The 56,724-nt window shown below is 40.2% G+C and carries 68 protein-coding genes, 2 pseudogenes and 2 other annotated features; of the genes and pseudogenes, 2 read left to right on the top strand and 68 right to left on the bottom strand.

Annotated elements, in window-relative coordinates; translation table 11 throughout:
- Nucleotides 1–30: 30 nt before the first annotated feature.
- Nucleotides 31–168 (bottom strand): annotated as a pseudogene (locus V7122_RS08915) (BMP family ABC transporter substrate-binding protein); the annotation flags it as partial.
- A gap of 310 nt (nt 169–478) precedes the next feature.
- Between V7122_RS08915 and V7122_RS08910 the strand changes: the two are divergent.
- Both V7122_RS08910 and V7122_RS08905 read left to right on the top strand, forming a co-directional pair.
- Nucleotides 479–1,039 carry a manganese efflux pump MntP gene (locus V7122_RS08910; RefSeq protein WP_335343894.1) on the top strand — a complete coding sequence of 187 codons (561 nt, stop codon included), beginning with the start codon at nt 479–481 and terminating at the stop codon, nt 1,037–1,039.
- A 177-nt stretch (nt 1,040–1,216) separates the two neighbouring features.
- On the top strand, nt 1,217–1,804 hold the full coding sequence (locus V7122_RS08905; protein WP_335343893.1) for a cadmium resistance transporter: 588 nt from the start codon (nt 1,217–1,219) through the stop codon (nt 1,802–1,804).
- A gap of 587 nt (nt 1,805–2,391) precedes the next feature.
- Here the strand turns inward: V7122_RS08905 and rpsI are convergent.
- From rpsI to V7122_RS08570, 67 genes and pseudogenes are all read right to left on the bottom strand, one after another.
- Nucleotides 2,392–2,784: a 30S ribosomal protein S9 gene (gene rpsI / locus V7122_RS08900; protein ID WP_335343892.1), complete on the bottom strand. Its 393-nt coding sequence runs from the start codon at nt 2,782–2,784 to the stop codon at nt 2,392–2,394.
- A 21-nt stretch (nt 2,785–2,805) separates the two neighbouring features.
- Nucleotides 2,806–3,243: a 50S ribosomal protein L13 gene (gene rplM / locus V7122_RS08895; RefSeq protein ID WP_335343902.1), complete on the bottom strand. Its 438-nt coding sequence runs from the start codon at nt 3,241–3,243 to the stop codon at nt 2,806–2,808.
- A 239-nt stretch (nt 3,244–3,482) separates the two neighbouring features.
- Complete coding sequence (gene truA / locus V7122_RS08890; protein ID WP_335343891.1) at nt 3,483–4,220, bottom strand: tRNA pseudouridine(38-40) synthase TruA; 738 nt, start codon at nt 4,218–4,220, stop codon at nt 3,483–3,485.
- Nucleotides 4,221–4,232: 12 nt separating this feature from the next.
- On the bottom strand, nt 4,233–5,030 hold the full coding sequence (locus V7122_RS08885; RefSeq protein ID WP_335487599.1) for an energy-coupling factor transporter transmembrane component T family protein: 798 nt from the start codon (nt 5,028–5,030) through the stop codon (nt 4,233–4,235).
- Nucleotides 5,027–5,896: an energy-coupling factor ABC transporter ATP-binding protein gene (locus V7122_RS08880; protein ID WP_335343889.1), complete on the bottom strand. Its 870-nt coding sequence runs from the start codon at nt 5,894–5,896 to the stop codon at nt 5,027–5,029. Before V7122_RS08880 ends, V7122_RS08885 begins: the two co-directional genes overlap by 4 nt.
- Nucleotides 5,872–6,714 carry an energy-coupling factor ABC transporter ATP-binding protein gene (locus V7122_RS08875; protein ID WP_335343888.1) on the bottom strand — a complete coding sequence of 281 codons (843 nt, stop codon included), beginning with the start codon at nt 6,712–6,714 and terminating at the stop codon, nt 5,872–5,874. The genes V7122_RS08880 and V7122_RS08875 overlap by 25 nt, the downstream gene beginning before the upstream one ends.
- A 552-nt stretch (nt 6,715–7,266) precedes the next feature.
- Nucleotides 7,267–7,629: a 50S ribosomal protein L17 gene (rplQ, locus tag V7122_RS08870; protein ID WP_221845911.1), complete on the bottom strand. Its 363-nt coding sequence runs from the start codon at nt 7,627–7,629 to the stop codon at nt 7,267–7,269.
- A 77-nt stretch (nt 7,630–7,706) separates the two neighbouring features.
- A complete protein-coding gene (locus V7122_RS08865; RefSeq protein ID WP_066301462.1) occupies nt 7,707–8,651 on the bottom strand; it encodes a DNA-directed RNA polymerase subunit alpha in 945 nt (314 codons plus the stop codon).
- A 173-nt stretch (nt 8,652–8,824) separates the two neighbouring features.
- Entirely contained in the window at nt 8,825–9,214 is a 390-nt protein-coding gene (gene rpsK / locus V7122_RS08860) for a 30S ribosomal protein S11 (RefSeq protein WP_151537137.1), read from the bottom strand.
- A 21-nt stretch (nt 9,215–9,235) separates the two neighbouring features.
- Nucleotides 9,236–9,601 carry a 30S ribosomal protein S13 gene (rpsM, locus tag V7122_RS08855; protein ID WP_066301463.1) on the bottom strand — a complete coding sequence of 122 codons (366 nt, stop codon included), beginning with the start codon at nt 9,599–9,601 and terminating at the stop codon, nt 9,236–9,238.
- Nucleotides 9,602–9,622: 21 nt separating this feature from the next.
- The gene (gene rpmJ, locus V7122_RS08850) at nt 9,623–9,736 is read right to left on the bottom strand and encodes a 50S ribosomal protein L36 (protein ID WP_000868344.1); all 114 of its coding nucleotides are present in this window, start codon (nt 9,734–9,736) and stop codon (nt 9,623–9,625) included.
- 35 nt (nt 9,737–9,771) lie between these two features.
- A complete protein-coding gene (gene infA, locus V7122_RS08845; RefSeq protein ID WP_009336604.1) occupies nt 9,772–9,990 on the bottom strand; it encodes a translation initiation factor IF-1 in 219 nt (72 codons plus the stop codon).
- A 320-nt stretch (nt 9,991–10,310) separates the two neighbouring features.
- Nucleotides 10,311–11,057, bottom strand: a complete 747-nt coding sequence (gene map, locus V7122_RS08840; RefSeq protein ID WP_335343887.1) for a type I methionyl aminopeptidase — start codon at nt 11,055–11,057, stop codon at nt 10,311–10,313.
- Nucleotides 11,057–11,707 carry an adenylate kinase gene (locus V7122_RS08835; protein WP_335343886.1) on the bottom strand — a complete coding sequence of 217 codons (651 nt, stop codon included), beginning with the start codon at nt 11,705–11,707 and terminating at the stop codon, nt 11,057–11,059. The genes map and V7122_RS08835 overlap by 1 nt, the downstream gene beginning before the upstream one ends.
- Nucleotides 11,708–11,767: 60 nt before the next feature.
- Nucleotides 11,768–13,063: a preprotein translocase subunit SecY gene (gene secY, locus V7122_RS08830; protein ID WP_335343885.1), complete on the bottom strand. Its 1,296-nt coding sequence runs from the start codon at nt 13,061–13,063 to the stop codon at nt 11,768–11,770.
- Nucleotides 13,063–13,503, bottom strand: a complete 441-nt coding sequence (gene rplO, locus V7122_RS08825) for a 50S ribosomal protein L15 (protein ID WP_066301477.1) — start codon at nt 13,501–13,503, stop codon at nt 13,063–13,065. The genes secY and rplO overlap by 1 nt, the downstream gene beginning before the upstream one ends.
- A 34-nt stretch (nt 13,504–13,537) precedes the next feature.
- Nucleotides 13,538–13,720 carry a 50S ribosomal protein L30 gene (gene rpmD / locus V7122_RS08820; protein WP_066301482.1) on the bottom strand — a complete coding sequence of 61 codons (183 nt, stop codon included), beginning with the start codon at nt 13,718–13,720 and terminating at the stop codon, nt 13,538–13,540.
- Between the two features lie 13 nt (nt 13,721–13,733).
- The gene (gene rpsE / locus V7122_RS08815) at nt 13,734–14,234 is read right to left on the bottom strand and encodes a 30S ribosomal protein S5 (protein WP_057776552.1); all 501 of its coding nucleotides are present in this window, start codon (nt 14,232–14,234) and stop codon (nt 13,734–13,736) included.
- 24 nt (nt 14,235–14,258) lie between these two features.
- On the bottom strand, nt 14,259–14,621 hold the full coding sequence (gene rplR / locus V7122_RS08810; protein ID WP_335343884.1) for a 50S ribosomal protein L18: 363 nt from the start codon (nt 14,619–14,621) through the stop codon (nt 14,259–14,261).
- Between the two features lie 32 nt (nt 14,622–14,653).
- Nucleotides 14,654–15,193: a 50S ribosomal protein L6 gene (rplF, locus tag V7122_RS08805; RefSeq protein ID WP_335343883.1), complete on the bottom strand. Its 540-nt coding sequence runs from the start codon at nt 15,191–15,193 to the stop codon at nt 14,654–14,656.
- A 31-nt stretch (nt 15,194–15,224) separates the two neighbouring features.
- A complete protein-coding gene (gene rpsH / locus V7122_RS08800) occupies nt 15,225–15,623 on the bottom strand; it encodes a 30S ribosomal protein S8 (protein WP_066301490.1) in 399 nt (132 codons plus the stop codon).
- A 30-nt stretch (nt 15,624–15,653) separates the two neighbouring features.
- On the bottom strand, nt 15,654–15,839 hold the full coding sequence (gene rpsN, locus V7122_RS08795; RefSeq protein WP_009499044.1) for a 30S ribosomal protein S14: 186 nt from the start codon (nt 15,837–15,839) through the stop codon (nt 15,654–15,656).
- A gap of 25 nt (nt 15,840–15,864) precedes the next feature.
- Complete coding sequence (rplE, locus tag V7122_RS08790; RefSeq protein WP_335343882.1) at nt 15,865–16,404, bottom strand: 50S ribosomal protein L5; 540 nt, start codon at nt 16,402–16,404, stop codon at nt 15,865–15,867.
- A gap of 26 nt (nt 16,405–16,430) precedes the next feature.
- Nucleotides 16,431–16,742: a 50S ribosomal protein L24 gene (rplX, locus tag V7122_RS08785; RefSeq protein WP_335526375.1), complete on the bottom strand. Its 312-nt coding sequence runs from the start codon at nt 16,740–16,742 to the stop codon at nt 16,431–16,433.
- 35 nt (nt 16,743–16,777) lie between these two features.
- Nucleotides 16,778–17,146 carry a 50S ribosomal protein L14 gene (gene rplN / locus V7122_RS08780; protein ID WP_066301501.1) on the bottom strand — a complete coding sequence of 123 codons (369 nt, stop codon included), beginning with the start codon at nt 17,144–17,146 and terminating at the stop codon, nt 16,778–16,780.
- Between the two features lie 40 nt (nt 17,147–17,186).
- Complete coding sequence (gene rpsQ / locus V7122_RS08775; RefSeq protein WP_066301504.1) at nt 17,187–17,450, bottom strand: 30S ribosomal protein S17; 264 nt, start codon at nt 17,448–17,450, stop codon at nt 17,187–17,189.
- A gap of 21 nt (nt 17,451–17,471) precedes the next feature.
- The gene (gene rpmC / locus V7122_RS08770) at nt 17,472–17,672 is read right to left on the bottom strand and encodes a 50S ribosomal protein L29 (protein WP_057776544.1); all 201 of its coding nucleotides are present in this window, start codon (nt 17,670–17,672) and stop codon (nt 17,472–17,474) included.
- Nucleotides 17,662–18,096 (bottom strand): 50S ribosomal protein L16, encoded by a 435-nt coding sequence (gene rplP, locus V7122_RS08765; protein ID WP_335353382.1) that lies wholly within the window; start codon nt 18,094–18,096, stop codon nt 17,662–17,664. Before rplP ends, rpmC begins: the two co-directional genes overlap by 11 nt.
- Nucleotide 18,097: 1 nt before the next feature.
- Nucleotides 18,098–18,754, bottom strand: a complete 657-nt coding sequence (gene rpsC, locus V7122_RS08760) for a 30S ribosomal protein S3 (protein ID WP_335343879.1) — start codon at nt 18,752–18,754, stop codon at nt 18,098–18,100.
- Nucleotides 18,755–18,757: 3 nt separating this feature from the next.
- The gene (gene rplV / locus V7122_RS08755; RefSeq protein ID WP_009336582.1) at nt 18,758–19,099 is read right to left on the bottom strand and encodes a 50S ribosomal protein L22; all 342 of its coding nucleotides are present in this window, start codon (nt 19,097–19,099) and stop codon (nt 18,758–18,760) included.
- An 18-nt stretch (nt 19,100–19,117) separates the two neighbouring features.
- Nucleotides 19,118–19,396 carry a 30S ribosomal protein S19 gene (gene rpsS, locus V7122_RS08750; protein WP_066301517.1) on the bottom strand — a complete coding sequence of 93 codons (279 nt, stop codon included), beginning with the start codon at nt 19,394–19,396 and terminating at the stop codon, nt 19,118–19,120.
- A gap of 60 nt (nt 19,397–19,456) precedes the next feature.
- On the bottom strand, nt 19,457–20,287 hold the full coding sequence (rplB, locus tag V7122_RS08745) for a 50S ribosomal protein L2 (RefSeq protein WP_066301520.1): 831 nt from the start codon (nt 20,285–20,287) through the stop codon (nt 19,457–19,459).
- Nucleotides 20,288–20,312: 25 nt separating this feature from the next.
- The gene (gene rplW / locus V7122_RS08740; protein WP_315668898.1) at nt 20,313–20,600 is read right to left on the bottom strand and encodes a 50S ribosomal protein L23; all 288 of its coding nucleotides are present in this window, start codon (nt 20,598–20,600) and stop codon (nt 20,313–20,315) included.
- A complete protein-coding gene (gene rplD, locus V7122_RS08735) occupies nt 20,597–21,220 on the bottom strand; it encodes a 50S ribosomal protein L4 (RefSeq protein ID WP_335526373.1) in 624 nt (207 codons plus the stop codon). The genes rplW and rplD overlap by 4 nt, the downstream gene beginning before the upstream one ends.
- 27 nt (nt 21,221–21,247) lie before the next feature.
- Nucleotides 21,248–21,874, bottom strand: coding sequence for a 50S ribosomal protein L3 (rplC, locus tag V7122_RS08730; RefSeq protein ID WP_335343878.1), 627 nt, complete (start codon nt 21,872–21,874; stop codon nt 21,248–21,250).
- Nucleotides 21,875–21,915: 41 nt separating this feature from the next.
- Entirely contained in the window at nt 21,916–22,224 is a 309-nt protein-coding gene (gene rpsJ / locus V7122_RS08725; protein ID WP_009336571.1) for a 30S ribosomal protein S10, read from the bottom strand.
- Nucleotides 22,225–22,633: 409 nt separating this feature from the next.
- Nucleotides 22,634–23,821, bottom strand: a complete 1,188-nt coding sequence (gene tuf / locus V7122_RS08720) for an elongation factor Tu (RefSeq protein WP_335346161.1) — start codon at nt 23,819–23,821, stop codon at nt 22,634–22,636.
- Nucleotides 23,822–23,947: 126 nt separating this feature from the next.
- Nucleotides 23,948–26,026: an elongation factor G gene (gene fusA, locus V7122_RS08715; protein ID WP_335526370.1), complete on the bottom strand. Its 2,079-nt coding sequence runs from the start codon at nt 26,024–26,026 to the stop codon at nt 23,948–23,950.
- 51 nt (nt 26,027–26,077) lie between these two features.
- Nucleotides 26,078–26,548 (bottom strand): 30S ribosomal protein S7, encoded by a 471-nt coding sequence (gene rpsG / locus V7122_RS08710; RefSeq protein ID WP_315666869.1) that lies wholly within the window; start codon nt 26,546–26,548, stop codon nt 26,078–26,080.
- A 44-nt stretch (nt 26,549–26,592) separates the two neighbouring features.
- Complete coding sequence (rpsL, locus tag V7122_RS08705; protein ID WP_335346159.1) at nt 26,593–27,015, bottom strand: 30S ribosomal protein S12; 423 nt, start codon at nt 27,013–27,015, stop codon at nt 26,593–26,595.
- Between the two features lie 104 nt (nt 27,016–27,119).
- Entirely contained in the window at nt 27,120–27,368 is a 249-nt protein-coding gene (locus V7122_RS08700) for a 50S ribosomal protein L7ae-like protein (protein WP_335346158.1), read from the bottom strand.
- Nucleotides 27,369–27,535: 167 nt separating this feature from the next.
- On the bottom strand, nt 27,536–31,135 hold the full coding sequence (rpoC, locus tag V7122_RS08695) for a DNA-directed RNA polymerase subunit beta' (RefSeq protein ID WP_335346157.1): 3,600 nt from the start codon (nt 31,133–31,135) through the stop codon (nt 27,536–27,538).
- Between the two features lie 135 nt (nt 31,136–31,270).
- Nucleotides 31,271–34,831 carry a DNA-directed RNA polymerase subunit beta gene (gene rpoB / locus V7122_RS08690; protein WP_335353384.1) on the bottom strand — a complete coding sequence of 1,187 codons (3,561 nt, stop codon included), beginning with the start codon at nt 34,829–34,831 and terminating at the stop codon, nt 31,271–31,273.
- Between the two features lie 377 nt (nt 34,832–35,208).
- Nucleotides 35,209–35,811, bottom strand: a complete 603-nt coding sequence (locus tag V7122_RS08685; protein WP_335487576.1) for a class I SAM-dependent methyltransferase — start codon at nt 35,809–35,811, stop codon at nt 35,209–35,211.
- An 89-nt stretch (nt 35,812–35,900) separates the two neighbouring features.
- Nucleotides 35,901–36,263 (bottom strand): 50S ribosomal protein L7/L12, encoded by a 363-nt coding sequence (rplL, locus tag V7122_RS08680; RefSeq protein WP_335346155.1) that lies wholly within the window; start codon nt 36,261–36,263, stop codon nt 35,901–35,903.
- Nucleotides 36,264–36,323: 60 nt separating this feature from the next.
- Nucleotides 36,324–36,824, bottom strand: a complete 501-nt coding sequence (gene rplJ / locus V7122_RS08675; RefSeq protein ID WP_335346164.1) for a 50S ribosomal protein L10 — start codon at nt 36,822–36,824, stop codon at nt 36,324–36,326.
- Nucleotides 36,825–36,858: 34 nt separating this feature from the next.
- Nucleotides 36,859–36,994 (bottom strand) — a sequence feature (ribosomal protein L10 leader region).
- Between the two features lie 66 nt (nt 36,995–37,060).
- Nucleotides 37,061–37,759: a 50S ribosomal protein L1 gene (gene rplA, locus V7122_RS08670; RefSeq protein ID WP_335346154.1), complete on the bottom strand. Its 699-nt coding sequence runs from the start codon at nt 37,757–37,759 to the stop codon at nt 37,061–37,063.
- 184 nt (nt 37,760–37,943) lie between these two features.
- Complete coding sequence (gene rplK, locus V7122_RS08665) at nt 37,944–38,369, bottom strand: 50S ribosomal protein L11 (protein ID WP_066301589.1); 426 nt, start codon at nt 38,367–38,369, stop codon at nt 37,944–37,946.
- A gap of 189 nt (nt 38,370–38,558) precedes the next feature.
- Entirely contained in the window at nt 38,559–39,092 is a 534-nt protein-coding gene (nusG, locus tag V7122_RS08660; protein WP_315666859.1) for a transcription termination/antitermination protein NusG, read from the bottom strand.
- A gap of 166 nt (nt 39,093–39,258) precedes the next feature.
- A complete protein-coding gene (gene secE, locus V7122_RS08655; protein ID WP_066301592.1) occupies nt 39,259–39,441 on the bottom strand; it encodes a preprotein translocase subunit SecE in 183 nt (60 codons plus the stop codon).
- 142 nt (nt 39,442–39,583) lie between these two features.
- The gene (gene rpmG / locus V7122_RS08650; RefSeq protein WP_315668897.1) at nt 39,584–39,727 is read right to left on the bottom strand and encodes a 50S ribosomal protein L33; all 144 of its coding nucleotides are present in this window, start codon (nt 39,725–39,727) and stop codon (nt 39,584–39,586) included.
- A gap of 110 nt (nt 39,728–39,837) precedes the next feature.
- The gene (sigH, locus tag V7122_RS08645; protein WP_231735073.1) at nt 39,838–40,449 is read right to left on the bottom strand and encodes an RNA polymerase sporulation sigma factor SigH; all 612 of its coding nucleotides are present in this window, start codon (nt 40,447–40,449) and stop codon (nt 39,838–39,840) included.
- 116 nt (nt 40,450–40,565) lie between these two features.
- Nucleotides 40,566–41,075, bottom strand: a complete 510-nt coding sequence (locus V7122_RS08640) for an NYN domain-containing protein (protein WP_150929534.1) — start codon at nt 41,073–41,075, stop codon at nt 40,566–40,568.
- 2 nt (nt 41,076–41,077) lie between these two features.
- Complete coding sequence (rlmB, locus tag V7122_RS08635; RefSeq protein ID WP_335526368.1) at nt 41,078–41,821, bottom strand: 23S rRNA (guanosine(2251)-2'-O)-methyltransferase RlmB; 744 nt, start codon at nt 41,819–41,821, stop codon at nt 41,078–41,080.
- Nucleotides 41,818–42,243: a Mini-ribonuclease 3 gene (locus tag V7122_RS08630; RefSeq protein ID WP_335346152.1), complete on the bottom strand. Its 426-nt coding sequence runs from the start codon at nt 42,241–42,243 to the stop codon at nt 41,818–41,820. Before V7122_RS08630 ends, rlmB begins: the two co-directional genes overlap by 4 nt.
- Nucleotides 42,244–42,246: 3 nt before the next feature.
- Entirely contained in the window at nt 42,247–43,650 is a 1,404-nt protein-coding gene (gene cysS, locus V7122_RS08625) for a cysteine--tRNA ligase (RefSeq protein WP_335526365.1), read from the bottom strand.
- Complete coding sequence (cysE, locus tag V7122_RS08620) at nt 43,631–44,323, bottom strand: serine O-acetyltransferase (protein WP_335487566.1); 693 nt, start codon at nt 44,321–44,323, stop codon at nt 43,631–43,633. The genes cysS and cysE overlap by 20 nt, the downstream gene beginning before the upstream one ends.
- 204 nt (nt 44,324–44,527) lie before the next feature.
- Nucleotides 44,528–44,774, bottom strand: a binding site (T-box leader).
- A 43-nt stretch (nt 44,775–44,817) separates the two neighbouring features.
- Nucleotides 44,818–46,275 (bottom strand): glutamate--tRNA ligase, encoded by a 1,458-nt coding sequence (gene gltX / locus V7122_RS08615; RefSeq protein ID WP_335526363.1) that lies wholly within the window; start codon nt 46,273–46,275, stop codon nt 44,818–44,820.
- Nucleotides 46,276–46,324: 49 nt separating this feature from the next.
- Nucleotides 46,325–46,804, bottom strand: a complete 480-nt coding sequence (ispF, locus tag V7122_RS08610; protein WP_335346148.1) for a 2-C-methyl-D-erythritol 2,4-cyclodiphosphate synthase — start codon at nt 46,802–46,804, stop codon at nt 46,325–46,327.
- Between the two features lie 28 nt (nt 46,805–46,832).
- Entirely contained in the window at nt 46,833–47,525 is a 693-nt protein-coding gene (gene ispD, locus V7122_RS08605) for a 2-C-methyl-D-erythritol 4-phosphate cytidylyltransferase (protein WP_335526361.1), read from the bottom strand.
- A gap of 20 nt (nt 47,526–47,545) precedes the next feature.
- On the bottom strand, nt 47,546–48,628 hold the full coding sequence (locus V7122_RS08600; protein ID WP_335346146.1) for a PIN/TRAM domain-containing protein: 1,083 nt from the start codon (nt 48,626–48,628) through the stop codon (nt 47,546–47,548).
- 194 nt (nt 48,629–48,822) lie between these two features.
- Nucleotides 48,823–49,895 (bottom strand): annotated as a pseudogene (gene disA, locus V7122_RS08595) (DNA integrity scanning diadenylate cyclase DisA).
- Nucleotides 49,896–49,898: 3 nt separating this feature from the next.
- Complete coding sequence (radA, locus tag V7122_RS08590; protein WP_335487556.1) at nt 49,899–51,278, bottom strand: DNA repair protein RadA; 1,380 nt, start codon at nt 51,276–51,278, stop codon at nt 49,899–49,901.
- Nucleotides 51,279–51,403: 125 nt separating this feature from the next.
- Entirely contained in the window at nt 51,404–53,851 is a 2,448-nt protein-coding gene (clpC, locus tag V7122_RS08585; protein WP_335346143.1) for an ATP-dependent protease ATP-binding subunit ClpC, read from the bottom strand.
- 4 nt (nt 53,852–53,855) lie between these two features.
- Nucleotides 53,856–54,935, bottom strand: coding sequence for a protein arginine kinase (locus V7122_RS08580; RefSeq protein WP_335346142.1), 1,080 nt, complete (start codon nt 54,933–54,935; stop codon nt 53,856–53,858).
- A 2-nt stretch (nt 54,936–54,937) separates the two neighbouring features.
- Nucleotides 54,938–55,486, bottom strand: coding sequence for a UvrB/UvrC motif-containing protein (locus tag V7122_RS08575; protein WP_335346141.1), 549 nt, complete (start codon nt 55,484–55,486; stop codon nt 54,938–54,940).
- A 24-nt stretch (nt 55,487–55,510) separates the two neighbouring features.
- Nucleotides 55,511–55,921 carry a CtsR family transcriptional regulator gene (locus tag V7122_RS08570; RefSeq protein ID WP_438824015.1) on the bottom strand — a complete coding sequence of 137 codons (411 nt, stop codon included), beginning with the start codon at nt 55,919–55,921 and terminating at the stop codon, nt 55,511–55,513.
- Between the last annotated feature and the right edge of the window lie 803 nt (nt 55,922–56,724).

The following is a 56,724-nucleotide window of genomic DNA, read 5'->3' as shown; positions in this document are numbered from 1 at the left end:
TTTATTGGATGGTTTTGTATTAGATGAATGCTTCGTCCCAAATGTAAGCGCCGCTGCTGCAACCCCAAAAAGGAAAGCTGCTTCTTGCTCTTTAAAAAGAACACTAGCAACATTTGGCTCTTTTACTTCAGAATCAATGATTGCAAATTTAGTATCCTTTTGTTTTTGCTACCTCGTCATTTTTGTCAAATATCCCCCATAATAGAACCCGTTAACATTATGATATTCCTCATGCATTTTTTCTTCGTCGAGAAAATTAAAACCATTTACCGATTTTATAAAGATTCCAGAACACCAAAAGACTCGAACACAAATTTATGTTTTTGTGTAAGATTTCTTTTTTAGCATTCCAAATATACGGGGACACGTATTAAATCCCGCTTACATAGCATATGTATAAGGACATGCTATGTGCTTCTTTTAGAGGTTTAATTAATCCCCTTTTCCATTCAATTAGAAAGGAGGAAAATGAATAAGGGTGGAATGGTTCAGTTCTTTCTTAATTGTAAATTTGATTGGAATAAGTACAAATATAGATAATGCAGGTGTTGGAATTGCCTATGGGCTTAAAAATTTTAAAATACCTTATTGGTTCAACCTGATCATTAATGTTATTGGATTCTTTTTTACAATCATTGGGGTATTCTTAGGCTATGTTATTTCACAATTTATTTCACAAAAAGAAACTGGACTAGTATCTTTTTGTATATTGTTCAGCATCGGATTATTCACCATTTATAATGATTGGTTTGTTTATAGAAAAAAAAGTGAGATAAAGATACAAAAGCCTAATATTCGACAGGGTGTTTTCCTAGGTTTTACACTTTCAATCACAAACATTGCTAGCGGACTTGGGGCAACGGTTGCCTATAATTCCGTTATTTGGTCCGTGATATTTAGTATTACTGTTTGGGGTTATATTGCCATTTGGTTTGGAAATTCTGTTGGAAATAAAGTTTTCTCAAAAATCTTAGGTAATTACTCTCCACTTATTGCTGGGTTTATTTTCATGATTATCGGATTTAAGCAATTATTTTAAGCTTTAGTTGAAACTTCCCCTTTAGATCACTCTCAAGCTAATTTAGAACATAACACCTTATTTTTACTAACTTCTAGTTAGTGCCTTTTCTTTGATTAGAGGAAGTAAAGGCTTGCAGTTCATTTTTAAGCATTTAATAATTAAACGACAATTACTGAAAGGATAAAGTTGTAGAGTATGTTAACTCTTATTTTTTCAACTATCGTTTTTTTTGTAGCAACAAACATTGATGACATTTTCCTTTTGATGACTTGGTTCTCACAAGCAAAGACAACAGAACAGAAACGATTTATTGTGGCTGGACAATACTTGGGCTATATTCTGCTTCTTACCATAAGTTTAATTGGAGCATTTGGAGCTTTACTCATTCCTAAAGCATGGATAGGTATACTTGGATTAATTCCTATCTATATTGGAATACAATCACTGGTATCTTTGTACCAAATGAGGAAAGATAATTCTAGTCAATTTGTTTGGTTATTAAAGATTACCACAGTCACATTTGCTAATGGTGTTGATAATATAGGTCTTTATATTCCGTTCTTCTCAACCAATAGTTTATGGAATATTATTCTTATTATGGTTATCTTTTTAGCACTTGTAGCAGTTTTGTGTTATTTAGGTAATGTCCTCGTACACCAACCGTTAATAGCTCAGACTTTAGAACGTAATGGTCACATTATTGTTCCCTTCGTATTAATAGGATTAGGTACTTTTATTTTGATTAAACACGATACGTTCCATTACCTTTTTAGTAATTTCTAATTATCAATTAATTACCAGTCGAAAAAATGACTGGTTTTTTATTTCTAAAACATTGTAACAAGTAAACTCTTGTTCAGACACCAAAAACAAAGGATTCTAAGCGTTTAATTAGTTTGGATAATAAAACCCTAGCTTTGCTTAAAAAGTGGTGTATAAGTCAAATGGAAGAGGGTTTTGCTAATGGAATAATAAATGTGCCAATAATCTTGTTTTACAAGGGGCGATAGAACACCATTACGCTTAGCCTATCTTAATGAAGGCAAAATATTCTAATTACGAAACACAGTCTCCATCCCATAACTATACATCGTTTACGCCATACTCATGCTCCTTATTATTTGAAGCTGTGCGAGTATTAAAGAAGTACAAGAGCGGCTAGGACACGCCGATCTTCAATTGACAATGAATATATATAACCCATGTAACTAACACTCTTAAAAAGCAAACCGCATCAAAATTCCAGAAGGTTATTGAGCTATAATTGGTGATCAAATGCGGCCAAAAAGTATTTTCGTGGTCAAAAGCACTTTTCAGGCATAAAAAAGACCCCCAAGCAATAAGCTTGAGAGCCTTTGAAACGTTGATAATTAACGTTTTGAGAACTGAGGTGCACGACGAGCGCCTTTAAGACCGTATTTTTTACGTTCTTTCATACGAGCGTCACGAGTTAATAGTCCAGCAGCTTTTAGTGTTGGACGGTATTCTGGATCAGCTTGAAGTAACGCACGAGCGATACCGTGGCGGATTGCGCCAGCTTGACCAGTGTAACCTCCACCATTTACATTTACATGAACGTCATAGCTACCTTGAGTTTCAGTAGCTGCTAACGGTTGGTTTACAACTGCACGTAAAGCAGCAAATGGGATATAATCTTCAATTTCACGACCATTGATAATAATTTTACCGTCGCCTGGAACTAAACGAACTCGTGCAACGGAGCTCTTACGACGACCAGTGCCAATATATTGAACCTGTGCCAAGTTAATAACCTCCCCTATAAATTATCCACGAAGTTCGTAAACTTCAGGTTGTTGTGCTTGGTGCTTATGTTCAGCGCCAGCATATACGTGTAATTTCTTGAACATTTGACGGCCAAGAGTGTTCTTTGGAAGCATGCCTTTAATAGCAAGCTCTAACATTCTCTCAGGAAAGTTCGTACGCATTTCGTTAGCAGTTCTTTGTTTTAAACCACCTGGGTGATTTGTGTGACGGTAGTAAATTTTGTCATTTAATTTATTACCAGTTAATTCAATCTTAGCTGCATTTAGAATAATTACATGATCACCAGTATCAACATGTGGTGTAAAAGTTGGTTTATGTTTACCACGTAGGATTGACGCAACTTCACTAGCAAGACGACCTAGAGTTTTGCCTTCTGCATCAATCACGTACCATTTACGTTCGATATTGTTTGCATTCGCCATAAACGTTGTACGCATCATTTTCCCTCCTAAAAATTCCATCTTCATAATTTCATTGGTTTCATTTATCTTAGACACAATAAGTTCCGGGGCTTATCGTGGTTTTAATAACAATACCTTTGCTATGATACACTTTTATACAGCTATTGTCAATAAAATGTTACACCAGGTTTAGTTGTTTTGAAATATTTTTATCAAAAATCTGCTTCACAACGCGACCGAGTGGATCATACAGGTTTTCGGAAAAATATTTGTCTTTAATAAAATACCTTCCACAAATAAAGCCCTTGAGCAGGAGCTGTTCTTCCCGCGAAGGATCGATCCCTCTTTTCCAAAATGTCTGCCATGGAATTCGGGCTTCTTTCTCCAGCTCCGACCTCTAAAAGAGTGCCAACTAATATCCTGACCATATTATACAAAAAACCGTTGCCAACAAATCGAAACTCAAGAGAGCCTTGGCCCTTAATCAGAACAATTTCCTTTAATTCCCTGACTTTATCCTCTACCTCCGTCTTGGCAGAGCAGAAGCTCGTAAAATCATGAGTCCCCATTAAATAAGCTGCCGCTTCCTTCATTGCTGAAATATTCAATGGATAAGGATACTGAAAGGCATAATTTCGGCTAAAAGGATCTCTCTTTGTGGAAAGGCTCATAACATACCGATATTCCTTCCCCTTTGCATCAAATCGGGCATGGAATCCGCCTTCAGCTTCTTCCGTGCTCAAAACGACAACATCATCAGGCAAAAGAGAATTAAGCGCAATATCCCACTTTGGCAGCGGAATATTTAACTCAGAGTCAAAATGAATAACCTGTCCCTTTGCATGGACGCCTGCATCCGTTCTCCCAGAGGCACTAACCTTTATGTCTGCCCCTTTATGAAGTTTTTTCAAGGCATTTTCCAGTTCTCTTTGTACAGTCCGCTTATTCGGCTGGACCTGATAGCCAGAGAATAAAGTTCCATCATAGGTTACTAGACACTTAAACCTTTTCATCATCAAGCCCCATTATGTTCTTAATAAGAATAAAACAATGGTCAAAATTCCAAGCAGAATAATCATTGCTGAATCTGTCAAGCTCCAGCTGAGCTGCCTGTATTTTGTTCTTCCCTCACCGCCGCGGTATCCCCTTGCTTCCATGGCTGTGGCAAGCTCCTCAGCTCGTTTAAAGGAACTGACAAAAAGTGGGATGAGAAGAGGAATAATCGACTTTACCCTGTCTTTAATCGGTCCGCTTGTAAAATCTACCCCTCTTGCTGTCTGCGCCTTCATAATTTTATCTGTCTCCTGCATCAAGGTTGGAATAAATCTTAAAGAGATGGACATCATGAGAGCAAGCTCGTGAACTGGAAACTTAATTTTATTTAAAGGATGCAGCAGACTTTCAAGACCATCTGTAATCTCAATCGGTGTCGTTGTTAACGTCAGGATGGACGTCATTAAGATCAGCAGGAAGAAACGCATGGAAATAAAGAGCCCCATCCTTAATCCCTCTTCATAAATGGTAAACCAGCCTGCTTGAAATAGAATTTTCCCGTCCTTTGTCAAAAACAAATGCAAGAGCAATGTAAAAAGCACGAGCCAAAGAACAGGTTTCAGACCTGAAAGAATGAATCGCAAAGGAACTTTAGACATTGACACCATTAAAAAAGTATAAATTAATAATGCCCCATAAGTTAAACTGTTGTTTGCAATAAAAACGATACATACAAATAGAAAAATCACTATAAGCTTGGATCGTGGATCCATTCGATGAATAACAGACTGAGCTGGTACGTAGCGGCCAAAAATCATTTTCTCCATCATTTTTGGTCACCCCTCTTTATGACAGCAGCGATTTCTTCTGTTAGCTTTTCAACCGATAAGCAAGTTTTTGGAAATTTCATTTGGAATGCCTTTTCAATTTTTTGCTGGAAACGGACAACCTCTGGCACATCTAATCCAAGCTCAATTAAACCTTCAGGCATTGAAAAAATCTCTTCGGGTGTTCCTTTTTTGTACACTTCTCCCTTATGCATAATCACAATTTGATCTGCATATCTGGAAGCATCCTCCATACTATGAGTGACTAGAATGGTTGATAGGTTTCTTTCCTGATGAAGCGCGTGGAACATATCCATTATTTCCTTCCGCCCTCTTGGATCAAGGCCTGCAGTAGGCTCGTCCAGGACGATCACATCCGGCTCCATCGCAAGTACTCCAGCAATCGCAACCCTCCGCATTTGCCCGCCAGATAAGTCAAACGGGGACTTTTCGAGAATTTCGTCTGCAAGCCCTACTTGCTTGATGGCAATTCTAGCCCTTTTCTTCGCTTCCTCCTCGGAAACGCCGAAATTCATTGGCCCAAAGCAAATATCCTTCTCAACCGTTTCTTCAAACAATTGATGCTCCGGAAACTGAAAGACAATGCCAACCTTTTGCCGAACTTCTCTAAGATTTTTTTGCTTTTTTTCTGAAGTAATTTCTTTCTCGCCAATCAAGACTTTTCCCGCGGTTGGTCTTAGCAGTGCATTTAGGTGCTGAAGAACAGTAGATTTACCGGAGCCTGTATGCCCAATTATCGCCAGAAACGTTCCAGACGGAATATTAATGGAGACATCCTTTATGGCTAAATGTTCAAAAGGGGTATTTACCTGATAGCGATATTCTACTTTTTGCAGTGAGATGTCCATAGCTCAGTCACCAACTCTTCTTCAGATAAAAAATGCCTTGATAAGGAGATTCCTTGTTCCTTTAATAGCTTACTCATTTTGACTGGAAAAGGAATATCTAAACCGAGTTTCACCAGCTCTTCATCCATTTGGAAAATTTCCCCTGGCGCCCCCTCTTTGTACAGCTTACCTTTGTTCATCACAATAATTCGATCAGCTTTTGCAGCCTCTTCTAAGTCATGGGTAATGGAAATGACGGTCATATTATGGGTTTCTTTTAACTCCCTAACCGTTTCTAGAACCTCTTCCCTGCCCCTTGGATCCAGCATGGATGTTGCTTCATCTAAAATAATAATGGAAGGCCTAAGAGCAATGACACCTGCAATAGCCACCCTTTGTTTCTGACCACCTGATAGATGGTGCGGCTCTTGATCAAGAAATTGCGCCATTTTCACTTTTTCTAAGGAACTATGAACTCTTTCTATCATTTCATCTCTAGCAATTCCGTTATTTTCTAAACCAAAAGCCACATCATCCTGAACAGTCGTCCCAACAAACTGATTATCTGGGTTTTGAAAGACCATTCCTATAATTTTTCGAGTATCCCAGACCGTCTCTTCAGTTAATGGGATCCCATTCACAGTAATGGAACCTTCCTGTGAGTACTGCAATCCATTTAATAGCTTCGCTAGCGTAGATTTACCAGAACCATTATGACCTACAATCGCAAGCCATTCCCCTTCATAGATCTCAAAAGATACATCGTGAAGAGCATACGGAGCCTGAATATCATATTGAAATGAGACATTTTTAAGCTGGACTAACGGTTTCTTGCTCATAGTTGTTCCTCCCCTCATCTCACTCTTCTCTCTCTATTCTAAACTGTACTGCCAGACAATCAACACCGAAATAGACTTTTAACTATTAAAAAACCCGCCACAATTGGCGAGCCTCAATAGTATGACAGTGGATATATAATGCTGATAACAATATTTCAGAATTTACACTTCCCTCACAAAGGAAACAATAATTTCTAAACTTATATCTGTTATCTGAGCTGTATAAAATGCCAAAGCTGTCTCCCTATTAAAAGCCCATACAACATTTGTCATTTTACTTTATTTAAAAAGTCTGCACCTTTCCGAAAAAAACAGGCCCCACCTGTTATACGCAAACTAAAAAACTCGGAAAGGTGCAAGAGCTAGACGAGTCATACAAGTGATATATGAAAAATAGATCACTTAGCCAACGCCTATAAGTACGCTCATCGTAACACTCACTTTTTACTTAAATTCCTCGGATGCCACAATTAGGCAGAAGGTCATTTTACAAAAAAGGGGCAATGAACAAGTTTCTGAACAAACTGTCTCTCGCCCCTTTTTGTTAAAAAATTATACTAACTCGATGATGACCATTGGTGCTCCGTCTCCACGACGAGGTCCAAGCTTCATAATACGAGTATATCCACCTTGGCGCTCTTCAAAGCGAGAAGCGATATCGCTGAATAATTTTTGTACAGCATCTTGATTCGTTTCAGCGTTAGCTACCTCGTTGCGCACATATGCAGCTGCTTGACGACGAGCATGTAAATCGCCACGTTTTCCAAGAGTGATCAATTTCTCAACAACTGAACGAAGTTCTTTCGCACGAGCTTCAGTTGTTTCAATACGCTCGTTGATGATTAAGTCTGTTGCTAAGTCACGTAACATAGCTTTACGTTGAGAGCTAGTACGTCCTAACTTTCTGTATCCCATGAAAGTTTCCCTCCTTTGTTGAAGTGATTCTTTAAGCTATTGTAGCTACTTGAAAATGCTTCAAAGCGTCTAGCTTATCAATCATCTTTTCGTAGGCCTAATCCAAGCTCTTCTAGTTTGTGTTTAACTTCCTCAAGAGACTTTCTGCCTAAGTTACGAACCTTCATCATATCTTCTTCCGTTTTATTAGCTAACTCTTGAACGGTATTGATACCAGCACGTTTTAAACAGTTATATGAACGAACAGATAAATCTAGTTCTTCGATTGTCATCTCAAGTACTTTTTCTTTTTGATCTTCTTCTTTTTCAACCATAATTTCAGCATTTTGAGCTTCATCAGTTAAACCAACGAAGATATTTAAATGCTCGGTTAAAACCTTAGCACCAAGTGCAACCGCATCTTGAGGACCAGTACTTCCGTCAGTCCAAACGTCAAATGTTAACTTATCGTAGTTAGTCATTTGGCCTACGCGTGTATTTTCTACTTGGAAAGAAACACGCGAAACTGGTGTATAGATTGAATCAATTGGTATGACGCCAATCGGCTGATCTTCTCTTTTATTTTGGACAGCCGGCGTATATCCACGTCCGCGCTTAGCAGTTAAACGCATACGCAAATGACCATTTGTTCCTAAAGTCGCGATGTGAAGATCTGGATTTAGAATTTCAACATCACTGTCATGAGTAATATCAGCGGCCTTAACAGCACCTTCACCCTGTACATCAAGCTCAAGCGTCTTCTCTTCATCAGAGTAGATCTTAAGTGCAAGCTTTTTGATGTTCAAAATAATAGATGTTACATCTTCTACGACGCCTTCAATTGTTGAGAACTCATGAAGTACCCCATCAATTTGAATTGATGTAACTGCGGCACCAGGAAGTGAGGATAAAAGGATACGACGTAAGGAGTTACCCAAAGTTGTACCATATCCACGCTCAAGTGGCTCTACAACGAACTTCCCGTACTTGGCATCATCGCTGATCTCAACCGTTTCGATTTTTGGTTTTTCTATTTCGATCATGAAAATACACCCTCCTTCAAAACGTCGAAACCCCGGCTATATTCATAACCGAAATTCCCCATGTATACGTTCCCGTTTTGCGCACAACAACTTGAATAATAGTCTGTATAAAAGCAAGAAAATTTTCCATCATATCCCATTATAGACAAGGATACAAAATTTATACAGAAAAATTAAACGCGGCGACGTTTTGGTGGACGGCATCCATTATGAGGAACTGGAGTTACGTCTCTAATTGCAGTAACTTCTAAACCAGCAGCTTGAAGTGCACGAATTGCAGCTTCACGGCCTGCACCAGGTCCTTTAACAGTTACTTCTAGAGTTTTCATTCCATGCTCCATAGAAGACTTCGCTGCAGTTTCTGCTGCCATTTGAGCTGCGAAAGGAGTAGATTTACGAGAACCTTTAAACCCTAATGCGCCAGCGCTTGACCATGAAAGTGCATTCCCATGAGCGTCTGTAATAGTTACAATTGTGTTATTGAAAGTAGAACGAATGTGAGCAACACCTTGTTCAATATTCTTTTTCACACGGCGTTTGCGTGTATTAGTTTTACGTGCCATTTAAAGTACCTCCTTTACTGATTATTTCTTCTTGTTCGCTACAGTCTTACGAGGACCTTTGCGTGTACGAGCATTGTTCTTAGTATTTTGTCCACGAACAGGTAAACCACGACGGTGACGAAGACCGCGGTAGCAGCCGATTTCCATTAAACGCTTGATGTTAAGTGATACTTCACGACGAAGGTCACCTTCAACTTTTAATTTATCGATGACTTCACGGATTTTATTTAATTCGTCTTCTGTTAAATCACGAACACGAGTATCTTCAGAAACACCAGCCTCTGATAAAACTTTCTTAGCTGTTTCTTTACCAATCCCATAGATGTAAGTTAATGAGATTACTACACGTTTTTCACGTGGAATATCTACACCAGCAATACGTGCCATTCTTTGCGCACCTCCTTGTTTTTAGCCTTGTTTTTGTTTATGTTTAGGGTTTTCACAGATAACCATAACTTTGCCACGTCTGCGGATAACTTTACACTTTTCGCAGATTGGCTTAACTGATGGTCTTACTTTCATTATCCTAACCTCCTTAGTAGTACGGAGTGCAGTGGTTATTTAAAACGATAAGTGATTCTTCCGCGTGTTAAGTCATATGGAGAAAGCTCAACTGTTACCTTATCTCCTGGCAGAATTCGAATGAAGTGCATACGAATTTTTCCAGAAACATGAGCTAGTACAGTATGACCATTCTCTAATTCTACTTTAAACATGGCATTTGGCAAAGTGTCAACAACAGTACCTTCTATTTCAATTACATCGTCTTTCGCCATCGAACAAGTCCCCCTTTTTCAAATATATACGAATTCATTTCTTCACTTTAACATAATAGTCAAAGTGTATTGCATCCATTACACAACCGGATTCTTGTAATCTTCCTGAACTTCTGGAGATGCTTGATCAATGAAATTACAGATGCAGTCTGGTTTATTCTTAAGATGAAGATTAAAAAATCATCATCAGTCTTAAAAAATTATAGGCCATACAACAACCTTAATATTATATCACATCGATAGCATCAAGTCCGCAAAGAACCAATACGGTTTGACTAAAAGTAGAACAAATTGCATGGACTGCGAGATTACAACCTGGCTTAAACTTTGGTAAGAATCTCATAGCCTGTGTCGGTGATCGCAATTGTATGCTCAAAATGGGCACACATTTTTCCGTCAACCGTTACAACTGTCCAATTGTCTTCTAACGTTTTCACATATCGGCTTCCTGCATTCACCATGGGTTCAATACAAAGAACCATTCCTGGTTTTAAACGCGGGCCCTTATCTGGGGGACCATAATGAGGAATTTGCGGATCCTCATGTAAGTCTTGCCCGATTCCATGACCCACATACTCACGTACAATGGAAAAACCAAATGATTCCGCATACGTTTGAATCGCATGTGAGATGTTCGACAGACGTACACCTGGTTTTGCTTCCATAAGGCCCTTATATAAAGATTCCTCGGTCACATCAAGAAGTGTCTGAGTCTCCTTATCAATTGAACCTACCGGATACGTCCAAGCTGAATCACCATGATAACCGTTATATTTAGCACCGATATCAACGCTAATAATATCGCCATTCTTTAATACCCGATTACTAGGAATGCCATGGACAAGCTCATTGTTAACTGAAGCACAAACGCTGCCGCGAAAGCCATTATAACCTTTAAAGGATGGTATTGCATCATGTTTTCGAATAAACTTTTCTGCAATTGCATCTAGCTCTAAAGTTGTAATGCCGGGTGCAATATGTTTTTTCAGTTCTTCATGAGTAAGTGCTACAATTTTTCCAGCCTCGCGCATGATTTCAATTTCACGCGGTGTTTTGCAAATGATCATTATTGCAAGCCCTCGAGTAATTGATCTACATCAGAAAATACTTTATCTATTTCCTGCTGCCCATCAATATTGCGCAAATAGCCTTTTGTTTCATAAAAATCGAGCAGTGGTTTTGTTTGCTTAATATTAACATCTAAGCGATTCTTCACAGTATCCTCATTATCATCAGCACGCTGATACAGCTCTCCGTCGCAGCGATCGCATACTCCCTCTTTTGCAGGAGGATTGAAAACAAGATGATAAGTAGCACCGCAATCTTTACAGATGCGACGGCCAGTTAGGCGATCCATAAGAATACTATTATCAACATCAATATTAATCACGTAGTTAATCTGTTTATTTAATCCCACAAGGATGTTTTCTAATGCTTCTGCTTGAGCAACAGTTCTAGGAAAGCCATCGAGCAGGAAGCCATTCTGGCAGTCATCCTTGGATAATCTTTCGCGGACAATACCAATAGTAACCTCATCAGGAACAAGTTCGCCTTTGTCCATGAATGATTTCGCCTGAAGGCCAAGTTCCGTTTCATCCTTAATGGCTGCACGGAACATATCTCCAGTAGAGATATGAGGGATGCCGTATTTAGCGACAATCTTTTCTGCTTGTGTACCTTTTCCGGCACCAGGGAGCCCCATTAATACTAGGTTCATGTGAAATCCCCCTAAATCTGATTGGCTTTTAGGGACCTCCATGGTTCCCTAAAAACCAAATTATTTAATAAAGCCTTTATAGTGACGTTTAACAAGCTGAGCCTCTAGCTGCTTCATCGTTTCTAGTGCAACACCGACAACAATGAGTAAGCTAGTTCCACCGATTTGAGCTGATTCCGGCAATCCAGCAATATTAATGAATAGAACTGGTAAGATCGCAATAGCTGTTAGGAAGATGGCACCTACAAATGTTAAACGGTATAGAACGCGTGTTAAATACTCTTGCGTATTCTTTCCTGGACGAATACCAGGAATATATCCACCTTGCTTCTTCAAGTTATCAGAAACCTGTTCCGGATTCACTTGAATGAAAGCGTAGAAATAAGTAAAGGCAATGATAAGAGCACTGTACACTACCATACCAATTGGATGTGAGTAATCAAATACTCGTTGAATCCAGAGTGTTACATCATTTTGCTCGAAGAACGAGGCAATTGTTCTAGGAGTAACGATAAAAGAAACAGCGAAGATAACCGGAATAACACCAGCAGCGTTTACTTTTAAAGGTAAGTGTGAGGATTGACCTCCAACAGGGCTTTTGCCTGCTACCATTCTTTTTGCATACTGAATAGGAATTTTCCTTAAAGCCTGCTGAATAAAAATGGTACCTACAATGATAGCAACAACAGCAACAACAATTAATACGACTGTAACGATGCGAAGGAATAGCTGCTCTCCAGCATTTTCAAATTGCTGAGCGTAGATTTGGTTAATCGTTGATGGAATACCAGCTACGATCCCAGCAAAGATGATAATAGAGATTCCATTCCCTACACCTTTAGAAGTAATTTGTTCACCTAACCACATTAAGAATGCAGTTCCAGCCGTTAATACAGTTGTAATTAGAAGATAACTTCCAATACCTGGATTTTCAATTAACTGCCCACCTGCTAGGTTATTAAACCCATAGGACATACCAAAGCCTTGGATGAAACCAAGCACAATTGTAAAATAGCGGGTAAACTGAGCTAACTTTCGGCGTCCCACTTCTCCTTGCTTTGACCATTCAGTAAACTTAGGAACAACATCCATTTGTAATAACTGAATGATAATGGATGCCGTGATATACGGCATGATTCCCATTGCCAGTATGGAGAAATTCATTAGTGCTCCGCCGCCAAATGTATTTAGAAGTCCAAATACATTAAATTGGTCCTGTGACTTCAAAAACTCCGCATTCACGCCTGGTACCGGTATAAATGTACCGATGCGGAATACAACCAGCATTAAAAGGGTGAATATGATCTTTCTTCTTATATCACCCACGCGCATAAAATTGGAGATTGTCTGAAACATTAAATCACCTCAGTTTGACCGCCGGCAGCTTCAATCGCTTCCTTTGCAGCAGAGGAGAATTTATGAGCTTTAACAGTAAGCTTTTTCTCAACTTTGCCTTTTGCAAGAATCTTGATTCCTGCTTTTTCGTTGCTTACTACACCTGTTTCGATAAGAAGTTCAGGAGTTACTTCCGTTCCTTCTTCAAAACGATTTAGAGCATCAAGGTTCACTACCGCATATTCCTTACGGTTAATGTTTGTAAAACCACGTTTTGGTAAACGTTGGAATAAAGGTGTTTGACCACCCTCGAATCCAGGGCGTACACCGCCGCCAGAACGAGCATTTTGACCTTTATGACCTTTACCAGCAGTTTTACCATTACCAGAACCGATTCCACGGCCTTTGCGTTTACGCTCCCCGCGTGAACCTTCTGCAGGCTTTAATTCATGAAGTTTCATGTTGGCACCTCCTTATTTTGTAGAAGAGTGAATATTATATTTCTTTTACCGTAACAAGGTGAGCAACTTTATTGATCATTCCGCGAATAGCCGGATTGTCTTGATGCTCAACTGTTTGGTGCATTTTACGTAAGCCAAGAGCTTTAACTGTTTCGCGTTGGTCCCCTGGGCGGCCAATCACGCTGCGAGTGAGGGTAATTTCTAGTTTATTCGCCATTTGATTTCCCTCCTTATCCTAACAGTTCTTCTACTGATTTACCACGTAATTTAGCTACGTCCTCAGCACGTTTTAATTGTGTTAAACCGTTCAAAGTAGCTCGAACCATGTTGATTGGTGTGTTTGTTCCTAAAGATTTAGAAAGAATATCACCAACACCAGCTAATTCAAGTACCGCACGAACTGGTCCACCAGCGATAACTCCAGTACCTTCATATGCAGGCTTTAGAAGTACTTCCCCTGCACCGAAGTTACCAATAACTTGGTGAGGAATCGTTGTTCCAACCATTGGTACTTCGATTAAGTTTTTCTTAGCATCTTCAATCGCTTTACGGATTGCTTCTGGTACTTCTTGTGCTTTACCAGTACCAAAGCCGACATGACCGTTTTTGTCACCTACTACTACAAGAGCAGAGAAACGAAAACGACGTCCACCTTTAACAACCTTCGCTACACGATTAACCGTAACTACGCGTTCTTCAAGTTCAAGTTTGTTTGGATCAATACGACGCATCTTTTTGTGTCCCTCCTTTGTCTATTAAAATTCTAAACCGTTTTCGCGAGCAGCATCAGCTAATGCTTTTACGCGGCCATGATAGAGGTAACCTCCACGGTCAAATACGACAGCTTTGATTCCTTTTTCAACTGCACGCTTTGCAACTAATTCTCCGACCTTAACTGCTGCATCAACGTTGCCTGCAGATTCTAGACTTACTTCTTTATCTAAAGTAGAAGCACTTGCTAAAGTAACTCCCTTTACATCGTCAACTAATTGAGCATAAATATGCTTATTAGAGCGGAACACGTTTAAACGAGGACGAGCTTCAGTTCCAGAAAGTTTAGCGCGTACACGGCCATGTCTTTTCTTACGAACTGCATTTTTGTCAGCCTTCGTAATCATTTAAGTCACTCCTTTCGTTTACCTATGCGGCATTACTTACCAGTTTTACCTTCTTTACGACGCACATATTCGCCTTCATAGCGGATACCTTTTCCTTTGTAAGGCTCTGGAGGACGAACATCACGAATGTTAGCCGCTAAAGCACCAACACGTTCTTTGTTGATTCCTTTAACGATAACCTTTGTGTTAGATGGAACTTCTACTTCCACGCCAGCTTCAGGTTCAATTTCAACAGGATGAGAGTATCCTACGTTTAGTACAAGTTTAGTACCTTGCTTTTGAGCACGGTATCCGACCCCGATTAGCTCAAGACCTTTTTCAAAACCTTTGGATACACCTTCAACCATGTTAGAAAGTAATGCACGAGTTGTACCGTGTAAAGTACGGTGTTCTTTCGATTCAGATGGACGAGAAACAGTTAGTACATTCTCTTCCAGTTGGATCGTCATGTCCGGGCTGAATGAACGAGTAAGTTCACCTTTAGGACCCTTTACTGTAACTGTGTTTTTACTATCGATGTTAATTGTAACACCAGTTGGAACTTCAATTGGTTTTTTACCTATACGAGACATTTATTGCACCTCCATTCATTAAGAAAGTCTATTACCAAACGTATGCTAAAACTTCTCCGCCAACTTGTTTTGCACGAGCTTCTTTATCAGAAAGAACTCCTTGAGAAGTAGAAACTAGAGCAATTCCAAGGCCGTTAAGTACACGTGGAACTTCATCAGCTTTTGCATATACACGAAGTCCAGGTTTGCTAATACGCTTTAGACCAGTGATTACACGTTCGTTATTAGAACCGTATTTTAAGAAAATGCGGATGATCCCTTGTTTGTTGTCTTCAATAAACTCAACATCGCGTACGAAACCTTCACGCTTAAGGATATCAGCGATTTCTTTTTTGATATTAGAAGCAGGAACTTCTAATTTTTCGTGACGTACCATATTCGCATTACGGATGCGAGTTAGCAAATCTGCAATTGGATCTGTCATGACCATTGTTTTTACCTCCTTCCTAAACCTATAGGTTTACCAGCTAGCTTTTTTCACGCCAGGAATTTGACCTTTATATGCTAATTCACGGAAACAGATACGGCAAAGCTTAAATTTACGGTAAACAGAATGTGGACGTCCGCAACGTTCGCAGCGTGTGTATTCTTGTACCTTATATTTAGGCGTGCGTTTTTGTTTCGCAATCATTGACTTTTTAGCCACGTTTTCGCCTCCCTCTATTTAGCGATTACTTTTGGAACGGCATTCCAAATTGAGTTAAAAGTTCACGAGCTTCTTCATCAGTATTAGCTGTAGTTACGATAACAATATCCATACCACGAACTTTGTTTACTTTATCGTAATCAATCTCAGGGAAGATTAACTGCTCTTTTACACCTAAAGTATAGTTTCCACGTCCGTCAAAAGACTTCTTGGAAATACCGCGGAAGTCACGTACACGTGGAAGTGATACAGAGACTAACTTATCAAAGAACTCATACATACGCTTTCCACGAAGAGTAACTTTCGCACCGATCGGCATACCTTCACGAAGACGGAATCCAGCGATAGAGTTTTTTGCACGAGTAACAACTGGTTTTTGACCAGCAATTAGCGCTAATTCCTCAACCGCATTGTCTAGTGCTTTAGCGTTTTGAACAGCATCACCAACACCCATGTTGATAACGATTTTATCAATCGCAGGTACTTGCATAATTGATTTATAGTTGAACTTGCTCATAAGAGCAGGAGTAATTTCTTTTGTATACTTTTCTTTTAGGCGGCTCATTCATTGTACCTCCCTTCTTCTATAAACTATTTATCTAGAACTTCACCGGATTTTGTTGCTACACGTACTTTTTTGCCATCAACCGTTTTATAGCCTACCCGTGTTGGGTTGCCAGACTTAGGGTCGACAGGCATAACGTTTGATACATGAATCGGAGCCTCTTGGCTAATGATTCCGCCTTGCGGATTCACTTGGGATGGCTTGGAATGTTTTTTCACAATGTTTACTCCTTCAACAAGTACACGGTCTTGTTTAGGAAACGCTGCAAGAATGACACCCGTTTTGCCTTTATCCTTACCAGAGATGACCAAAACTTTGTCACCTTTTTTCACATGCATCAGTAAGCACCTCCTTAAAGGCAATTTAGTTTTAATTATAGAACTTCTGGAGCTAAAGAAATAATTTTCATGAAGTTGCTGTCGCGTAGTTCACGAGCAACAGGTCCGAAGATACGAGTACCACGAGGACCCTTATCGTCACGAATAATTACACATGCGTTTTCATCAAAACGAATGTAAGTACCGTCATTACGGCGTACACCGCTCTTTGTCCGAACAACTACTGCTTTGACAACATCACCTTTTTTAACAACGCCACCTGGTGTTGCTTGTTTCACTGTACAAACGATAATATCACCGATGTTAGCGTATTTGCGGCCAGTGCCACCAAGAACTTTAATTGTAAGTACTTCACGAGCACCAGAGTTGTCTGCAACTTTCAAACGTGATTCCTGTTGAATCATGTGTGTAACCTCCCTTCGGAATTAACTCTTTTCCGAACAATTAGATAATAACTGCTTTTTCTACTACTTCTACAAGACGGAAGCGTTTTGTAGCTGAAAGCGGACGAGTTTCCATAATACGGACAATATCGCCAGTTTTCGCTGTATTTTGCTCATCATGAGCTTTGAATTTTTTAGAGTACTTAACGCGTTTACCGTATAAAGGGTGCTTTTTGTAAGTTTCAACAAGGACAGTAACGGTCTTATCCATTTTGTCTGAAACAACACGCCCAGTGTAAACTTTGCGTTGGTTGCGTTCACTCATTGTGCGAACCTCCTCTCAATTTCACTTTGAAAAACCAATTTCTCTTTCACGAATCACTGTTTTCATACGAGCGATTGATTTGCGCACTTCACGAATACGAGCTGTATTCTCAAGCTGGCCAGTCGCTAACTGAAAGCGAAGATTGAATAATTCTTCTTTTAATGATTTGACTTTTTGTTCAATTTCGGCAGTGGTAAGGTCACGAATATCATTAGCTTTCATTTGATTCACCACCAATTTCTTCTCGTTTTACAAACTTACACTTAAGCGGAAGCTTGTGTGCAGCAAGTCGAAGAGCTTCACGAGCGATTTCTTCAGAAACACCTGCAATTTCGAACATTACTTTCCCAGGCTTAACAACTGCTACCCATCCTTCAGGAGCACCCTTACCGGAACCCATTCGGACTTCTAGAGGCTTGGCAGTGTATGGCTTATGAGGGAATATTTGAATCCAAACTTTACCGCCACGTTTCATGTAACGAGTCATAGCGATACGAGCTGATTCAATTTGACGGTTCGTGATCCATGAAGCTTCAGTAGCCTGTAGACCGAATTCACCGAAATTCACTTCTGTGCCGCCTTTTGATTGACCGCGCATATTTCCACGGTGCACACGACGATATTTTACGCGTTTAGGCAGTAACATATTATTTGCCTCCTTCCTCAGATTTCTTCTTCGTAGGAAGGACCTCTCCACGATAAATCCATACTTTCACACCAAGCTTACCGTAAGTTGTATCAGCTTCAGCTGTCGCATAATCGATATCAGCACGAAGAGTATGAAGTGGAACTGTTCCTTCGCTGTAAGATTCAGAACGAGCGATATCAGCACCGCCTAAGCGTCCAGATACCATTGTTTTGATACCTTTCGCACCAGCGCGCATTGCACGTTGAATAGTTTGTTTTTGAGCACGACGGAAAGATACGCGGTTTTCTAATTGACGAGCAATGTTTTCCGCAACTAATTTCGCATCGATATCAGCTTTTTTGATTTCAAGAATATTGATGTGTACACGTTTGCCAGTAAGTGAGTTAAGAGCTTTACGAAGTGCTTCAACTTCAGTACCACCTTTACCAATAACCATTCCTGGCTTGGCAGTGTGAATAGTGATGTTTAGACGATTAGCTGCACGTTCGATTTCTACTTTTGATACAGAAGCATCCTTCAGACGCTTTGTGATGTACTCACGAACTTTAAGGTCTTCGTGTAAAAGATCAGCATAGTCTTTGCCTGCGTACCATTTTGATTCCCAATCACGGATAACACCGATACGCAAACCGACTGGATTTACTTTTTGACCCACTGATTATCCCTCCTTCTTTTCTGATAAAACGATAGTAATATGGCTAGTACGTTTGTTAATTTGGCTTGCACGGCCCATTGCACGAGGACGGAAACGTTTAAGTGTTGGTCCTTCGTCAACGAAAGCTTGAGCAACCACTAAATTGTTAACGTCCATTTCGTAGTTGTGCTCTGCGTTTGCTAATGCAGATTTCAAAACCTTCTCTACGATTGGAGAAGCAGCTTTTGGAGTTAAGTTCAAAATTGCTACTGCTTCACCTACTTGCTTTCCTCGAATTAAATCTACGACTAAACGAGCTTTACGAGGAGCAATACGAACTGTTCTTGCAACAGCTTTAGCTTGCATAAGAATGCCCTCCTCTCATTAACGTCTTGTTTTCTTATCATCATTGCCATGCCCTTTGTAAGCGCGTGTTGGAGCAAATTCTCCAAGCTTGTGACCTACCATGTCTTCAGTGACATATACAGGAACGTGTTTACGACCATCGTAAACTGCAATTGTGTGTCCGATGAATTGCGGGAAGATCGTAGAACGGCGAGACCAAGTTTTGATAACTTGTTTGCCATCAGTTTCATTTAGCTTTTCGATCTTTGTCATTAAATGATCATCAACAAAAGGTCCTTTTTTTAAGCTGCGACCCATGAGTGAACCTCCCTTCGCGATTGATCTACGGTTCCATACGTGAACCGTAGGACAATCCCGTTATTTTTTACGGCGACGAACAATAAACTTATCCGACTTGTTTGATTTTTTGCGTGTTTTGAAACCAAGTGTTGGTTTGCCCCAAGGAGTCATTGGAGACTTACGTCCGATTGGTGAACGTCCTTCACCACCACCGTGTGGGTGATCGTTAGGGTTCATTACGGATCCACGAACTGCTGGGCGCTTACCTAACCAGCGGGAACGTCCTGCTTTACCGATGTTAATAAGCTCGTGTTGCTCGTTACCTACTTGACCGATAGTTGCACGGCAAGTAGCGAGGATCATACGTACTTCGCCAGAGTTTAGGCGTACAAGAACATATTTACCTTCTTTACCCAGAACTTGAGCAGAAGTACCTGCAGAACGGACTAATTGTCCACCTTTACCAGGTTTTAACTCGATGTTATGGATTACAGTACCCATTGGAATGTTTATTAATGGCAGAGCGTTACCCACTTTAATGTCAGCCTCTGGACCAGACATTACTTCCATACCTACTTCTAGGTTTTTAGGAGCTAGGATGTAGCGCTTTTCACCATCTACATAGTTAATTAGAGCAATTCTTGATGAACGGTTTGGATCGTACTCGATCGTAGCAACGCGTCCTGGAATGCCATCTTTGTTACGTTTAAAGTCGATAATACGATACTGGCGTTTATGACCGCCGGCTTGATGACGAACAGTTATCTTACCTTGGTTGTTGCGGCCAGCTTTTTTGTTCAATGGAGCTAACAGGGATTTTTCGGGTTTATCAGTAGTGATTTCTTCGAAAGTGAATCCTGTCATGCCGCGACGACCGTTAGAGGTAGGTTTATACTTTTTAATCGCCATTTTATTCCCTCCTCTTCAATTAATATTAAACTTCAAAGAATTCGATTTCTTTGCTGTCAGCTGTTAATTTAACAATTGCTTTACGACGTTTGTTTGTGTATCCACCAAAACGTCCCATACGCTTGAATTTACCTTTGTAGTTCATAACGTTTACTTTCTCAACTTTAACACCGAAGATAGTTTCTACAGCATCTTTAACTTGAGTTTTATTAGCTCTAACGTCAACTTCAAACGTATATTTTTTATCGGCCATTAAATCAGAAGAAGCTTCAGTAATTACGGGGCGCTTAATGATATCGCGTGCATCCATTATGCAAGCACCTCCTCTACTTTTTCAACTGCTGCTTTCGTCATGATTAATTTATCATGATTTAAAACGTCCAGAACGTTGATTCCTGTAGCAGTTACAACAGTTACACCAGGAATGTTACGAGCAGATAATGCTACGTTTTCATCAAGGTCAGCTGTTACAATAAGTGCTTTGGATTCAATAGAAAGACCTTTTAAAACACCTTTAAAGTCTTTTGTTTTTGGAGTTTCGAAAGCAAGGCTTTCTAATACTAAAATGTTTTCTGCTAACACTTTAGAAGATAATGCTGATTTGATCGCTAAGCGACGAACCTTCTTAGGAAGCTTGTAGCTGTAGCTACGTGGAACAGGACCAAACACAGTACCACCGCCACGCCATTGTGGTGAACGGATAGAACCTTGACGAGCACGGCCAGTGCCTTTTTGGCGCCATGGCTTGCGACCGCCGCCTGCTACTTCAGATCTGATTTTAGTTTTGTGAGTTCCTTGACGTAAAGAAGCTCTTTGCATAACAACCGCTTCAAATAGAACGTGGTTATTAGGCTCGATACCAAAGATCGTATCATTAAGATCAATTTCACCAACTTGAGAACCGCTTTGGTTAAATAATGCTACTTTCGGCATTCTTATTTCCTCCTTTCCGACTTATTACTATGCTTTTACCGCACTTTTGATTTTTAATAAAGATTTTTTAGCTCCAGGTACATTACCTTTAATTAATAATAGGTTACGTTCAACGTCAACTTTTACAATTTCAAGGTTTTGTACTGTAACTTGCTCTCCGCCCATACGTCCTGGTAATAATTTACCTTTGAATACACGGTTTGGAGCAACAGGTCCCATTGAACCAACACGACGGTGGTAACGTGAACCGTGAGACATTGGTCCGCGGGATTGTCCGTGGCGTTTAATTGCACCTTGGAAACCTTTACCCTTTGAGATTCCTGTTACATCAACAGTTTCACCTGTTGCGAAAATATCAACTTTGACTTCTTGACCAACTTCATATTCTCCTAAATTCACTCCGCGTAATTCACGAACGAAGCGCTTAGGAGCAGTGTTAGCTTTAGCAACATGGCCCTTTTCAGGTTTGTTAGATAGCTTCTCGCGTTTGTCGTCAAATCCGATTTGGATTGCTTCGTAGCCGTCAGTTTCAACTGATTTCTTTTGAAGAACAACGTTTGCAGCTGCCTCAACTACTGTTACCGGGATAAGATCACCGTTTTCAGCGAACACTTGAGTCATACCAATCTTTCTTCCTAAGATTCCTTTGGTCATTTCAGTCACACCTCCTAGATAGTTAAGTTAAATTTATTTCATTAAAGTTTGATTTCGATATCTACACCTGATGGTAAATCTAAACGCATTAGTGAATCTACCGTTTGTGGTGTTGGGTTAACGATGTCGATTAGACGTTTGTGCGTACGCATTTCGAACTGCTCACGAGAATCTTTGTACTTATGAACCGCACGAAGGATTGTGTAGATAGACTTTTCAGTCGGTAATGGAATCGGACCAGATACAGCCGCACCAGAACGTTTTGCAGTCTCAACAATCTTTTCAGCAGATTGATCAAGGATTCTGTGATCATACGCTTTTAAACGAATACGAATTTTTTGTTTTGCCATTATTTTCCCTCCTTTTCGCCTATTTTAAAATAGACATTCTCCGTGAAAATTTCCCACACACTCGCCATGGCAAAGCGGCCGGGTGTGTCAGCAACCTTTCACTTCATCGCAGTCAAAGACCAACATTGTCTATTATACAGAAAACACAAGTCAATTGCAACACTAAATACTGCAATTTCTAGATGTCTTTCACACTCGTATTATTATAGCGGCATTCATTCATTTTTTCAAGCGTGACTGGAAGAATCCAATAATTTCATAAATCTATTCTCATTTCATTTTTGATATCAACATTAATTAAATTCACCATATATATAGAAGAAACAGAGTTATTTCCTTAGTCTCTATAAAATAATGCAAAATAAAAAACCAGATGGATCGTCACCCACCTGGTTTTATTATAAATTAATTATTCAACGATTGTAGCAACAACGCCAGCGCCTACTGTACGTCCACCTTCACGAATTGAGAACTTAGTTCCTTCTTCGATAGCGATTGGAGCGATAAGCTCAACGTGCATTTCAATGTTATCTCCAGGCATAACCATTTCTACGCCTTCAGGAAGATTACAAATACCAGTTACGTCAGTTGTACGGAAGTAGAACTGAGGACGGTAGTTAGTGAAGAATGGAGTATGACGTCCACCCTCTTCTTTAGATAATACGTAAACTTCAGCTTTGAAAACAGTGTGTGGCTTGATTGTACCTGGCTTAGCAAGTACTTGTCCACGTTGGATATCTTCACGAGCTACACCACGAAGAAGAGCACCGATGTTATCTCCAGCTTCAGCGTAGTCTAGTAATTTACGGAACATTTCAACTCCAGTAACTGTAGTTGATTTTGGCTCTTCTGTGAAACCAGTGATTTCAATAACGTCTCCAACTTTAACTACTCCACGCTCAACACGTCCAGTAGCAACAGTTCCACGACCAGTGATTGAGAATACATCCTCAACTGGCATCATGAATGGCTTGTCAGTGTCACGAGTTGGGTTTGGAACATACTCATCAACAGCTGCCATAAGTTCGATAATTTTTTCTTCCCATTCTGCTTCACCTTCAAGAGCTTTAAGAGCTGAACCTTTAACTACAGGAATGTCATCTCCTGGGAAGTCGTATTCAGAAAGAAGGTCACGAACTTCCATTTCTACTAATTCAAGAAGCTCTTCATCGTCAACCATGTCACACTTGTTCATGAACACAACAAGGAAAGGTACACCTACTTGACGAGAAAGAAGGATGTGCTCACGAGTTTGTGGCATTGGGCCGTCAGCAGCAGAAACTACTAAGATTCCGCCGTCCATTTGAGCAGCACCAGTGATCATGTTTTTAACGTAGTCAGCGTGTCCTGGGCAGTCAACGTGTGCATAGTGACGGTTTTCAGTTTCGTACTCAACGTGAGAAGTTGAGATAGTGATTCCACGCTCTTTTTCTTCTGGAGCGTTATCGATTTGGTCGTAACCTTTTGCTTCTCCACCCATTTTCTTTGCAAGTACAGTAGTGATAGCAGCAGTTAAAGTAGTTTTACCATGGTCAACGTGTCCGATTGTACCAATGTTTACATGGGGTTTTGAACGGTCAAATTTAGCTTTAGCCATTAGGAAAATCCTCCTTTAATATATAAAAATTAAGTATTTTTGAGCTGCGAAAGGGTGAATCCTTTTCGCAGCCATGGTGCCTACAATAGTAGTTATACTTGATTAAAAAGGTAAAATCAATTACTTTTATTCACCTTTGTGTTTTTTGATGATTTCTTCAGAAATTGATTTTGGTACTTCTTCGTAATGATCAAATGTCATAGAGAAAACGCCACGACCTTGTGTGCTTGAACGTAATGAAGTAGCGTAACCAAACATTTCTGATAGCGGAACCATTGCACGTACAACTTGAGCGTTGCCGCGAGCTTCCATACCTTCAACGCGACCACGGCGTGAAGTAACGTTACCCATAATATCTCCCATGTATTCTTCAGGGATAATGACTTCAACTTTCATTACCGGCTCAAGAATTACAGGGCTACATTTAGATGCTGCATTTTTCAATGCCATTGATGCAGCAATCTTAAACGCCATTTCAGATGAGTCAACATCATGGTAAGATCCATCAAACAATCTAGCCTTAATATCAACTAATGGGAAGCCAGCAAGGACTCCTCTATCAAGCGCATCTTCAAGACCAGCTTGTACAGGAGCGATATATTCACGAGGAACAACCCCACCGACAATACCATTTACGAATTCAAAGCCTTTACCTTCTTCGTTTGGAGAGAATTCAATCCAAACATGACCATACTGTCCGCGTCCACCAGATTGGCGAGCAAATTTACCTTCAACTGACGCTGAAGCACGGAAAGTTTCACGGTAGGCAACCTGTGGTGCACCAACGTTAGCTTCTACTTTAAATTCACGACGCATACGGTCAACAAGGATATCAAGGTGAAGCTCACCCATACCAGCAATGATAACTTCTCCAGTTTCCTGGTCAGTATGTGCACGGAATGTCGGATCTTCTTCTTGAAGCTTTTGAAGAGCAGTTGTCATCTTATCTTGGTCAGCCTTTGTTTTTGGCTCGATAGATAATTGAATAACTGGCTCTGGGAATTCCATAGATTCTAAGATAACAGGAGCTTTTTCATCACAAAGTGTATCCCCTGTAGTCGTGTCTTTCAAACCTACAGCTGCTGCGATATCTCCAGCATGTACAATCGAAATCTCTTCACGAGAGTTAGCATGCATTTGCAGAATACGTCCTACACGCTCACGCTTGCCTTTCGTTGAGTTTATTACATAAGAACCTGAGTTCAATGTACCAGAGTAAACACGGAAGAATGTAAGTTTACCAACATAAGGGTCAGTCATAACTTTGAAAGCAAGAGCTGAGAACGGCTCGCTGTCATCTGCATGACGCTCTGTTTCTTCTTCTGTATCTGGATTAACACCATTAATAGCTGGAATATCCAGAGGAGACGGAAGATAGTCGATTGCTGCATCAAGCATTTTTTGAACACCTTTGTTTTTGAAAGCAGTTCCGCACATTACTGGATAGAATTCAACGCTAAGAGTAGCTTTACGGATCGCTACTTTTAGCTCTGCCTTAGTGATTTCTTCCCCACCAAGGTATTTTTCCATTAGTTCTTCATCAAGTTCAGCTACTGCTTCAATTAACTTTTCACGATATTCTTCGGCTTGAGCTTGATATTCTTCTGGGATTTCTCCAACTTGGATATCAGTTCCAAGATCGTTGTTGTAGAATGTAGCATCCATTTCAACCAAGTCAATGATACCTTTGAACGTATCTTCAGCACCGATTGGTAATTGAATTGGAGCAGCATTCGCTTGTAGACGATCATGTAGAGTTTTTACAGAATATAAGAAATCTGCACCGAGTTTATCCATTTTGTTAACGAAAACAATACGTGGCACGCCGTAAGTTGTAGCTTGGCGCCATACTGTTTCGGTTTGTGGTTCTACTCCAGATTGAGCATCAAGGACAGTAACTGCACCATCAAGTACACGAAGTGAACGTTCAACTTCAACTGTGAAGTCTACGTGTCCTGGTGTATCGATGATGTTAACGCGGTGACCTTTCCATTGTGCAGTTGTTGCTGCAGATGTAATCGTGATTCCGCGCTCCTGCTCTTGCTCCATCCAGTCCATCTGAGCTCCACCTTCGTGTGTTTCACCGATTTTGTGGATTTTTCCTGTGTAGTAAAGAATACGCTCAGTTGTTGTTGTTTTACCGGCATCGATGTGAGCCATGATCCCGATATTACGAGTATTTTCTAAGGAGAACTCTCTTGCCATTGGGTCTTTCTCCTTCCTAGTATGAGTAATATTTTGTATTGGGTATAAATCCTACCAACGATAGTGAGCAAATGCTTTGTTAGCTTCTGCCATTTTGTGAGTGTCTTCACGTTTCTTAACAGATGCACCAGTATTGTTAGCAGCATCTAGAATTTCGTTAGCTAAACGCTCTTCCATCGTCTTTTCTCCACGTAGACGAGAGTAGTTTACTAACCAGCGAAGACCAAGAGTTGTACGACGATCTGGACGCACCTCTACTGGTACTTGGTAGTTAGATCCGCCGACACGGCGTGCTTTTACTTCAAGTACAGGCATGATGTTTTTAAGCGCTTGATCGAAAACTTCCATTGGCTCTTTTCCAGCGCGCTCGCTAATAATATTAAATGCTGAGTAAAGAATTGCTTGAGATTTACCTCTCTTACCGTCAACCATCATTTTGTTGATAAGTTTGCTAACAAGCTTTGAGTTGTAAATCGGATCCGGTAATACGTCTCTTTTTGCTATAGGACCTTTACGTGGCATATTAGTTCCTCCTTTCAAAAATTCTTTTCTTTATTTTATTGAAATTATTTTTTCGCTGCTTTTGGTCTCTTCTGACCGTATTTAGAACGACTTTGCATACGGTTAGCAACACCAGCTGTGTCTAATGCTCCACGAACGATATGGTAACGTACCCCCGGTAAGTCCTTTACACGTCCGCCACGGATTAGAACAACGCTGTGTTCTTGCAGGTTATGACCGATACCAGGAATATAAGCATTAACCTCGATCCCGTTAGATAAACGTACACGAGCATATTTACGTAATGCTGAGTTTGGTTTTTTCGGAGTCATTGTACCAACACGAGTACATACACCGCGTTTTTGTGGTGAAGAAACATTTGTTTGTGCTTTTTTGAAGCTGTTATAGCCTTTGTTTAGCGCAGGTGATTTTGACTTATCCTCTTTCGTTTGACGAGGCTTGCGCACTAATTGGTTAATTGTAGGCATTGAATTGTCCTCCCTTCACTATTTTGTTTAAGCCCACACATCCAGGTGGTTCATTTTGTTGCAAAAAACAAAGTCTTTGTAGATTCGTTCTACAAAAACAGTTTTTAATTGATAATCGCAACAGCTGCTGCACCAACATCAATTCCACATGCTTTTCCAAGCTTTTTCATGGAGTCTACATAGAGAACCGGAACATTTACTTCAGATGCTTTACTTGCCACATTTGCGATTACTTTCGGGTCTGCATCTTTGGCAATAATAACCTCTTTAGTTGTTCCTGTCTGCAGTGCTTTCACAGTTTGCCTAGTTCCTATTATTACTTCTTTTGCCTGCAATACTTTTTCATAAGACATAAGTGACATCCTCCAAAGTATCCAGTTAATAGGAGCACCTTTGCTATATTACCATCTTCATTTTCGGATGTCAACAAACAATCTTATATTTTTTTAAAAAATATGATGGTAATCCATTTAAAAAACGGTACTGGCCAAGCGGTTTAGCCAGCACCGATCATCTGAATTTATTCTACAGGAACTGCATCCTCAGCCGCCTCTTCCTTCGTGTAAGGCTCAGCTCTGCGATAACGCTGCATTCCAGTTCCAGCTGGGACTAACTTACCAATGATAACATTTTCCTTTAATCCCAGTAGTTCATCACGTTTTCCTTTAATTGCTGCATCTGTAAGAACTCTAGTTGTTTCCTGGAATGATGCAGCAGATAGGAACGAATCTGTTTCAAGTGATGCTTTCGTGATACCTAGTAACACTGGACGTCCTGTTGCAGGAAGCTTACCAGCAAGAAGGGCTTTCTCATTAGCATCTGTAAACTGATGTATGTCAAGAAGTGTCCCTGGCAATACATCTGTTTCAGCTGCATCAATGACACGTACCTTACGAAGCATCTGGCGAACCATTACTTCGATGTGCTTGTCACCAATTTCAACCCCTTGCATACGATAAACCTTCTGTACTTCGCGTAATAAGTATTCTTGAACAGCTGTTACGTCCTTCACTCTGATTAATTCCTTCGGATCAATCGAACCTTCCGTTAATTCCTGTCCGCGTTCTACCTGGTCATTCACCGCTACTTTAAGTCGTGCTGTGTATGGCGCTGAGTATGTGCGGGATTCTACTTCACCTTGGACAACAATCTCATGCTGACGGTCTCTGCCTTCATTAATCCCTACTACAATTCCTTCAATTTCGGAAATAACAGCTACCCCTTTAGGATTACGTGCTTCAAACAATTCTTGGATACGCGGCAAACCTTGTGTAATATCGTCTCCCGCAACTCCACCTGTATGGAATGTACGCATCGTTAACTGTGTTCCAGGCTCACCGATAGATTGAGCAGCGATAATACCTACTGCCTCACCAACTTCAACCTCTTGACCAGTTGCTAGATTGCGGCCATAGCATTTCTTACATACGCCGTGGCGCGTGTTACAAGTAAATGCTGAACGGATCCAAACTTGTTCTATGTTCGCTTCTGTAACCTCTTGAGCAAGGTCTTCCGTAATTAGACCATTTTCAGGTACGATTACTTCTTTAGTTTCCGGATGTTTAATAGCCTTTCTCGCATGTCGGCCAATTAGACGTTCTTCCAAAGTTTCAATCACTTCAGTGCCATCTTTCAACGCACTAATTAGTAAGCCTCTATCCGTACCACAATCATCTTCACGAACAATGACATCTTGAGCAACGTCTACTAGACGACGTGTTAAATAACCTGAGTCCGCTGTTTTTAACGCTGTGTCGGCTAGACCTTTACGAGCACCGTGAGTAGAAATAAAGTATTCCAATACTGTTAAGCCTTCACGGAAACTTGATCTAATTGGTAACTCGATAATTCTACCGGCCGGGTTCGCCATCAGTCCGCGCATACCTGCTAACTGAGTAAAGTTAGATGCGTTACCACGGGCGCCGGAATCACTCATCATAAAGATAGGGTTTGATTTATCAAGTGACTTCATCAATTTCTCTTGAATGGTGTCTTTTGCAGCACTCCAAATGGAGATAACACGATCATAACGCTCATCTTCTGTTATGAGACCGCGTCTAAACTGCTTCATAACATTATCAACTTTTGTTTGTGCCTCTTGGATAATCAGTTCCTTCTCGCCAAGTACCACGATGTCAGAAACACCAACTGTAATACCTGCTTTTGTAGAGTGCTTAAATCCAAGATCCTTCATGCGGTCAAGCATTTTTGATGTTTCAGTAATTTTATAGCGTTTGAAAACTTCAGCAATAATATTACCAAGAATCTTCTTCTTAAACGGATCTACTAGCGGCATTTCACGAATAACCGAAAGTACTTCCTGACCTCTTTCTACAAAATATTTAGCTGGAGTTTCCTCCTCTAAATTTTGTCTAGTAGGCTCGTTTATATAAGGGAAGGATGCCGGCAAAATTTCATTGAAGATTAGCTTTCCTACTGTTGTAACAAGGAGCTTCTGATTTTGCTCCGGTGTAAATGTTGGATTTTTCAAGGATCCAGCATGAACTGCCACACGTGTATGCAGGTGGACATATCCATTCTGATACGCGAGCAACGCTTCATTTACATCCTTAAAAATCATCCCTTCTCCAACTGCGCCATCTCTTTCAAGAGTCAAGTAGTAGTTTCCTAATACCATGTCCTGAGAAGGAGTTACAACTGGTTTTCCATCTTTCGGATTCAAAATGTTTTGAGCTGCAAGCATTAACAGACGTGCTTCAGCTTGTGCTTCTGATGAAAGTGGAACGTGAACCGCCATTTGGTCACCATCGAAGTCAGCGTTATAGGCTGTACAAACGAGCGGATGAAGACGAATAGCACGGCCTTCAACTAATGTTGGTTCAAACGCTTGAATTCCTAATCTATGAAGAGTAGGGGCACGGTTCAGAAGAACTGGATGTTCTTTAATAACACTTTCTAAAACATCCCAAACCTCTGGCTGAACACGTTCAATTTTGCGTTTGGCCGATTTAATATTATGAGATAAGCCCTTTTCGACTAACTCTTTCATAACGAATGGCTTAAATAACTCTAATGCCATTTCTTTCGGAAGTCCGCACTGATACATCTTTAAGTTAGGTCCTACAACGATAACCGAACGGCCAGAGTAGTCAACACGTTTTCCTAATAGGTTTTGACGGAAGCGTCCCTGCTTACCTTTTAACATGTGAGATAGTGATTTTAATGGACGGTTACCAGGTCCTGTAACAGGTCTGCCACGGCGGCCATTATCAATTAAAGCATCTACGGCTTCTTGGAGCATACGCTTTTCGTTTTGAACAATGATACTAGGCGCACCAAGATCCAATAAACGTTTTAGACGATTATTTCTATTAATCACACGACGGTATAAATCATTTAGGTCAGATGTAGCGAAACGGCCGCCATCAAGCTGAACCATCGGACGAAGCTCCGGCGGGATAACAGGGAGTACATCAAGGATCATCCAAGATGGCTCATTGCCTGAACCACGGAAAGCTTCCAATACTTCTAAACGCTTAATAGCACGTGTTCTTCGCTGTCCTTGTGCGGTTCTTAGCTCATCTTTTAAAATGTCAACTTCTTTATTTAAATCAATATCTGAAAGAAGTTTTTTAATGGATTCAGCACCCATAGAAGCTTGAAACTTATTTCCGTATTTTTCACGATATGCCCGGTATTCCTTTTCCGAAAGCAATTGCTTTCTCTCGAGGGCCGTGTCACCTGCATCAGTCACTACGTAAGACGCAAAGTAAATGACTTCTTCCAAAGCACGCGGAGACATATCAAGAACAAGTCCCATTCTGCTTGGGATTCCTTTGAAATACCAGATGTGGGAAACAGGAGCAGCAAGCTCAATATGACCCATTCTTTCACGACGCACCTTTGCACGCGTAACCTCAACGCCGCATCGGTCACAAACTACACCTTTATAGCGTACACGTTTGTATTTTCCGCAATGACATTCCCAGTCCTTTGTTGGTCCGAAAATTCGTTCACAGAATAAACCGTCTTTTTCAGGTTTTAACGTACGATAGTTAATCGTTTCAGGCTTTTTTACCTCACCATGTGACCACGAACGGATCTTATCTGGTGAAGCAAGGCCGATTTTCATATACTCAAAATTGTTTACATCTATCAAGGGGCCTACCTCCCTTTTTATCTCCGGGCTATGCCCATTTTGCCCATAAAAAGCAATTGGGGTGCAATGATAATGTTCATCAGCCCCGCTTAAATATGCGAAGGCTGTGAACTAATATTAAATTTTATCCGTAACCTACTCTTTAGTAACAACTTCTTCAGCTTCTGAGTTTTGCGGTTCAGGAGCAATTGTGAAGGATTCAGCTTGCTGCATATCCTCTTCATCCTCCGTATCACGCATTTCAATTTCTTTCTCATCACCTGAAAGAATCTTAACATCCATACCTAGACTTTGAAGTTCTTTAATTAATACTTTAAATGACTCAGGTACTCCAGGCTCTGGAACGTTTTCGCCTTTGACGATGGCTTCATACGTTTTCACACGTCCTACAACATCATCCGATTTAACCGTTAAGATTTCCTGCAATGTATAAGCAGCGCCATACGCTTCAAGCGCCCATACTTCCATCTCTCCGAAACGCTGTCCGCCAAATTGAGCTTTACCGCCCAACGGCTGCTGTGTAACAAGAGAGTATGGACCTGTCGAACGAGCATGAAGTTTATCATCAACCATGTGAGCAAGCTTAATCATATACATGACACCAACAGATACCCGGTTGTCAAAAGGCTCTCCTGATCGTCCATCATATAGGACTGTTTTCGCATCACGCGCCATTCCAGCCTCTTCAATAGTTGCCCAAACATCTTCTTCAGTTGCACCATCAAATACAGGAGAAGCAACGTGGATGCCCAAAGATCTGGCAGCCATACCAAGATGCAGCTCAAGCACCTGTCCAATGTTCATACGTGATGGTACCCCTAATGGGTTTAACATAATGTCAACAGGTGTTCCGTCCGGCATATAAGGCATATCTTCTTCTGGTAAAATTCTAGAGATAACCCCTTTGTTACCATGTCGTCCGGCCATCTTATCCCCTTCGGAGATTTTACGCTTTTGAACAATGTAAACACGCACGAGTTGATTTACACCTGGAGGCAGCTCATCTCCATCTTCTCGATTAAAGACTTTAACATCCAGAACGATTCCGCCGCCGCCGTGTGGAACACGAAGGGAAGTATCACGGACTTCTCGAGCCTTTTCACCAAAGATAGCATGTAATAATCTTTCTTCCGCAGTAAGTTCTGTTACACCCTTAGGGGTTACCTTACCTACTAGCAAATCGCCATCCTTAACCTCAGCACCTGTACGAATAATTCCTCTTTCATCCAGATTGCGAAGAGCATCCTCCCCAACGTTTGGAATATCACGAGTAATTTCTTCAGGTCCAAGCTTCGTATCACGAGATTCTGATTCGTACTCCTCAATATGAATAGAGGTGTAAACATCATCTTTCACGAGACGCTCACTCATAATGATGGCATCCTCATAGTTATATCCATCCCATGTCATGAAGGCAACTAGGACATTACGTCCAAGTGCTAATTCTCCAAGCTCCATGGAAGGACCGTCTGCTAAGATTTCACCCTTCGTCACACGGTTGCCAACAGCAACGATTGGACGCTGGTTGTAGCAAGTTCCCTGGTTGGAACGGATGAATTTCAGCATTCTATATTTATCAAGATCGCCTTTTACTTCTTGGCCATCTACATTAACAATTCTGCGAACCCATACTTCGCGGGCTTCAACATGTTCAACGATTCCTTCGTGCTTACAAATGACCGCAGCACCGGAGTCTTTTCCAGATACATATTCCATACCTGTTCCAACTCTTGGAGCCTCTGGCTGCATCAATGGTACAGCTTGACGCTGCATGTTTGCACCCATTAGTGCACGGTTGGAGTCATCATTTTCTAAGAACGGAATACACGCTGTAGCAGCAGATACAACCTGCTTCGGTGATACATCCATGTAGTCGGCACGATCACGAGGGACAACTGTGTTTTCACCTTTGAAACGTGCTACAACTTCCTCTTCAAGGAAGGAGCCGTCATCAGCAAGAAGCACATTGGCCTGGGCTACTACATAGTTATCTTCTTCATCAGCCGTTAAATAATCAATACGGTCTGTTACTTTGCCTGTTTCAGGGTCAACACGACGATAAGGCGTTTCAATAAAGCCGAATCTGTTCACCTTTGCAAATGATGATAATGAGTTAATCAATCCAATATTCGGTCCCTCAGGAGTCTCAATCGGACACATACGGCCATAGTGGGAATAGTGAACGTCACGCACTTCAAAGCCGGCGCGTTCACGAGTTAATCCACCTGGTCCAAGCGCAGATAAACGGCGTTTATGCGTTAATTCTGCAAGCGGATTTGTCTGATCCATGAATTGAGATAACTGTGAGCTTCCGAAGAACTCTTTAATAGATGCAATGACAGGGCGAATATTAATTAATTGCTGCGGAGTGATCGTGTTTGTATCTTGAATGGACATTCTTTCACGAACCACACGTTCCATTCTGGAAAGACCAATACGGAACTGGTTTTGTAAAAGCTCACCAACAGAACGCAAACGTCGATTTCCAAGATGATCAATGTCATCTGTATCCCCTACAGAATGCAATAGGTTAAAGAAGTAGCTGATAGAAGCAATGATATCTGAAGGTGATATATTCTTTACTGCCTCTTCAACATACGCGTTCCCAATTACATTAATAACCTTTTCGCCATCTTCGTTAGGTGCATAAATTTTAATAGACTGAAGCGTGATATCCTCATCAAGTACACCACCAACAAGGCTAACTGTCTTGAAACCAATATCTTTTTCAAGGTTTGGCAGAATGCGGTCAAGTGTACGCCTATCAAGAGTTACACCTTTTTCAGCAATAATTTCGCCTGTTTCCGGATCAACTAGCGTTTCAGCTAATTTTTGCCCGAACAATCTATTTTTTATATGAAGCTTTTTATTAATCTTGTATCTTCCTACGTTTGCTAAATCATAACGCTTAGGGTCGAAAAACCTTGAAACTAATAAACTTTTCGCATTATCTACAGTTGGAGGTTCACCAGGACGAAGGCGTTCGTAAATTTCTAATAACGCCTTATCTGTACCTTCTGTATTGTCTTTCTCTAGCGTGTTGCGAATGTATTCATTGTCTCCAATCAAATCGATGATTTCTTGATCAGAACCGAACCCAAGGGCACGCAAAAGAACCGTAACGGGCAGTTTCCGAGTACGATCTATTCTAACGTACACGACATCCTTGGCATCTGTTTCATACTCAAGCCAAGCGCCGCGGTTCGGGATGACAGTTGCCGTAAAGCCTTTCTTCCCGTTTTTATCTAATTTTCCACTATAATATACACTCGGTGAACGAACAAGCTGAGATACGATTACACGTTCAGCTCCATTGATCACAAATGTACCTGTTTCCGTCATAAGCGGGAAGTCACCCATAAAAACATCCTGGTCTTTAACTTCGCCTGTTTCTTTGTTTACAAGACGTACCTTTACACGTAACGGTGCAGAGTATGTAACATCTCGTTCTTTCGATTCCTCAACGGAATACTTTGGATCGCCAAGGCTGTAATCAATAAATTCAAGCGATAAATTACCAGTAAAGTCTTCAATCGGCGAAATGTCCTGGAACATTTCACGTAAACCCTCATCAAGAAACCATTGATAAGAAGAGGTTTGGATTTCGATTAGATTTGGTAATTCTAAAACTTCACTGATTCGCGCGTAACTCCTACGTTGGCGGTGTCGTCCATACTGAACAAGTTGACCTATCAACTGATTCACCCCTCAAATCAAGCTTAATGGCAATAATATTCTCAAATAGAACAACTGTCCTATCTTAAGACAAAGGATATGTTAAATAATATCGTTGACCTGTAAAAAGCCATTTCCAACATGTTCTCGAATGTTTTCGTCTCGAATAAAACTCGTTAACATGCACACAAATAACCAAATCAACAACCATCATTAATTCATCCATGACAAAAAGAAAAAAGGGTTTTTAGTTCAAAAAACCACATTTTCACATAACGACAATATTTTATTATCTTTCCCATTAAAAACCAAAATTATACAACTTTTGTGTATTTTAGTAAATAATCGGAACATATTATGTTGGCATTATATAATGCTAACATACGCAAAAAGTCAAGTCAATCTTTTTTTGCCCGCAAAATATAATAGCCTTTTTTCTTTTCTACCGTTTCTACTTCACTAAAATACTCTGATAGCTTTTCAATAGCTGACGGGGCTCCCTGCTTTTTTTGTATCACTACCCAGAGATCTCCGCCTGTCTGTAATTTATGATAGCTTTGCTCAAAAATATCATGGACAACCTTTTTGCCTGCCCGAATTGGAGGATTCGTTAATACCGCCGCAAACTTGTCATCTTTCACATTTTCAAGTCGATCACTTTCATAAATACATACATTATTAATTTGATTTAACTCCGCATTTTCACGCGCGAGTGCTAACGCCCTTGAATTAACATCCACCATATGGACAAGGCGGTCCTCCATAAGCTTCGCTGCCGAAAGTCCAATCGGTCCATATCCACAGCCAACATCAAGGATGTTTCCTTCAACACCTGGCTGTTCAAACATTTCGATTAGCAATCTGGATCCAAAATCAACTTCGCTTTTTGAGAAAACCCCATTATCTGTTTTAAAACGAAATGGATGACCCTTTAACGTAAAGCTCCAATAATTAGGATTACTTTCTGTACTTTGTGTTTTGGAATAGTAATGTTCTGACACGATATCGTCACCTCCAACGGGGATTTGGCTGCAGAAATAATGAGAGGTTAAAAAAAGCCCGCTATACAGCGGGCTTTTCTTTTTCTATATTACTTAACTTCAACGCCAGCTCCAACTTCTTCAAGTTTAGCTTTGATTTCTTCAGCTTCTTCTTTAGAAGCGCCTTCTTTGATTGCTTTTGGAGTGTTGTCAACAAGTTCTTTTGCTTCTTTAAGTCCAAGACCTGTGATTTCACGAACAACTTTGATAACTTTGATTTTTTGATCGCCTGCAGAAGCAAGGATTACATCAAAATCAGTTTTTTCTTCCTCAGCAGCACCAGCAGCACCACCCATAACAGCTACAGGAGCTGCAGCAGTTACACCAAATTCTTCTTCAATAGCTTTTACTAAGTCGTTTAATTCTAAAACAGTCATAGATTTTACTGCTTCAATGATTTGTTCTTTAGTCATGATAATGTTTCCTCCTTATATTTGGTTTAAACCGATGTGTTTATCGTTAAAAAATTCAACTTACGCGCCTTGTTCTTCTTTTTGGTCTGCAACAGCTTTTGCAGCAAGAGCAAGATTGCGGATAGGTGCTTGAAGCACGCTGAGTAGCATAGATAGTAAGCCTTCGCGAGATGGTAGTTCTGCAAGAGCCTTAATTTCTTCTGCTGATGCAACGTTTCCTTCAATTACACCTGCTTTAATTTCAAGTGCTTCATTCTTTTTAGCGAAGTCATTGATGATTTTTGCTGGAGCAATTACATCTTCAGTACTGAATGCAACCGCATTAGGACCAGTTAATACTTCGTTTAAAGCAGCTAGTTCAGCAACTTCTGCAGCACGGCGTGTTAAAGTATTTTTGTATACTTTGAATTCAACACCAGCTTCACGAAGCTGTTTACGAAGTTCAGTTACTTGAGCAACAGATAGACCGCGGTAGTCAACAACAACTGTTGATACACTAGCCTTTAGTTTGTCAGCAATTTCTTCGACAGTTTGTTTCTTTTGTTCGATAGCACTGCTCATCTTTACACCTCCTGTAGAAATTTCTGCACTTATACCGTTCAATAAAAAACCTCCACATCAAGCAGACATGGAGGGAGTATACAATAGGCAAAACAATAATCTATCGTATGACCTCGGCAGGATATTAAGCAAGAAGCACCTGCTGTCTACGGTACAAATGGTATTATATTTAACAACAAAATACATATTACTAAATGTAATTTTGTTTGTCAATCTTGTAAGTTAATTTCCAATAATTACTTAACTGTAACAGTTGAAGGATCTACTTTAACACCAGGTCCCATTGTTGAAGTAACAGATACGTTCTTCATGTAAGTACCTTTTGCAGCAGATGGTTTAACTTTAAGCATTGTTTCGAAAATTGTGTTGAAGTTTTCGATAAGCTTTTCGTTTTCGAAAGAAACTTTACCGATAGGAACATGGATGTTACCAGCTTTATCAGTGCGGTATTCTACTTTACCTGCTTTAATTTCGTTAACAGCTTTTTCCACATCAAATGTAACTGTACCAGTTTTAGGGTTTGGCATTAAGCCTTTTGGTCCTAACACACGACCAAGCTTACCAACTTCACCCATCATGTCAGGTGTCGCAACGATTACATCGAAATCAAACCAGCCTTGGCTGATTTTGTTGATGTACTCTGCATCGCCTACATAATCTGCTCCAGCAGCTTCTGCTTCCTTCGCTTTTTCACCCTTTGCGAATACTAAAACGCGTTGAGTTTTACCAGTACCGTTTGGAAGCACAACCGCTCCACGAATATTCTGGTCAGCTTTCTTAGGATCAATTCCTAAGCGGAAAGCAACTTCTACAGTCGCATCAAACTTAGTAAAGTTTGTTTTCTTTGCAAGATCAATCGCTTCTTCGATTGGATAAGCCTTCATACGGTCTACAAGCTTAGAAGCTTCTAAAAACTTTTTACCTTTTTTAGCCATTGTATTTTCCTCCTAGATTGTGGTTTTAGCGGAATAACCTCCCACTTTGAAAAGCGCAGGCGCCTTTAGCAGCGCCTGAGCTAGACATCAGAAAAGCACAAAGCCTTAGACAGAACAAAGGTTGCGTGTGAAACCAAGCTCAGCAACGCAACCCCATTGAACAGCCTAAAACTCTAAGCATGGATTAGTCTTCGATAACGATACCCATGCTGCGTGCAGTACCTTCAACCATAAGCATTGCAGCTTCTACGCTAGCAGCGTTTAGGTCAGGCATTTTTGTTTCAGCAATCTCGCGTACCTTGTCACGCTTGACTGTTGCTACTTTATTACGGTTTGGTTCACCAGAACCAGACTGAATTCCAGCTGCTACTTTTAGAAGAACGGCAGCAGGAGGAGTTTTCGTAATAAATGTAAATGAACGGTCTTCAAAAACCGTAATTTCAACAGGAATGATTAGGCCAGCTTGTTCAGCTGTACGTGCGTTAAATTCCTTACAGAATCCCATGATGTTAACACCCGCTTGACCTAGTGCAGGTCCTACTGGCGGTGCAGGGTTTGCTTTACCTGCTGGAATTTGTAATTTTACAAGTTTGATTACTTTTTTAGCCACGAGACACACCTCCTTAAAGTCCGTGATGTGGTAATTGGGGCCTTAGTGACTGTTAGGGTCCCCTCCCACTCAACTTATAGTCTTTATATCAAGATAAAGAACATAACAATAGTCCGGTCTCTAAACCTGAGACATACTGACCTTTGAAATATTATCACTTTTCAAAGCTAATTTCAAGTTTTTTTCAAATTATAGTTTCTCTATTTGAGAAAAATCCAACTCAACCGGCGTGTCACGGCCAAACATATTAACAAGGACTTTAATTTTCGCTTTGTCTCTGTCAATATCTTCAATCGATCCTGTAAAGTTGGCGAATGGTCCCTCTTTCACTTGAACCATTTCTCCGATTTCAAAGTTAATTTCTACTCGTCTTTCTTCAACACCCATACGCTTCAAGATTACATTAACTTCTTCAGGCAATAGCGGTGTCGGCTTAGAGCCGTGACCTGCTGATCCGACAAAGCCCGTAACGCCTGGTGTATTCCGAACTACGTACCATGAATCATCTGTCATCACAATTTCTACAAGTACATAGCCTGGAAAAACTTTACGTTTTACTACTTTCTTTTTGCCGTTTTTGAAATCAGTTTCTTCTTCTTCCGGAACGATAACCCGGAAGATTTTATCTTGCATTCCCATAGATTCTACGCGTTTCTCCAGGTTTGCCTTTACTTTATTTTCATAACCGGAATACGTATGAACAACATACCAATTCTTTTCCATTCAAGGGGACTAAATCGTCCTTCCCTCCCTGTATCATTAAATAGGTTTGACTATTTTCGTAAAAAACTGCCTATATAAAACATTTTTTAACCAAATAAAAAACCCGTTACCGGGCTTTGCAAATGTTTCCTGTGCTATTCACCATTATACCATGGATATACAGGGGTTATTCAAGAATTAATCGAATCAATTCAGAAATACCTAAGTCAACCACTGCGAAGAACACTGCAAAAAACGCAACAGTTGCTAGGACTGTTACAGTATAGCCAGTCAGTTCTTTGCGCTTTGGCCAACTGACCTTTTTCATTTCACGTCCAATATCACGGAAAAAATTCAAGATGCGCTGCATATTGTAACCCCCAACTTACTTATAATCTAAGTAAATTTCATAATGAATTTAAACAATCGAAAAATCAAATTACGATTATTCTAGTGAATAAGAAGTTTATGAAATTTAGAAAAATACATATATAAAATTCGACTATAATTACTTACTTTGTTTCTCTATGAATGGTATGATTGCTGCATGTTTTACAATACTTCTTAAGCTCTAGGCGCTCGGAGTCTTTATTATTCATTGTTGAATAATTTCTGGATCCGCACTCTTTGCATGCTAGTACTACTTTTTTTCTCATCATTCCACCTACTAAAATACATTTACGTCCTTAAAACTTTATCACGGACCATAAACGATGTCAATAACAGGGAAAGTGGAGATTGAGTGATCTGCTTGTTCCCATCCGCTCTATAAAGTAATTTCTCGGACCTCCAAATACCGCTCAAGCTTTCGTTTCACCCTTTGCAGAGCGTTGTCTATTGATTTCACATGACGGTTTAATTCTTCCGAAATTTCTTGATAAGATTGTCCATCCAAATAAAGGGAAAGTACTTTTCTTTCAAGATCACTAAGCAGCTCGGACATTTTGACCTCAATATGATCAAACTCTTCCTGATTAATGATTAATTCCTCAGGATCCATTACCTTTGCACCAGAAATAACATCCATTAAGGTTCGATCTGATTCTTCATCATAAATCGGCTTGTCCAATGACACGTATGAGTTCAGCGGAATGTGCTTCTGCCTTGTAGCGGTTTTGATGGCTGTGATAATTTGTCTAGTAATGCACAGCTCTGCAAACGCTTTAAACGAAGATAGCTTGTCCTCTTTAAAATCACGAATAGCCTTGTATAAGCCAATCATTCCTTCTTGAACAATATCTTCCTTATCTGCACCAATTAAAAAATATGATCTTGCTTTGGCACGTACAAAATTGCGATACTTATGAATTAAATAATCTAACGCTTCACTCTCGCCTTTATGCACTAAATCAATCAATTCTTCATCTTCAAGCTGCATATACCCTAAATTATTCTCATCGATTGTTTTCAAGTCAGTATCCACTAAGATCCCCCCGACCGCACCAAGCATAGATAGAAATATTATACAGTAAGAATTTTTCCAGCGTCAACCACTCATTGGTCTCCTCTGCGCCACTTTTCAAAAATTTCTGCCATTTCCTTGCTAAGCGGGATTTTCGAAAATGGCTGCTTTTCCTGAATCTTCTTTACCCTTTTTTCTATTTTACTTTCAATCGAATTCATTTCATTTAATAATTCTCTTGAGGACTTTCGCAGCGCACCCTGTCCAAAAATTGCCCATTGCTCTGTATAGTCGGAGGTTGCAACATGAACTTGGGTTTTAATATTGTTTAGGCTGATGGCAAGTTTCTCAATTCTTTCATCAGCCGTCTCATTTGTCCGTGTAAAAATAACTTCCACTTTTGAATCCTTATATTTCTTCTCGGTACCCTTCACATAATGAGCATCAAATACGACTATGACCCTATATCCAGAATACCCCTGATATTCTGCCATTTTTTCAATTAACCGGTCTCTGGCAGCTGCTAAATCCTTTTTCTTAAGCTCTCTTAGCTCTGGCCAGGCACCAATTACGTTATATCCGTCAACAAGTAGGATGTCCATTTCTATCCCTCAAGAGGATGTCGCTTACTGAAGACCTCATACATTAAAAGAGCTGCTGCAACAGATGCATTCAGAGAAGTCACATGGCCTGCCATCGGTAAATGGATTAAAAAATCACATTTATCCCTGATTAATCGACCCATACCTTTTCCTTCACTGCCAATGACAAGACCTAGCGGCAATGTTCCGTCAAAACGGCGGTAATCTTCACTTCCCTTGGCATCTGTCCCGGCAATCCATACGCCTTTTTCTTTTAATTCATCGATCGTTCTAGCCATATTTGTCACACGGACAACAGGGATATGCTCAATAGCACCAGTTGATGCCTTTGCAACTGTCGCAGTTAAACCTACTGCTCTCCGCTTCGGAATAATAATTCCATGTGCACCTACTGCATCAGCTGTTCTCATGATCGACCCTAGATTATGAGGGTCTTCTATTTCATCTAATAATAAGAAAAAGGGGGCCTCATTTCTTTTTTCGGCTGCTTGGAAAAGATCATCTATTTCCGCATATTGGTAGGCTGCAACCTGTGCAACAACCCCTTGATGATTCCCTTCCGCCATCTGATCTAATTTCTTCTTCGGGACAAATTGAACAAATACATTTGATGCTTTGGCAAGCCCAATTACCTGCTGCATTTGTCCTCCTTGTGACCCCTCTGCTATGAAAATTTTATTAATATCCCGTCCTGATTTAAGTGCTTCCATTACAGGGTTTTTTCCCATAATAAAATCTTGGCTCATTTAGAATTTCCTCCTTTCCTTTCTTCTACTATTCGAAAAGCAGACAAGATCACTTCCTCCTGCCGCTCCTCTTTACCTGATAAATGTAAATAGCCAATTAACGCTTCAAATGCCGTGCTATATCGGTAGGTTTGAACATCTGTATTTTTCGGGACAGAACCGGACTTTGCATTTCTTCCTCTTTTCACAACGGCAATTTCCTCTTCTGTCAGAAAGTCTGAATCCAGCATCTGGTGAATAATGACCGATTGAGCTTTAGCAGACACATAATGAGTGGCCTCTCTATGCAGCTGATTTGGCCTAACCTGCCCATGCTGGATAAGATGTCTTCTGACATAGATTTCAAAAACAGCATCGCCCATATAAGCAAGGGCGAGGCTGTTTAGCTGTTTCTCATCAATTTTATGATCGTATTGAAGCATTCTTTAGCCTCTTTTCCATCTAATGCCTTGAGGTGTATCTTCAAGAATGATGTTCATGTCTTTTAGCTGATCACGGATTTGGTCGGCTAATTGGAAGTTTCGATCCTTACGTGCTTGAATACGCTCCTGGATTAAACGCTCAATCTCTTCATCGAGCAAATCCTCTTTCGGGAAATCTAAAGTGAGCCCAAGCACTTGGAAAAGATCCTCAAATTCCTTAGTAAATGCCTTAATCACTTGTAGGGAGGTATTTTTCTCCATTAAATAATAATTCGCTAATTTGGAAAGCTCAAAGAGAACAGAAATGGCATTTGCTGTATTAAAATCATCGTCCATTGCCTTGATAAATTCTTCGTGCTGTGCTGCAATTTTATCTAGCCATTCTTGATTGTTTTCAGTTAGGTCTGCACTTGTTTCTTGGCGATGCTTCAAGTTTTGGTAGGATGTTTTAATTCTTTCTAGACCCGCACGCGTATTTTCTAGTAATTCTTCACTATAGTTAATTGGGTTGCGATAATGAACGGACAGCATGAAGAATCGAAGCACCTGCGGATCATGATTCTTAATAATGTCATGGACAAGAACAAAGTTACCAAGTGATTTTGACATTTTTTCATTATCGATATTAATATAGCCGTTATGCATCCAATAACGCGCAAATGTTTTTCCGCTTACTGCTTCCGATTGGGCGATTTCATTTTCATGGTGAGGGAAGGCTAAATCCTGTCCGCCCGCATGAATATCAATTGTTTCGCCTAAATACTTTTTCGCCATCGCGGAGCACTCTATGTGCCAGCCAGGGCGACCTTCTCCCCATGGGCTATCCCAATAAATTGCTCCTTCTTTTGCTGCCTTCCAAAGGGCAAAATCAAGAGCGTCTTCCTTCTTTTCTCCTACAGCAATGCGGGCGCCTGACCGAAGCTCATCAATGGATTGGTGAGAAAGCTTTCCATACTCCTTAAATTTGCGGGTATGGTAGTAGACATCCCCTTCAGATTCATAGGCATATCCCTTTTCAATTAATGCTTCAATGAATTCAATAATAATGTCCATGCTCTCAGTCACTCTCGGGTGGGCGTCAGCACGTTTACAGCCAAGCGCCGAAACATCTGAAAAATAGGCATCAATAAAGCGCTCTGCAATGACGGGAACTTCTTCTCCCAATTCATTCGCCGCACGGATTAATTTATCATCAACATCTGTGAAATTAGAGATGTACTTGATATCATAACCTCTATACTCAAAATATCTTCTAACCGTATCAAAAACAATTGGCGGTCTTGCATTTCCTATATGAATATAATTATAAACAGTTGGACCGCACACATACATTTTTACCTTCCCTTCCTCTAAAGGGATAAACGGCTCTTTCTGTCTTGTTAGTGTATTATAAATTTGAATGGCCATTAACTAGGCTCCTTTCTTTCTTAAGGTCCTCTAATTCATTGCTCAGTTGGGCAATTTCTTTTTCCAATTCTTTAAATCGATCTGCAATAGGATCAGGAAGGTCGCTGTGATTTAAATCTTTTTTAATACGAACACCATCCTGGATTTTTACTTTACCTGGTATTCCTACTACTGTCGAATTAGGAGGCACTTCATGTAAAACGACAGATCCCGCTCCAACCTTCGAATTTTCCCCGATCGTAATGGATCCAAGCACCTTTGCTCCTGTAGCAATCAAGGCATTATCCTTAATAGTAGGATGCCGCTTTCCTTTCTCTTTCCCGGTTCCTCCTAATGTTACCCCTTGGAAAATGGTTACATTATCACCAATTTCGCAAGTCTCCCCAATGACTACCCCCATCCCATGGTCAATGAAAAGTTTTCTTCCGATTTTCGCACCTGGATGAATTTCAATTCCTGTGAAAAAGCGGCTAATTTGTGAGATGACTCTTGCAAGAAAATAGAGTTTTCTTTTAAAAAGCCCATGTGCTAATCGATGTGCCCATATGGCATGCAGGCCAGAATAAGTTAAGATTACCTCTAAATAACTTCTTGCAGCCGGATCCTGTTCAAATATAACTTCGATATCTTCCTTTAGCCTATTAAACACGTTTGTCCCCTCCCTAATCTTCATTCGATAATTTATATATAAAAAAGGTTTTTTCGAATAGTATTTTCCGGGAAATTTTTTATTTCCACAGTTAAAAAAGAGTGTGTACATGGTGCTTTTTTCAGTGAGTATAAGCTTTCATATCGAAGACTTTTAATAATACCCCCCTCCAAAATTGTTATATCGTTTTTGTATTTTGGGTATAAAAAAAACGCCTCCGTCAATGATGACAGAGACGCTTTATGCGCGGTTCCACTCTGTTTAGACATCGAAATGTCTCAACTTTTACTTGTTAACGGATTAGTTCCGCTCACTTCTATTAGGAAAATTTCATACTGCTAAGATATGAAAAATCCGTTCGAAATGAGGCTCAGAGGGGCACTTCAGATCAATGAGAGGCTTAAACCACTTTCAGCCGGTGATGGTTCTCTCTAAAAAGCATCATGTTCTTACTTTTCCTCTTCAACACTTTTCATTTATTGAGTTACTTATTACTATATTACATTTTGGGCAATATGTTAATCTAAAATACTCATTAATCGCATTTTTACTTTTTCTTTCCCGAAAAGCTCGATTGCCTGCGGGAGATCCGGCCCATGAGTCTGGCCTGTTATCGCAACGCGGATAGGCATAAAGAGCTTCTTGCCTTTATGGCCAGTAGATTTTTGCACAGCCTTCATCGCAGCCTTAATTTCATCGGCCTTGAATTCACTTATGCCTTCAATTTCCTGTAGAAAAGCAGTTAGAACCTCTGGAACCTGTTCCTCTTCGATAACAGCCTTCGCTTCATCATCCATAACTGTTTTATCACTAAAGAAAATCTCTGACATCTCTACAATTTCAGCGCCGTAGCTCATTTTTTCCTGATATAAGGAAATGAGGCTGCGCACCCATTGTGTTTCCTCTTCAGTCAAGTTCTCACTAATTCGGCCCGCTTTTACAAGATGTGGCTGAGAAATGGCGACAAGACGATCAATATCAATCGTTTTCATATATTGATTGTTCATCCATGTCAGCTTTTGTTTATCGAAAAGAGCAGGTGATTTAGATAAGCGGCTAGCATCAAAAATATTAATGAACTCCTCCTTAGAGAAAATTTCTTCCTCGCCAGATGGAGACCATCCTAATAGGGCAATAAAGTTAAATAGGGCTTCAGGCAAATAGCCTAGCTCCTCGTATTGCTCGATAAACTGGATAATGGACTCATCACGCTTACTTAATTTTTTACGGCTCTCATTGACAATTAATGTCATATGTCCAAAAACCGGAGCTTCCCAGCCGAGAGCATCATAAATCATCAATTGCTTAGGTGTATTGGAGATGTGATCATCCCCTCTTAATACATGGGAAATCTGCATTAAATAATCATCAACCGTTACGGCAAAATTATAGGTAGGTGTGCCATCTTTTTTGACGATAACATGATCGCCAATTCCATCTGATTCAAAGGATACATTTCCTTTAACCATATCATCGAAAGCATATAATCTACCTTGTGGAACTAAGAAGCGAACGCTCGGCTGTCTTCCTTCTGCTTCAAGCTTTGTACGCTCCTCTGGAGACAAATGACGGCATTTGCCGGAGTAAGCTGGCGTTTCTCCTTTAGCCGTTTGCGCTTCTCTTTCAGCCTCTAACTCTTCTTCCGTACAATAGCATTTATAGGCAGAACCATTTTCAAGAAGTTCATGATAATACTTTTCATAAATATCATTTCTCTCAGATTGGCGATAAGGGCCAAAGCCGCCATCCTTATCAACGCTTTCATCCCAATCAATCCCAAGCCATGTTAAGTACTTTAACTGACTTTCTTCTCCACCTTCAATATTACGTTTCTTGTCAGTATCTTCAATACGGATGATAAATTTCCCGCCTTTGCTTCTAGCAAATAAATAATTGAATAAAGCTGTACGGGCATTACCGATATGTAAATGTCCAGTTGGACTAGGGGCATAACGTACACGAATATCGTTTGACATATTACTTATGTCCTCCTCTAAAAATCTACTTTTTTATTGATTTATTTTATCATTTCTTTTTCTGCAATAAAACAGCAACTTGTGAAGCGATTCCCTCGCCTCTGCCGACAAATCCTAGCTTCTCAGTTGTCGTAGCTTTTACGTTAATGTTTTCAACAGAGGTTTCTAGTAATTGGGCTATTCTCTCCCTAATTTGGCCAATATATGGAGCCATTTTTGGTCTTTGAGCAATGATGGTACAATCTGCATTGACAAGCTCATACCCTTTTTCCTTAACTAAATTCCACACATGTTCTAATAATTTTGCTGAATCTGCATCTTTGAACTCAGGATCGGTATCGGGAAAATGCCTTCCGATGTCTCCTTCACCGATTGCCCCTAGACAAGCATCAGCCACTGTATGTAATAGTACATCCGCATCAGAATGACCTAATAAACCTTTTTCATATGGAATTTCAATTCCGCCTAGTATAAGCGGGCGCCCTTCCGTTAATTGATGCACATCAAAGCCTTGTCCAATTCGAAACATCTTATTGTCTCCTCTTTTTTAAAGATAGTTATGGTTGATTGCCCATTCGTTTCCGAATAATGGCCTCCGCAAAATATAAATCCTCTGGCGTTGTCAGCTTAATATTGTCATAATTTCCTTCAACAATCATAACATCCTGCCCAGTCCGCTCCACCAAACTTGCATCATCGGTTCCGAGAAAATGATCTGCTTCAGCCTTCTGGTAAGCATTCATTAAAATAGAAAAACGAAAAGCCTGTGGGGTTTGGACAGCCCACAAGCTGGTTCTTTCTACCGTTTCAGTCACAATATTTCCGGCAGCCTTTTTTACTGTATCCTTTACAGGGACCGCTAGTATCGCGGCCCCATTTTTCTCTGCAGCTATTACTAACGAGTCGAGAAGGTTTTTATCAATAAATGGTCTTGCTGCATCGTGAACAAGAACGATTCCCTCTTGCTTCACACATTTTAAGGCATTATAAATACTATGCTGCCTTTCCTTTCCGCCAGGAGCTAAAGCTATCACCTTTGAAATGTCATATTCATTAAGGAGCGCCTTCATTTCATTCTCATCCTGTGGATTGATGGCAAGATAAATGCCCTCGCAATTCTCATCCAGCTCAAAAACTCTTAATGTATGAATAAAAATCGGCTGTTGATCTATTTCTAATAAAACTTTATTCCTGCCCGCTCCCATTCTTTTTCCCTGGCCTGCAGCAGGAATGATGACTTGATAAGCCATTTCAAACAAACCCCAATCCCTTATAATGCTTTTTCCAATAGCTTTGGCTTCGCGAATATCATTCGTCCAGCTGAGGTTTGCAGAACACTCGTGACAAGGACATCAATATGCTTTCCGATGTAATCCCGGCCATCCTCGACCACAATCATTGTGCCATCATCCAGATAAGCAATTCCTTGATTTTGTTCCTTTCCATCTTTAATGACCTGTACCTTCATTTCTTCACCAGGAAGAACAACCGGTTTAACAGCATTGGCTAGATCATTAATATTTAAGACAGAAACCCCTTGGAATTCGCAAACTTTATTTAGGTTAAAATCATTTGTAACAACGATTCCATTTGTTACTTTCGCAAGCTTCACTAGCTTGCTATCTACTTCCTGAATTTCTTCAAAGTCACCTTCATAAATCTCTACTTTAATCGCAAGCTCTTTCTGAATTCGGTTTAGAATGTCAAGACCTCTTCGTCCTCTATTCCGCTTTAAAACATCTGATGAGTCAGCAATATGCTGTAATTCTTCCAGAACAAACTGAGGGATGACAATGGTTCCTTCTAGAAATCCAGTTTGGCAAATATCGGCGATTCTGCCATCAATAATGACACTTGTATCCAATAATTTCAACACATTTTTCGGTGGTGCTTCAGTTTCTTCTTCTATATTCTTCTTCTTTCTGTTTGAAAATAAGGTTAGAAGCTCATCACGCTTTTTAAAGCCCACCTGAAAACCTAAATAGCCAAATATAAGGGTTAACACAATAGGAGCAACAGTATTTAAGACAGGCACTTCAATAGTTGTTAAAGCATACCCAATTAAAAAGGCGATGATTAATCCAAAAACTAAGCCTACACTTCCAAAGATAATATCGGTTATGGGCGCTTTTACAAGCGATTCTTCCACCCATTTGACAACATTTACAACATGATCAACCGCCCAAAAAGAAATAAGATAAAAAATAATGGCACCTAACAAGGCGGATACATATGGATTATTTAGAAGAGCAATGTCATCCAGGGATATTAATATTAATAGTTCGGGAATGAGAAATATCCCCAGCGTAATCCCGATTATCAGAAAGCATGCTTGAACAATACGTTTTAACATACCTTCACCTCCTTTTATTCATTATAAACAGATTTTTCAAATTGAAACCTTGGAGCAGAAAAAATTATATTAAAATATAGATGATAAAAAAAAAGAATCTATTACAAACAGGGTAGCACCATTGGTAATCAAGTGTCAAATAATACAAATAACCGATCATTTTATCATAACGGCATATATAGTTCAATGGTCACTTAAAGCTGCCGATCTGCTAAAAGCTGTTTTTTTATCAATTTTAGGCCTTCTTTTATTTTTTTAGCCCTTACTTCCCCAATTCCTTCAACTTCATCTAATTCCTCTACTGACGCAGAAACAATAGTTGGGAGATCCATAAACCGAAGAATTAAATTTTCAATAATAATAGGAGGCAATCTTGGGATTTTTGATAACATCCGATAGCCAGGGGACACCTAAACTCTTCCGTATGGACATAGCCGTTATATCCTAATAGCTTTAAAATAACTGAATCCTCCAGCATTTTCCCGACCGACAACTCTTGTAATTTATCAAACATTTCATTAGGGTGAGTGTCTTTTGAATGAGCATAATCCCTAATAATTAAATCTATTTCTCTCTCAATACCGTCTAAAAGCTCGTTCATTTGTAAGCGAATCAGTCTTCCTTCTATCCCAAGCTCGTTTAAATAAGTTAGTAATTCATTTTTTATCCTTAGGACCATTTCAATGCTGTGAAACACGCTTAATATATCGCTGTAAGTCACAATTTCCTCAAATTCCAGCACACTTAAATTAGAAATATCCTCTTCTAAAACAATCTTGTATTTTTCAAGTGTTTGTAAGGCTACATTTGCCTTAGTCAAAATAACCCCAATATCCCTAAGTGCGTAGCGAAAATGGCCCTTATAAAGGGTGATGACATTCCGCCTTTGTGAAATAGCTATAACAAGCTCTCCTGTCTGCTTTGCAACTCTTTCCGCTGTTCTGTGGCGCATGCCTGTCTCCGATGACGGAATAGTTGGATCTGGTGCTAATTGGGCATTTGCAATCAAAATTTTATTCCCTTCTTGATTTAATACGATCGCTCCATCCATTTTAGCCAACTCGTACAAATAGCTTGGTGAGAAAGAAGCATTTATTTGAAAGCCCCCATCAACGATATGTGTGATTTTGTCCTTACTTCCTAAAACAATTAAGCCTCCTGTATTTGCTCTTAGCACATTATCGATTCCTTCCCGAATCGGCGTACCTGGGGCCATAAATTGCAGAATTTCACTCATCGTTTTTTCACCAAGCTTTTTTAGCTCCATTCTCTAACCTCCTAAAGTTGCTTTTAATGCTTCACTGACGGAACTGACTCCTACAAGCTCAATTCCCTTTGGCCCAGACCAGCCCCCTAGGTTATTTGCTGGTAAAATCACACGTTCAAATCCAAGCTTGGCTGCCTCCTGAACACGCTGCTCTATCCTTGATACCCTTCTAACCTCTCCCGTTAAACCAACCTCGCCTATAATGCAGTCAGTAGCTCTTGTGGGCTTGTCACGAAAGCTAGAAGCGATGCTTACAGCAATGGCTAAGTCGATAGCAGGCTCATCAAGTTTCACCCCACCAGCGACCTTAAGGTAAGCATCTTGGTTCTGCAACAACATCCCGACTCGTTTTTCTAACACTGCCATCAATAGCGGGACACGATTATGATCGATTCCGGTTGCCATTCTCCGGGGATTTCCAAAGCTTGTTGGAGAAATAAGAGCCTGAATTTCTACAAGGACTGGACGAGTGCCCTCCATTGAAGCTACTACGGTTGAACCAGCCGCACCTTGGGATCGTTCCTCCAGGAAAATTTCTGATGGATTTTCCACTTCTTCTAAGCCAAACTCTTTCATTTCAAAGATCCCCATCTCGTTCGTGGAGCCGAAGCGGTTCTTGACTGCCCGCAAAATTCGGTATGTATGATGACGCTCACCTTCAAAGTAAAGAACCGTATCTACCATATGCTCCAATAGTCTTGGACCCGCAATGGAGCCTTCCTTTGTAACATGCCCGACAATAAATATGGCAATACCTTTCGTTTTCCCAATTCTCATTAACTCAGCCGTACACTCTCTTACTTGAGAAACACTGCCTGGAGCAGAGGTTACTTCTGGGTGGAAAATTGTCTGGATGGAATCAACAATCACAAAGCTAGGATTGACACTTTCAATAGTACGGCTAATTTCATCGAGGCTCGTTTCCGAATAAACGAGTAAATGTTCGGAAGCAACTCCTAGTCGATCCGCACGCAATTTCGTCTGCCTCATAGATTCCTCACCGGAAATATATAAGACAGAATGGTTTTTATTAGCTAATTGAGATGAGACCTGGAGAAGCAAGGTCGATTTCCCAATACCAGGGTCACCGCCAATCAGTACTAGCGAACCTCTGACAATTCCTCCCCCAAGCACCCTATTCAATTCATTCAAGTCTGTGTAAATACGAGGCTCGCTTACGGTTTCAATAGAAGTAATCGGTGTAGCTTTTGAAAGGATGGCCGAGCCCTGTGAGTGTGCGAAGGCTCCTCTTCTCGTACCAGCTGCTTTCTCTACTTCCTCTACCATCTTATTCCACACGCCGCAGCCTGGGCACTTCCCCATCCACTTTGGAGATTCGTAGCCGCATTCCTGACACATAAACTTTGTTTTTCTTTTGGCCATTCTAGTTTTCTTCCTCTTCTTTTTAATTAGAAAATCGCTTAATTATTTTACTATTAAGTGCAAAGAAGGCACACGCTCTTACGTGTACCCTCTTGATTTCCATCAGTCCATTTGTTTAGACGCCATTATTTTTGTAAGGTTGCAGCAGGCTTTCCTTTTGCTGGTTCCACTACAAATTCCCCATCCTTGACATCAATAACAATACCCTGGCCTGTTAATACCGTTCCTTTTAACAATTCCTCAGATAATCGGTCCTCGACATGCTTTTGAATCGCTCTGCGAATAGGTCTAGCTCCATACTCAGGATCATAGCCTTCTTCAGCAATTTTCTCCTTCGCAGCATCTGTTAATTCAAGATTAATATCCTGTTCTTTTAATCGTTTTGTTAATTGATCAGACATTAGGGTCACGATTTCTTGCAGATGCTTCTTCTCTAACGCATGGAAAACAATGATTTCGTCAATACGGTTAAGGAATTCTGGACGGAATGATTTCTTCAGCTCCTCCATTACCTTACCTTTCATATCCTTGTAATCCTGTTGCCCATCCTGAATGTTAAAACCAACGTATTTATTTCTTCTCAATGCTTCTGCGCCCACATTGGAAGTCATAATTAAAACGGTGTTCCGGAAGTCTACTGTTCTTCCCTTCGAATCCGTTAAGCGGCCATCCTCTAGTACTTGTAATAGAATATTAAATACATCTGGATGCGCTTTTTCAATTTCATCTAACAGGACGACCGAATAAGGCTTTCTGCGAACCTTTTCCGTTAACTGTCCTCCTTCTTCATATCCAACATAGCCTGGAGGAGATCCTACTAATCTGGATGTTGAATGCTTCTCCATGTATTCGGACATATCAATGCGGATCATTGCATCTTCATCACCAAACATTGATTCAGCCAGCGCACGGGCAAGCTCTGTTTTCCCTACTCCTGTTGGTCCAAGGAAAACAAATGAACCAATTGGCCTTTTTGGATCCTTTAATCCTGCTCTAGCACGGCGAACTGCTTTGGATATCGCTATTACCGCTTCTTCTTGGCCAATTACTCTAGAATGTAAAATCTCTTCAAGGTTTAAGAGTTTTTGTGTTTCGGTTTGTGCTAGCTTCGAAACCGGAATTCCAGTCCAGCTTGAGACAACACTTGCAATGTCCTCAACGGTGACTTCACTATTTTCTTTGCCCTGCTTTTCCTTCCAAGATTTCTTAGTCTCCTCTAGCTGTTCACGAAGGCGCTGTTCCGTATCTCTTAATGAAGCAGCCTTTTCAAACTCCTGACTTTGGACGGCTGCATCCTTTTCTTTACGAACATCTTCAAGCTTTAGTTCTAATTCCTTTAAATTAGGAGGAGTAGTATAAGATCGCAGTCTTACCTTTGATCCTGCTTCATCAATTAAATCAATCGCTTTATCTGGAAGGAAACGATCTGAAATATAACGATCTGATAGTTTCACTGCTGCATTAATGGCTTCATCTGTAATGGTAACACGGTGATGTGCCTCATACCGATCTCTAAGTCCCTGTAAAATTTGTACAGATTCCTCTGCTGTTGGCTCATCAACAGTAATAGGCTGAAACCGTCTTTCTAATGCTGCATCTTTTTCAATATATTTACGGTATTCATCAAGGGTAGTTGCCCCAATGCATTGCAACTCTCCTCGGGCAAGAGATGGCTTAAGGATATTCGATGCATCAATTGCACCTTCCGCTCCTCCAGCACCAATTAAAGTGTGAAGTTCGTCAATGAATAAAATAATATTACCTGCCTGGCGAATTTCATCCATAACTTTCTTTAGTCGGTCTTCAAATTCACCACGATATTTTGTACCTGCAACAACTGTACCCATATCAAGGGTCATGACTCGTTTATCACGGAGAGTTTCTGGTACTTCGTTATTAATAATTTGCTGTGCTAAGCCTTCTGCAATAGCTGTTTTACCTACACCTGGTTCCCCAATGAGAACTGGATTGTTTTTTGTACGACGGCTTAAAACTTCGATTACACGCTGAATTTCCTTGCCGCGACCAATTACCGGATCCAAACTTCCTTCTCTGGCAATGGCTGTTAAATCTCTTGCCAATCCATCTAGTGTTGGGGTATTCGCACTTGCCGAAGATCCTTGATGACCCCCGGACTCATTGCTTCCCAATAACTGTAACACTTGTTGCCGTGCTTTATTTAGACTGACTCCGAGATTGTTAAGTACCCTTGCAGCAACGCCTTCCCCTTCGCGAATGAGGCCAAGGAGGATATGCTCTGTTCCTACATAGGAATGGCCTAATTTTCGTGCCTCATCCATGGAAAGTTCAATCACTTTTTTAGCTCTAGGCGTATAATGAATCGTCTGTGATGCATCCTGCCCTCTGCCGATTAAGTTTTCTACTTCTTTTTGGATTTTATCAGAACCTAAGCCCAATGCATGCAGAGCCTTTGCAGCAATTCCTTCCCCTTCTCGTACAAGACCAAGCAAAATATGTTCTGTTCCAATATTGTTATGACCTAAACGAATGGCTTCCTCCTGAGCTAATGCTAACACCTTTTGTGCTCTCTCTGTAAAACGACCGAACATCATATTCTCATCCTCCTGTCTCTTCGTTTTCCATTTTCATTCTTTCCCTTATTAATGACGCCCGGCGAATATCCCGTTCATGAGGCCTTAATGGCCCTCCTGCATACTGCTGTAAAAAACCAGGCTGCGTCAGGATCATTAATTCATTTAAAATGTTTTTGGAAATATTAGTTAAATATTTCATATCAATCCCTAGCCGAACATCTGATAAACATCTCGCTGCTTCTTTTGATTCAATAATTCGGCAGTTTGATAAGATCCCATAAGAGCGGAAGACTCTATCTTCTAATTGTATGTTAGAAGTTTTCGCTAATGCTTCTCTAGCTGATCTTTCTTGTGAAATTAGCTGACTGACCACACTCTTTAGATCTTCAACAATATCCTTTTCAGACTTGCCAAGAGTGATTTGATTAGACACCTGAAAGATGTTCCCTAAAGCTTCGCTGCCTTCACCGTAAATTCCTCTAACAACTAACCCTAATTGATTAATAGCGGGTATAATTCTATTCATTTGCTGAGTGAGAACTAGCCCGGGCAAGTGAGCCATAACTGATGCCCTTATTCCTGTTCCAACATTAGTTGGGCAACTTGTCAAAAAGCCGGCGTTTTCATCATATGCATAATCAATCGTTTCTTCTAGCCAGTCATCCACTTCATTAGCCATATTCAAAGCCTCTGATAATTGGAATCCTGGAAATATGCATTGAATCCGTATATGATCCTCTTCGTTAATCATCATGCTTACTTCTTCATTTTCAGATAAAACGCAAGCACCATAAGAGGAATTCTCCGCGAGATGCGGACTGATTAAATGCTTTTCCATTAGAACCCTTTTCTGTAGCGGTTGGAGCTCATCCATCAGCAACAGCTCAAATTTCCCTAGTTTTGAAAAAGAGGAATTCTCGATCCTCTCCTTCATCATATGAATAACTAACTTGGCCTCGTCATTCGTAAATAGGGTTGGAAACTTGAATTGCTTTATATTTCTTGCCAGCCGAATTCTTGAGCTTAGGATAATATCTGAATCTGGACCTTCGGCACTCATCCAGGAGCTCACAGCTTGGTTAATGAATCGTTCTAGCGACAAGCTTACTTCCCTCCCTCGTGACTAGAGTTCAATTGGTTTTCTAGTAATCGAATCTCATCTCTTATTTCAGCTGCTCTTTCAAACTCTTCTTTGGATATGGAATCTTTTAAGCTTTGTTTCAATTCAACAATGCTCTTTCTTAAATGAATGGTTCCTCCGATTCTTGCAGGAATTTTTCCATTATGAACTGAATTCCCACTATGCAGCCTTCTCAATATTGGCTCGAGCTGGTCACTAAAAGCCTGGTAACAATGAGCACAGCCGAACCTTCCTACCTTTATAAATTGCTGAAAGGTCATAGAGCATTGTTCACATTGGAGGATTTCTTCCTGCTTAAATGGATCCTCCGTTGTATTTTGAAAGGTTGTATCCATATTCAGCAAACCGGCTAACAAGTTATGAATTGAAAAACCCGGTGCACCACTTAGCATGAACATATCGCCCTTTTCCTGAGCGCACTTTTCACATAAATGATACTCAGCCTTCTCTCCATTTAATATTTTCGTAAAATGAAGCGTTGCCGGCCTTTGATTACATTCCTGACATATCATGTTTTCACCTCTCCAGCTTGCTAACTATTTATATTTTAACGTTGTCAACATGGCTTTCAGCATTCTTGAGCGAAGTTCATCACGATAAGGGAGTTCAATATACAAGACAGAGCGATCGATTACGCTTAACATTATTTTTGCTTCCCTTTTTGTTATAATCTCTTCCTCTACAAGGCGGATAATAACATCCTCTGCACTGCTTTGGGCCAGTCGACCTTGAATTAACGATAATAATTGTTCAATTAAATGAGCATCGTCATGTGATTGTACTTTCATGATTCTAATATATCCGCCGCCGCCGCGTTTACTTTCAACTGCATAGCCTTTTTCAATTGTAAATCTCGTATTAATAACATAATTAATTTGGGACGGAACACATTGGAATTTATCTGCAATTTCACTTCTTTTAATTTCAACAATTTCCCTTTCGCTCATTTCTAAAACCCGTTTTAAATAATCTTCAATAATATCTGAGATATTTCTCAATACTCCTCCCCCCAAAATCTGACTTTGACTATATTTGACTTTAATTATACATAACAATATATTTCGTTGCAATTAACAGATGTTATTAATTTTTCCCCTTTTTTTGGTTCTCAAACCTGTGAATTAATTTTATTCTAATTCCTAGAAATAAAAGTTTGGTTCATTTTTGAAATTATTATTGGAGAATCATTAGGAGGTGTGATGATCCTTTACAAGGAGGAGGCGGAAAAAGAGTGTCAATCATAAAGTAGAAGTCATACAGTTGTTATTGAATAATAAAAGGCTGGGGTTTTGCGGAAGGTATAGTTGAAACCGCCGTTCTACTGCGTTCTTACTTTTTTAAAAGGCAGCTTTATGGGGGGATGGGCATTGCTTGAAGGAGGCTTTCGACTTTAGTTTTTTGTCTAAGGTGTAGTTAAAGTCGGTTCGCTCCCTGGGCCTTAGTTTTTTTACGTGAAGGGCGTTTTGAACCCTCTTAACTACCTTCGGGTCTTACTTTTCTTCACGAAGGGTGTTTTGAACAGCTCTTAACTACCTTTGGGCATGATTTTTCCCTTTGATGGGCGTTTTGAACAGCTCTTAACTACCTTCGATCCTTATTTTTCTTCATGAAGGGTGTTTTAAACTTCTTTTAACTACCTTGGACCCTTACTTTTCTTCGTGAAAGGCATTTTGAACCTCTCTTAATTACAATCAGCTTAAAATTTTCTTCCGAAAGAGCGTCATAAGCGCATTTAGCAACAACAAAAAAA

Source organism: Bacillus sp. JJ1532, assembly GCF_036965085.1.
Lineage (GTDB): Bacteria > Bacillota > Bacilli > Bacillales > Cytobacillaceae > Cytobacillus.
The sequence above is the reverse complement of the archived record's forward strand: the minus strand, read 5'-3'. Positions and strand labels throughout refer to the sequence as shown.

Excerpts from the sequence above, each read along its gene's own strand:
- V7122_RS08905 (WP_335343893.1), top strand. The coding sequence starts at position 1,217 with ATGTTAACTCTTATTTTTTCAACTATCGTTTTTTTTGTAGCAACAAAC.
- rplM (WP_335343902.1), bottom strand. The coding sequence starts at position 3,243 with ATGCGTACAACGTTTATGGCGAATGCAAACAATATCGAACGTAAATGG.
- truA (WP_335343891.1), bottom strand. The coding sequence starts at position 4,220 with ATGAAAAGGTTTAAGTGTCTAGTAACCTATGATGGAACTTTATTCTCT.
- V7122_RS08885 (WP_335487599.1), bottom strand. The coding sequence starts at position 5,030 with ATGATGGAGAAAATGATTTTTGGCCGCTACGTACCAGCTCAGTCTGTT.
- V7122_RS08880 (WP_335343889.1), bottom strand. The coding sequence starts at position 5,896 with ATGGACATCTCACTGCAAAAAGTAGAATATCGCTATCAGGTAAATACC.
- V7122_RS08875 (WP_335343888.1), bottom strand. The coding sequence starts at position 6,714 with ATGAGCAAGAAACCGTTAGTCCAGCTTAAAAATGTCTCATTTCAATAT.
- rplQ (WP_221845911.1), bottom strand. The coding sequence starts at position 7,629 with ATGGGATACAGAAAGTTAGGACGTACTAGCTCTCAACGTAAAGCTATG.
- V7122_RS08865 (WP_066301462.1), bottom strand. The coding sequence starts at position 8,651 with ATGATCGAAATAGAAAAACCAAAAATCGAAACGGTTGAGATCAGCGAT.
- rpsK (WP_151537137.1), bottom strand. The coding sequence starts at position 9,214 with ATGGCACGTAAAACTAATACACGCAAACGCCGTGTGAAAAAGAATATT.
- rpsM (WP_066301463.1), bottom strand. The coding sequence starts at position 9,601 with ATGGCACGTATTGCTGGTGTAGATATTCCACGTGAAAAACGTGTAGTA.
- rpmJ (WP_000868344.1), bottom strand. The coding sequence starts at position 9,736 with ATGAAAGTAAGACCATCAGTTAAGCCAATCTGCGAAAAGTGTAAAGTT.
- infA (WP_009336604.1), bottom strand. The coding sequence starts at position 9,990 with ATGGCGAAAGACGATGTAATTGAAATAGAAGGTACTGTTGTTGACACT.
- map (WP_335343887.1), bottom strand. The coding sequence starts at position 11,057 with ATGATCATTTGCAAAACACCGCGTGAAATTGAAATCATGCGCGAGGCT.
- V7122_RS08835 (WP_335343886.1), bottom strand. The coding sequence starts at position 11,707 with ATGAACCTAGTATTAATGGGGCTCCCTGGTGCCGGAAAAGGTACACAA.
- secY (WP_335343885.1), bottom strand. The coding sequence starts at position 13,063 with ATGTTTCAGACAATCTCCAATTTTATGCGCGTGGGTGATATAAGAAGA.
- rplO (WP_066301477.1), bottom strand. The coding sequence starts at position 13,503 with ATGAAACTTCATGAATTAAAGCCTGCAGAAGGTTCACGCGGGGAGCGT.
- rpmD (WP_066301482.1), bottom strand. The coding sequence starts at position 13,720 with ATGGCGAATAAACTAGAAATTACCCTCACTCGCAGCGTGATTGGCCGC.
- rpsE (WP_057776552.1), bottom strand. The coding sequence starts at position 14,234 with ATGCGTCGTATTGATCCAAACAAACTTGAACTTGAAGAACGCGTAGTT.
- rplR (WP_335343884.1), bottom strand. The coding sequence starts at position 14,621 with ATGATTACGAAGGCTGACAAAAATGCAGTTCGTAAGAAAAGACATGGC.
- rplF (WP_335343883.1), bottom strand. The coding sequence starts at position 15,193 with ATGTCTCGTATAGGTAAAAAACCAATTGAAGTTCCAACTGGTGTTACA.
- rpsH (WP_066301490.1), bottom strand. The coding sequence starts at position 15,623 with ATGGTCATGACAGATCCAATTGCAGATTTGCTAACTCGCATCCGTAAT.
- rplE (WP_335343882.1), bottom strand. The coding sequence starts at position 16,404 with ATGAGCCGCCTAAAAGAAAAGTATACAAAAGAAATTACTCCTGCTCTT.
- rplX (WP_335526375.1), bottom strand. The coding sequence starts at position 16,742 with ATGCATGTGAAAAAAGGTGACAAAGTTTTGGTCATCTCTGGTAAGGAT.
- rplN (WP_066301501.1), bottom strand. The coding sequence starts at position 17,146 with ATGATTCAACAGGAATCACGTTTGAAAGTTGCAGACAACTCTGGTGCT.
- rpsQ (WP_066301504.1), bottom strand. The coding sequence starts at position 17,450 with ATGAGTGAACGCAACCAACGCAAAGTTTACACTGGGCGTGTTGTTTCA.
- rpmC (WP_057776544.1), bottom strand. The coding sequence starts at position 17,672 with ATGAAAGCTAATGATATTCGTGACCTTACCACTGCCGAAATTGAACAA.
- rplP (WP_335353382.1), bottom strand. The coding sequence starts at position 18,096 with ATGTTACTGCCTAAACGCGTAAAATATCGTCGTGTGCACCGTGGAAAT.
- rplV (WP_009336582.1), bottom strand. The coding sequence starts at position 19,099 with ATGCAAGCTAAAGCTGTTGCAAGAACAGTTCGTATTGCTCCTCGTAAA.
- rpsS (WP_066301517.1), bottom strand. The coding sequence starts at position 19,396 with ATGGGTCGCAGCTTAAAAAAAGGACCTTTTGTTGATGATCATTTAATG.
- rplB (WP_066301520.1), bottom strand. The coding sequence starts at position 20,287 with ATGGCGATTAAAAAGTATAAACCTACCTCTAACGGTCGTCGCGGCATG.
- rplD (WP_335526373.1), bottom strand. The coding sequence starts at position 21,220 with ATGCCGAAAGTAGCATTATTTAACCAAAGCGGTTCTCAAGTTGGTGAA.
- rplC (WP_335343878.1), bottom strand. The coding sequence starts at position 21,874 with ATGACCAAAGGAATCTTAGGAAGAAAGATTGGTATGACTCAAGTGTTC.
- rpsJ (WP_009336571.1), bottom strand. The coding sequence starts at position 22,224 with ATGGCAAAACAAAAAATTCGTATTCGTTTAAAAGCGTATGATCACAGA.
- tuf (WP_335346161.1), bottom strand. The coding sequence starts at position 23,821 with ATGGCTAAAGCTAAATTTGACCGTTCAAAACCCCATGTAAACATTGGT.
- fusA (WP_335526370.1), bottom strand. The coding sequence starts at position 26,026 with ATGGCAAGAGAGTTCTCCTTAGAAAATACTCGTAATATCGGGATCATG.
- rpsG (WP_315666869.1), bottom strand. The coding sequence starts at position 26,548 with ATGCCACGTAAAGGTCCTATAGCAAAAAGAGACGTATTACCGGATCCG.
- rpsL (WP_335346159.1), bottom strand. The coding sequence starts at position 27,015 with ATGCCTACAATTAACCAATTAGTGCGCAAGCCTCGTCAAACGAAAGAG.
- V7122_RS08700 (WP_335346158.1), bottom strand. The coding sequence starts at position 27,368 with ATGTCTTATGAAAAAGTATTGCAGGCAAAAGAAGTAATAATAGGAACT.
- rplL (WP_335346155.1), bottom strand. The coding sequence starts at position 36,263 with ATGACTAAAGAACAAATCATTGAAGCAGTAAAATCTATGACTGTTTTA.
- rplJ (WP_335346164.1), bottom strand. The coding sequence starts at position 36,824 with ATGAGCAGTGCTATCGAACAAAAGAAACAAACTGTCGAAGAAATTGCT.
- rplA (WP_335346154.1), bottom strand. The coding sequence starts at position 37,759 with ATGGCTAAAAAAGGTAAAAAGTTTTTAGAAGCTTCTAAGCTTGTAGAC.
- nusG (WP_315666859.1), bottom strand. The coding sequence starts at position 39,092 with ATGGAAAAGAATTGGTATGTTGTTCATACGTATTCCGGTTATGAAAAT.
- secE (WP_066301592.1), bottom strand. The coding sequence starts at position 39,441 with ATGCAGCGCATCTTGAATTTTTTCCGTGATATTGGACGTGAAATGAAA.
- rpmG (WP_315668897.1), bottom strand. The coding sequence starts at position 39,727 with ATGAGAAAAAAAGTAGTACTAGCATGCAAAGAGTGCGGATCCAGAAAT.
- sigH (WP_231735073.1), bottom strand. The coding sequence starts at position 40,449 with ATGCAGCTTGAAGATGAAGAATTGATTGATTTAGTGCATAAAGGCGAG.
- V7122_RS08640 (WP_150929534.1), bottom strand. The coding sequence starts at position 41,075 with ATGGACATCCTACTTGTTGACGGATATAACGTAATTGGTGCCTGGCCA.
- rlmB (WP_335526368.1), bottom strand. The coding sequence starts at position 41,821 with ATGAGCCAAGATTTTATTATGGGAAAAAACCCTGTAATGGAAGCACTT.
- V7122_RS08630 (WP_335346152.1), bottom strand. The coding sequence starts at position 42,243 with ATGCTTCAATACGATCATAAAATTGATGAGAAACAGCTAAACAGCCTC.
- cysS (WP_335526365.1), bottom strand. The coding sequence starts at position 43,650 with ATGGCCATTCAAATTTATAATACACTAACAAGACAGAAAGAGCCGTTT.
- cysE (WP_335487566.1), bottom strand. The coding sequence starts at position 44,323 with ATGAAGATTAGGGAGGGGACAAACGTGTTTAATAGGCTAAAGGAAGAT.
- gltX (WP_335526363.1), bottom strand. The coding sequence starts at position 46,275 with ATGTCAAACGATATTCGTGTACGTTATGCCCCTAGTCCAACTGGACAT.
- ispF (WP_335346148.1), bottom strand. The coding sequence starts at position 46,804 with ATGTTTCGAATTGGACAAGGCTTTGATGTGCATCAATTAACGGAAGGG.
- ispD (WP_335526361.1), bottom strand. The coding sequence starts at position 47,525 with ATGGCTTATCAAGTCATCATTCCTGCTGCAGGCCAGGGAAAAAGAATG.
- V7122_RS08600 (WP_335346146.1), bottom strand. The coding sequence starts at position 48,628 with ATGTTAAAACGTATTGTTCAAGCATGCTTTCTGATAATCGGGATTACG.
- radA (WP_335487556.1), bottom strand. The coding sequence starts at position 51,278 with ATGGCCAAAAGAAAAACAAAGTTTATGTGTCAGGAATGCGGCTACGAA.
- clpC (WP_335346143.1), bottom strand. The coding sequence starts at position 53,851 with ATGATGTTCGGTCGTTTTACAGAGAGAGCACAAAAGGTGTTAGCATTA.
- V7122_RS08575 (WP_335346141.1), bottom strand. The coding sequence starts at position 55,486 with ATGATATGTCAGGAATGTAATCAAAGGCCGGCAACGCTTCATTTTACG.
- V7122_RS08570 (WP_438824015.1), bottom strand. The coding sequence starts at position 55,921 with ATGAGCGAAAGGGAAATTGTTGAAATTAAAAGAAGTGAAATTGCAGAT.